At 71.8% G+C, this 56,209-nt stretch carries 51 protein-coding genes, 5 tRNA genes and 1 pseudogene (1 of these 57 cut by a window edge); 20 read left to right on the top strand and 37 right to left on the bottom strand.

The genetic code is table 11. The features are described from left to right. Nucleotides 1-279 carry the 5' portion of an ammonium transporter gene (locus tag ACFYR0_RS30535; protein WP_389335165.1) on the bottom strand. Its footprint begins 1,059 nt before the window's first position, so only the first 279 of its 1,338 coding nucleotides appear in the window; it begins with the start codon at nt 277-279; the stop codon falls past the left edge of the window. A gap of 403 nt (nt 280-682) precedes the next feature. Continuing rightward, the gene (locus ACFYR0_RS30530; protein WP_389335162.1) at nt 683-2,161 is read right to left on the bottom strand and encodes a hypothetical protein; all 1,479 of its coding nucleotides are present in this window, start codon (nt 2,159-2,161) and stop codon (nt 683-685) included. Between the two features lie 433 nt (nt 2,162-2,594). Here ACFYR0_RS30530 and ACFYR0_RS30525 point away from each other — a divergent pair, with 433 nt between their 5' ends. Continuing rightward, a complete protein-coding gene (locus tag ACFYR0_RS30525; RefSeq protein WP_389335159.1) occupies nt 2,595-3,257 on the top strand; it encodes a bifunctional DNA primase/polymerase in 663 nt (220 codons plus the stop codon). A gap of 79 nt (nt 3,258-3,336) precedes the next feature. Here ACFYR0_RS30525 and ftsY read toward each other — a convergent pair whose 3' ends face one another. Next, entirely contained in the window at nt 3,337-4,548 is a 1,212-nt protein-coding gene (gene ftsY, locus ACFYR0_RS30520) for a signal recognition particle-docking protein FtsY (protein ID WP_389335156.1), read from the bottom strand. Nucleotides 4,549-4,813: 265 nt separating this feature from the next. Between ftsY and ACFYR0_RS30515 the strand changes: the two genes are divergently transcribed. Next, nucleotides 4,814-5,785, top strand: coding sequence for an LLM class flavin-dependent oxidoreductase (locus tag ACFYR0_RS30515; protein WP_389335153.1), 972 nt, complete (start codon nt 4,814-4,816; stop codon nt 5,783-5,785). 210 nt (nt 5,786-5,995) lie between these two features. Here ACFYR0_RS30515 and ACFYR0_RS30510 read toward each other — a convergent pair. The 4 genes and pseudogenes from ACFYR0_RS30510 to ACFYR0_RS30495 all read right to left on the bottom strand — a co-directional run. After that, nucleotides 5,996-6,369: pseudogene (locus tag ACFYR0_RS30510) on the bottom strand (MFS transporter); the annotation flags it as partial. Between the two features lie 25 nt (nt 6,370-6,394). Then, nucleotides 6,395-9,985 (bottom strand): chromosome segregation protein SMC, encoded by a 3,591-nt coding sequence (smc, locus tag ACFYR0_RS30505; RefSeq protein ID WP_389335150.1) that lies wholly within the window; start codon nt 9,983-9,985, stop codon nt 6,395-6,397. Nucleotides 9,986-10,196: 211 nt separating this feature from the next. Continuing rightward, nucleotides 10,197-10,400, bottom strand: a complete 204-nt coding sequence (locus ACFYR0_RS30500; RefSeq protein WP_386378049.1) for a hypothetical protein — start codon at nt 10,398-10,400, stop codon at nt 10,197-10,199. A gap of 381 nt (nt 10,401-10,781) precedes the next feature. Beyond that, on the bottom strand, nt 10,782-11,063 hold the full coding sequence (locus ACFYR0_RS30495; RefSeq protein ID WP_386378050.1) for an acylphosphatase: 282 nt from the start codon (nt 11,061-11,063) through the stop codon (nt 10,782-10,784). A 119-nt stretch (nt 11,064-11,182) separates the two neighbouring features. Between ACFYR0_RS30495 and ACFYR0_RS30490 the strand changes: the two genes are divergently transcribed. Next, nucleotides 11,183-12,400: a CAP domain-containing protein gene (locus ACFYR0_RS30490; RefSeq protein WP_389335145.1), complete on the top strand. Its 1,218-nt coding sequence runs from the start codon at nt 11,183-11,185 to the stop codon at nt 12,398-12,400. A 49-nt stretch (nt 12,401-12,449) separates the two neighbouring features. On the opposite strand, the gene ACFYR0_RS30485 is transcribed toward ACFYR0_RS30490, so the two are convergent. Further along, nucleotides 12,450-12,890, bottom strand: coding sequence for a hypothetical protein (locus ACFYR0_RS30485; protein WP_389335142.1), 441 nt, complete (start codon nt 12,888-12,890; stop codon nt 12,450-12,452). Between the two features lie 208 nt (nt 12,891-13,098). Between ACFYR0_RS30485 and ACFYR0_RS30480 the strand changes: the two genes are divergently transcribed. After that, nucleotides 13,099-13,485, top strand: coding sequence for a winged helix-turn-helix transcriptional regulator (locus tag ACFYR0_RS30480; protein ID WP_389335139.1), 387 nt, complete (start codon nt 13,099-13,101; stop codon nt 13,483-13,485). Here the strand turns inward: ACFYR0_RS30480 and mutM are convergent. From mutM to recG, 8 genes are all read right to left on the bottom strand, one after another. Next, nucleotides 13,458-14,342 carry a bifunctional DNA-formamidopyrimidine glycosylase/DNA-(apurinic or apyrimidinic site) lyase gene (gene mutM / locus ACFYR0_RS30475; protein WP_389335136.1) on the bottom strand — a complete coding sequence of 295 codons (885 nt, stop codon included), beginning with the start codon at nt 14,340-14,342 and terminating at the stop codon, nt 13,458-13,460. The genes ACFYR0_RS30480 and mutM overlap by 28 nt on opposite strands. Before the next feature lie 79 nt (nt 14,343-14,421). Further along, nucleotides 14,422-15,240 carry a ribonuclease III gene (gene rnc / locus ACFYR0_RS30470; protein ID WP_389335133.1) on the bottom strand — a complete coding sequence of 273 codons (819 nt, stop codon included), beginning with the start codon at nt 15,238-15,240 and terminating at the stop codon, nt 14,422-14,424. Nucleotides 15,241-15,259: 19 nt separating this feature from the next. Next, nucleotides 15,260-15,433, bottom strand: coding sequence for a 50S ribosomal protein L32 (rpmF, locus tag ACFYR0_RS30465; protein ID WP_386378067.1), 174 nt, complete (start codon nt 15,431-15,433; stop codon nt 15,260-15,262). Between the two features lie 2 nt (nt 15,434-15,435). Then, nucleotides 15,436-16,089 carry a YceD family protein gene (locus ACFYR0_RS30460; protein ID WP_386378068.1) on the bottom strand — a complete coding sequence of 218 codons (654 nt, stop codon included), beginning with the start codon at nt 16,087-16,089 and terminating at the stop codon, nt 15,436-15,438. A gap of 146 nt (nt 16,090-16,235) precedes the next feature. Then, nucleotides 16,236-17,333, bottom strand: a complete 1,098-nt coding sequence (locus ACFYR0_RS30455) for a cell division initiation protein (RefSeq protein ID WP_389335128.1) — start codon at nt 17,331-17,333, stop codon at nt 16,236-16,238. A 58-nt stretch (nt 17,334-17,391) separates the two neighbouring features. Beyond that, nucleotides 17,392-17,871 (bottom strand): pantetheine-phosphate adenylyltransferase, encoded by a 480-nt coding sequence (gene coaD, locus ACFYR0_RS30450; RefSeq protein ID WP_386378115.1) that lies wholly within the window; start codon nt 17,869-17,871, stop codon nt 17,392-17,394. A gap of 26 nt (nt 17,872-17,897) precedes the next feature. After that, the gene (rsmD, locus tag ACFYR0_RS30445) at nt 17,898-18,482 is read right to left on the bottom strand and encodes a 16S rRNA (guanine(966)-N(2))-methyltransferase RsmD (protein WP_389335125.1); all 585 of its coding nucleotides are present in this window, start codon (nt 18,480-18,482) and stop codon (nt 17,898-17,900) included. 106 nt (nt 18,483-18,588) lie between these two features. After that, nucleotides 18,589-20,790, bottom strand: a complete 2,202-nt coding sequence (gene recG, locus ACFYR0_RS30440) for an ATP-dependent DNA helicase RecG (protein ID WP_389335122.1) — start codon at nt 20,788-20,790, stop codon at nt 18,589-18,591. A gap of 171 nt (nt 20,791-20,961) precedes the next feature. Between recG and ACFYR0_RS30435 the strand changes: the two genes are divergently transcribed. Continuing rightward, a complete protein-coding gene (locus ACFYR0_RS30435) occupies nt 20,962-22,800 on the top strand; it encodes an HSP90 family protein (protein ID WP_389335119.1) in 1,839 nt (612 codons plus the stop codon). Beyond that, nucleotides 22,797-25,793 carry a tetratricopeptide repeat protein gene (locus ACFYR0_RS30430; protein WP_389335116.1) on the top strand — a complete coding sequence of 999 codons (2,997 nt, stop codon included), beginning with the start codon at nt 22,797-22,799 and terminating at the stop codon, nt 25,791-25,793. The genes ACFYR0_RS30435 and ACFYR0_RS30430 overlap by 4 nt, the downstream gene beginning before the upstream one ends. Before the next feature lie 351 nt (nt 25,794-26,144). On the opposite strand, the gene ACFYR0_RS30425 is transcribed toward ACFYR0_RS30430, so the two are convergent. Beyond that, nucleotides 26,145-27,857: a DAK2 domain-containing protein gene (locus ACFYR0_RS30425; RefSeq protein WP_389335113.1), complete on the bottom strand. Its 1,713-nt coding sequence runs from the start codon at nt 27,855-27,857 to the stop codon at nt 26,145-26,147. A 247-nt stretch (nt 27,858-28,104) separates the two neighbouring features. Here ACFYR0_RS30425 and rpmB point away from each other — a divergent pair, with 247 nt between their 5' ends. After that, entirely contained in the window at nt 28,105-28,290 is a 186-nt protein-coding gene (gene rpmB, locus ACFYR0_RS30420) for a 50S ribosomal protein L28 (RefSeq protein WP_003993230.1), read from the top strand. Between the two features lie 132 nt (nt 28,291-28,422). On the opposite strand, the gene thiD is transcribed toward rpmB, so the two are convergent. Both thiD and ACFYR0_RS30410 read right to left on the bottom strand, forming a co-directional pair. Next, nucleotides 28,423-29,250, bottom strand: a complete 828-nt coding sequence (thiD, locus tag ACFYR0_RS30415) for a bifunctional hydroxymethylpyrimidine kinase/phosphomethylpyrimidine kinase (RefSeq protein ID WP_389335110.1) — start codon at nt 29,248-29,250, stop codon at nt 28,423-28,425. Beyond that, a complete protein-coding gene (locus ACFYR0_RS30410) occupies nt 29,247-30,212 on the bottom strand; it encodes a thiamine-phosphate kinase (protein WP_386378076.1) in 966 nt (321 codons plus the stop codon). The genes thiD and ACFYR0_RS30410 overlap by 4 nt, the downstream gene beginning before the upstream one ends. A gap of 206 nt (nt 30,213-30,418) precedes the next feature. On the opposite strand from ACFYR0_RS30410, the gene ACFYR0_RS30405 reads away from it, so the two are divergent. Together ACFYR0_RS30405 and ACFYR0_RS30400 are read left to right on the top strand one after the other, a co-directional pair. Further along, complete coding sequence (locus ACFYR0_RS30405) at nt 30,419-30,652, top strand: Lrp/AsnC family transcriptional regulator (protein WP_037677600.1); 234 nt, start codon at nt 30,419-30,421, stop codon at nt 30,650-30,652. Between the two features lie 20 nt (nt 30,653-30,672). Beyond that, nucleotides 30,673-31,185 carry a DUF3515 domain-containing protein gene (locus ACFYR0_RS30400; protein WP_389335105.1) on the top strand — a complete coding sequence of 171 codons (513 nt, stop codon included), beginning with the start codon at nt 30,673-30,675 and terminating at the stop codon, nt 31,183-31,185. Between the two features lie 475 nt (nt 31,186-31,660). Here the strand turns inward: ACFYR0_RS30400 and ACFYR0_RS30395 are convergent, their stop codons facing one another. The 3 genes from ACFYR0_RS30395 to ACFYR0_RS30385 form a co-directional block, all read right to left on the bottom strand. Beyond that, complete coding sequence (locus ACFYR0_RS30395) at nt 31,661-32,818, bottom strand: D-alanine--D-alanine ligase family protein (RefSeq protein ID WP_389335101.1); 1,158 nt, start codon at nt 32,816-32,818, stop codon at nt 31,661-31,663. Nucleotides 32,819-32,910: 92 nt separating this feature from the next. Continuing rightward, nucleotides 32,911-33,930, bottom strand: a complete 1,020-nt coding sequence (locus tag ACFYR0_RS30390) for an NAD(P)H-dependent glycerol-3-phosphate dehydrogenase (RefSeq protein WP_389335098.1) — start codon at nt 33,928-33,930, stop codon at nt 32,911-32,913. Continuing rightward, nucleotides 33,927-34,697 (bottom strand): lysophospholipid acyltransferase family protein, encoded by a 771-nt coding sequence (locus ACFYR0_RS30385; protein WP_389335095.1) that lies wholly within the window; start codon nt 34,695-34,697, stop codon nt 33,927-33,929. The genes ACFYR0_RS30390 and ACFYR0_RS30385 overlap by 4 nt, the downstream gene beginning before the upstream one ends. A gap of 189 nt (nt 34,698-34,886) precedes the next feature. Between ACFYR0_RS30385 and cofC the strand changes: the two genes are divergently transcribed. Further along, nucleotides 34,887-35,525, top strand: coding sequence for a 2-phospho-L-lactate guanylyltransferase (gene cofC / locus ACFYR0_RS30380; RefSeq protein WP_389335092.1), 639 nt, complete (start codon nt 34,887-34,889; stop codon nt 35,523-35,525). A gap of 9 nt (nt 35,526-35,534) precedes the next feature. Beyond that, the gene (locus tag ACFYR0_RS30375) at nt 35,535-35,738 is read left to right on the top strand and encodes a hypothetical protein (RefSeq protein WP_389335089.1); all 204 of its coding nucleotides are present in this window, start codon (nt 35,535-35,537) and stop codon (nt 35,736-35,738) included. 118 nt (nt 35,739-35,856) lie between these two features. On the opposite strand, the gene ACFYR0_RS30370 is transcribed toward ACFYR0_RS30375, so the two are convergent. The 4 genes from ACFYR0_RS30370 to leuC form a co-directional block, all read right to left on the bottom strand. Further along, nucleotides 35,857-36,492 carry an HU family DNA-binding protein gene (locus ACFYR0_RS30370; RefSeq protein WP_389335086.1) on the bottom strand — a complete coding sequence of 212 codons (636 nt, stop codon included), beginning with the start codon at nt 36,490-36,492 and terminating at the stop codon, nt 35,857-35,859. Nucleotides 36,493-36,629: 137 nt separating this feature from the next. Beyond that, a complete protein-coding gene (locus ACFYR0_RS30365; RefSeq protein ID WP_389335083.1) occupies nt 36,630-36,860 on the bottom strand; it encodes a hypothetical protein in 231 nt (76 codons plus the stop codon). Nucleotides 36,861-37,126: 266 nt separating this feature from the next. Next, nucleotides 37,127-37,720, bottom strand: coding sequence for a 3-isopropylmalate dehydratase small subunit (gene leuD / locus ACFYR0_RS30360; RefSeq protein WP_389335080.1), 594 nt, complete (start codon nt 37,718-37,720; stop codon nt 37,127-37,129). 6 nt (nt 37,721-37,726) lie between these two features. After that, nucleotides 37,727-39,151, bottom strand: a complete 1,425-nt coding sequence (leuC, locus tag ACFYR0_RS30355; RefSeq protein WP_389335077.1) for a 3-isopropylmalate dehydratase large subunit — start codon at nt 39,149-39,151, stop codon at nt 37,727-37,729. 188 nt (nt 39,152-39,339) lie between these two features. Here leuC and ndgR point away from each other — a divergent pair, with 188 nt between their 5' ends. Further along, on the top strand, nt 39,340-40,056 hold the full coding sequence (gene ndgR, locus ACFYR0_RS30350) for an IclR family transcriptional regulator NdgR (protein WP_015036427.1): 717 nt from the start codon (nt 39,340-39,342) through the stop codon (nt 40,054-40,056). Nucleotides 40,057-40,437: 381 nt separating this feature from the next. Here the strand turns inward: ndgR and ACFYR0_RS30345 are convergent. The 9 genes from ACFYR0_RS30345 to ACFYR0_RS30305 form a co-directional block, all read right to left on the bottom strand. Next, a tRNA-Glu gene (locus ACFYR0_RS30345) sits at nt 40,438-40,510 on the bottom strand. Nucleotides 40,511-40,538: 28 nt separating this feature from the next. After that, nucleotides 40,539-40,610: transfer RNA gene (locus ACFYR0_RS30340), tRNA-Gln, on the bottom strand. Nucleotides 40,611-40,630: 20 nt separating this feature from the next. Then, nucleotides 40,631-40,703, bottom strand: a tRNA-Glu gene (locus tag ACFYR0_RS30335). 62 nt (nt 40,704-40,765) lie between these two features. After that, a tRNA-Glu gene (locus ACFYR0_RS30330) sits at nt 40,766-40,838 on the bottom strand. 21 nt (nt 40,839-40,859) lie between these two features. Continuing rightward, a tRNA-Gln gene (locus ACFYR0_RS30325) sits at nt 40,860-40,931 on the bottom strand. A 91-nt stretch (nt 40,932-41,022) separates the two neighbouring features. Next, complete coding sequence (locus tag ACFYR0_RS30320) at nt 41,023-41,754, bottom strand: HAD family hydrolase (RefSeq protein WP_389335074.1); 732 nt, start codon at nt 41,752-41,754, stop codon at nt 41,023-41,025. A gap of 170 nt (nt 41,755-41,924) precedes the next feature. After that, the gene (gene gltX / locus ACFYR0_RS30315) at nt 41,925-43,409 is read right to left on the bottom strand and encodes a glutamate--tRNA ligase (RefSeq protein WP_389335071.1); all 1,485 of its coding nucleotides are present in this window, start codon (nt 43,407-43,409) and stop codon (nt 41,925-41,927) included. Further along, nucleotides 43,402-44,178, bottom strand: coding sequence for a fumarylacetoacetate hydrolase family protein (locus ACFYR0_RS30310; protein WP_386378093.1), 777 nt, complete (start codon nt 44,176-44,178; stop codon nt 43,402-43,404). Before ACFYR0_RS30310 ends, gltX begins: the two co-directional genes overlap by 8 nt. 187 nt (nt 44,179-44,365) lie before the next feature. After that, on the bottom strand, nt 44,366-44,542 hold the full coding sequence (locus ACFYR0_RS30305) for a hypothetical protein (RefSeq protein WP_389335068.1): 177 nt from the start codon (nt 44,540-44,542) through the stop codon (nt 44,366-44,368). A 560-nt stretch (nt 44,543-45,102) separates the two neighbouring features. Between ACFYR0_RS30305 and ACFYR0_RS30300 the strand changes: the two genes are divergently transcribed. The 8 genes from ACFYR0_RS30300 to ACFYR0_RS30265 all read left to right on the top strand — a co-directional run bounded on the left by ACFYR0_RS30300 (nt 45,103) and on the right by ACFYR0_RS30265 (nt 55,507). Beyond that, complete coding sequence (locus tag ACFYR0_RS30300; RefSeq protein ID WP_389335065.1) at nt 45,103-48,708, top strand: nitrate- and nitrite sensing domain-containing protein; 3,606 nt, start codon at nt 45,103-45,105, stop codon at nt 48,706-48,708. Between the two features lie 9 nt (nt 48,709-48,717). Next, nucleotides 48,718-49,131, top strand: a complete 414-nt coding sequence (locus ACFYR0_RS30295) for a roadblock/LC7 domain-containing protein (RefSeq protein ID WP_003993189.1) — start codon at nt 48,718-48,720, stop codon at nt 49,129-49,131. 114 nt (nt 49,132-49,245) lie between these two features. Then, nucleotides 49,246-49,644, top strand: a complete 399-nt coding sequence (locus tag ACFYR0_RS30290; RefSeq protein ID WP_356692418.1) for a DUF742 domain-containing protein — start codon at nt 49,246-49,248, stop codon at nt 49,642-49,644. Then, complete coding sequence (locus ACFYR0_RS30285) at nt 49,625-50,215, top strand: ATP/GTP-binding protein (protein WP_386378097.1); 591 nt, start codon at nt 49,625-49,627, stop codon at nt 50,213-50,215. Before ACFYR0_RS30290 ends, ACFYR0_RS30285 begins: the two co-directional genes overlap by 20 nt. Nucleotides 50,216-50,590: 375 nt before the next feature. After that, entirely contained in the window at nt 50,591-53,860 is a 3,270-nt protein-coding gene (locus tag ACFYR0_RS30280; protein ID WP_389335060.1) for a nitrate- and nitrite sensing domain-containing protein, read from the top strand. A gap of 10 nt (nt 53,861-53,870) precedes the next feature. Continuing rightward, on the top strand, nt 53,871-54,284 hold the full coding sequence (locus ACFYR0_RS30275; RefSeq protein ID WP_004983065.1) for a roadblock/LC7 domain-containing protein: 414 nt from the start codon (nt 53,871-53,873) through the stop codon (nt 54,282-54,284). 94 nt (nt 54,285-54,378) lie between these two features. Further along, nucleotides 54,379-54,945, top strand: coding sequence for a DUF742 domain-containing protein (locus tag ACFYR0_RS30270; protein WP_386378100.1), 567 nt, complete (start codon nt 54,379-54,381; stop codon nt 54,943-54,945). Next, nucleotides 54,926-55,507: an ATP/GTP-binding protein gene (locus tag ACFYR0_RS30265; RefSeq protein ID WP_386378101.1), complete on the top strand. Its 582-nt coding sequence runs from the start codon at nt 54,926-54,928 to the stop codon at nt 55,505-55,507. Before ACFYR0_RS30270 ends, ACFYR0_RS30265 begins: the two co-directional genes overlap by 20 nt. Nucleotides 55,508-55,789: 282 nt before the next feature. Here the strand turns inward: ACFYR0_RS30265 and ACFYR0_RS30260 are convergent, their stop codons facing one another. Next, the gene (locus ACFYR0_RS30260; RefSeq protein ID WP_386378102.1) at nt 55,790-55,981 is read right to left on the bottom strand and encodes an acyl-CoA carboxylase subunit epsilon; all 192 of its coding nucleotides are present in this window, start codon (nt 55,979-55,981) and stop codon (nt 55,790-55,792) included. 57 nt (nt 55,982-56,038) lie between these two features. Beyond that, nucleotides 56,039-56,209, bottom strand: a 171-nt coding sequence (locus tag ACFYR0_RS30255) for a carboxyl transferase domain-containing protein (RefSeq protein ID WP_389335307.1), incomplete at its 5' end; no start/stop codon positions are given.

Below are 56,209 nucleotides of genomic sequence, written 5' to 3'. Positions count from 1 at the left end.
GCTGAGGCCGACCCAGTCGGAGTTCCAGCCGATGAGGCTGCCCGAGTCGGTGCCGAAGGCGAGCGAGAAGCCGTAGAGCACCCACAGGATGGTGACGATCCCGAGGCTGATGAAGCTCATCATCAGCATGTTCAGGGTGCTCTTGACCCGGACCATGCCTCCGTAGAAGAAGGCCAGCGCCGGCGTCATGAGCATCACCAGGGCGGAGCAGATGAGCATGAAACCTGTGTTGGCGGCAGAGAGCTCCGTCTCTGCGGCAAGCGTGATGGCTGGTGCCATCGGCGTCTCCTCGTCGTTGGTACGGCCCCGTGCGGGCAGAGCCTTGAGCGGATTGAGGGGTGGGCCGGTTATGCGCCATGAGATTCGCGCAGCGCGGTTTCGGTGGAAGCCCCTCGTTGTTTCGCGGCGGTGACGAAGGCACCGTGTGTGTTACGCGTCGGTGAATCGCGGGATCCGGGCCCGCGAGATCGTTATCGTGGCGCAACCTTCGCCGGGACGAACCGCAGCCACCCCTTGAGCAACCACGACGGCGAGCAACCACCTCCGCGAGAGCGGCCTCGGCTTAGCCGCAAAAGACAGCCCGGCCGCGGCAGCCTTCCGAATGACTGGCACGGGGGAGCCGAGTCGGGCAGTTCGGGAGGGCCGGCCGCGGCCGGGGTTCAGGGGTGGTGCCGCCGGTGCCTCAGACCGCCTCGGCGGTCTCGGGAAGCTCGATCGCGAGCCGGTCGGTGAGGTCGAGCACCTCGGCGAGGTCGCCGAAATCGCGTACGGCGGTGTCCACGGTCTTTCGGATACGAGTGTTCACGCGCTCGGAACGCACCTTCTTGGCGACCCGCATGGCCTGCGCGGCCAGCACGGTGCTCCGCTCGGGCTCGCGCTGGAGCAGATGCACGGTGGCCATGCCGATGAGGTTGAGCGCGTAGGACCGCTGGTGTTCGTCGTCCTTGGCGAACAGCTCCACGGCCCGCTGCATCAGGGGCTCGGCCAGGGAGGCGTAGGCGGGGCTGCGGCCTGCGACATAGGCGAGGTCCCGGAAGGAGTGGGAGTTCTCGCCGTACAGCTCGGCCTCGGAGAAGAAGCGGATCCAGTCGGGGTCGGGCTCGTCCCACTCGTCGGCCTCGGCGAAGGTGTCCTCGGCCATCCGCACGGCCCGCTTGCACTTGCCGGGCTGCCCCATGTTGGCGTAGGCGCGGGCCTCCATCGCATACAGCATCGACTGGGTGCGCGGGCTGGCGCAGTCCCGGCTGCCGTACTGGGCGAGGTGGATCAGCTCCAGGGCGTCGTCGGGCCGCCCGAGGTGGATCATCTGGCGGCTCATGCTGGACAGCACGTAGGAGCCGAGCGGCCGGTCGCCCGCCTCCTTGGCGGCGTGCAGCGCGAGGACGAAGTACTTCTGGGCGGTGGGCTGGAGACCGATGTCGTACGACATCCAGCCCGCCAGTTCGGCGAGTTCGGCGGCGACCTTGAACAGCCGACGGGTCGTGGCCTCGGGCTGGCTCTCCTGGAGCAGGTCGGTGACCTCGTGCAGCTGGCCGACGACGGCCTTGCGGCGCAGACCGCCGCCGCACTGGGCGTCCCACTGGCGGAACATCACGGTGGTGGACTCGAGCAGATCCAGCTCTGGCCTGGACAGTTCACCGCGGGCGCGATGGGCGGGTCCGCCGGGCTCGGGCTGCGGCACGGGGCCCGGGGCGACCGGCACCAGCCAGCGCTGCATGGGCTCGATGAGGGAGGGGCCGGCGGCCAGGGCGAGGGAGGTGCCGAGGAAGCCGCGCCGGGCGAGCATCAGGTCGCTGCGCGAGAACTCGCTGAGCAGCGCCACCGTCTGGGGGCCGGTCCAGGGCAGGTCGACGCCGGAGGAGGAGGGCGTCTGACGGGCGGCCCGCAGCCCCAGGTCCTCGACGGAGACGACACAGCCGAAGCGCTCGGAGAACAGCTCGGACAGGATCCTGGGGATCGGCTCGCGCGGGTTCTCCCCGTCGAGCCACCGGCGCACCCGCGAGGTGTCGGTGGAGATGTGGTTGGCGCCCAACTGACGTGCCCGGCGGTTCACTTGCCGTGCCAGTTCGCCCTTCGACCAGCCACTGCGCACGAACCAGGAGCCGAGCAGCTCGTTGGGGCGCTTCTCAGCGTTCGTCCCGCCTCCGCCGTTGCCGCCCACTGGAGCGCCCCCATCCCTGAAGACCGCTTGCCGCCACCTTGCGTCAAGCCCTATCAGAATGCCCGTCAAACGGGCCGCCCGTCCGGTGGTTCCACCCTTCGAACGGGAAACCGGATTGCCCCCGGCATACCCACGAGTGCAAGTGCCGCACCGTCTTGTGCACTCAAAGTAATCCTACGATCACCCCTCCGGCCATGGCGATCCGGTAAACGCCACCATTCGCCACCCCTTCGAATGAACTCACGTCGCCCTACTCGCGATTCACTTGACACAGGACAGCCGGAAGTGGGCGCAGCGGTGCACGCAGGGGCGCGCGCCGCCGGGCACACCACCCGGTGCGCGCGAGGGCGCCCTTCGCACCGGTGACGGACCGTTTCTGTTCCTCGCCCGTCCGTCTCGTAACCACCGGCGCGTCGGACCCGTTGGAGGGGGCATGGGTTTCACGATCGGCAGTAGTCGGGGCATTCGCGACATCCGGTCCGGTACGCGCCGCCGCGGGCGCGCGTCGGAGTGCACCGCCGTGGCCGAGTACACCGGCCTGTGGGGCTGGGACGTCGTCCCCGGTGCCCGGACCGCCGCGGGCGCCTGCTCCTGCGGCCGGACCGGCTGCCGCACGCCCGGCGCGCACCCTCTGGAGTTCGCCCCCGGGGTGCCGGCCGGGGCGACGCTGGACGAGGCGACCGAGTCGTGGTCCCAGTTCCCCGGCGCCGCGGTGATGCTGCCGGTCGGGCGGGCCTTCGACGTCATCGAGGTCGCCGAGGCGACCGGGCGGCGGGCGCTGGTACGGCTGGAGCGCATGGGTCTGCCGCTCGGCCCGGTCACCGTCACGCCCGACGGCCGGGCCCACTTCTTCGTCGCCCCCGGCGCCGCGGCCGAGCTGCCCGCGCTGCTCTACCGGATGGGCTGGGACGACCCGGGCCTCGATCTGCGCGCGCTCGGGCACGGCACGCACATCACCGCGCCGCCCTCCGACCGCGGCGGCCTCGGCCCCGTCCAGTGGCTCCGCGCGCCCTGCCTCGACTCGGCCACCAGGCCGCCCCAGGCCCGGCTGCTGCTGGGCACGCTGGCCTACGTGGCACACCGCTCGCGCGCCTGACCGGCCCCATGACGAAGCGCCCGTCCCCAACTGCACCTTGGGGGCGGGCGCTTCTCGATCACGGATCGGCGGGCGGGTGTCACTCCCCGATGAGCGCGTCCACGAACGCCTCGGGCTCGAACGGGGCCAGGTCGTCCGGTCCCTCGCCGAGACCGACGAGCTTGACGGGCACGCCCAGCTCGCGCTGGACGGCGATCACGATGCCGCCCTTGGCGGTGCCGTCGAGCTTGGTGAGGACGATGCCGGTGATGTCGACGACCTCGGCGAAGACACGGGCCTGCACCAGGCCGTTCTGACCGGTCGTGGCGTCGAGCACGAGCAGCACCTCGTCGAGCGGGGCGTGCTTCTCCACGACCCGCTTGACCTTGCCGAGCTCGTCCATGAGACCGGTCTTGGTGTGCAGACGGCCGGCGGTGTCGATGAGGACCACGTCGGTCCCCATCTCCTTGCCCTCCTTCACCGCGTCGAAGGCGACGGAGGCCGGGTCGCCGGCCTCGGGCCCGCGCACGGTGTGGGCGCCCACGCGCTCGCCCCAGGTCTGGAGCTGGTCGGCGGCGGCGGCCCGGAAGGTGTCGGCGGCGCCGAGGACGACCGTGCGCCCGTCGGCGACCAGCACGCGGGCGAGCTTGCCGGTGGTGGTGGTCTTGCCGGTGCCGTTGACGCCGACGACCATCACGATGCCGGGCTTGCGGTCCTCCGGCTCGGTCTTCACCGTGCGGTCGGCATCGGTGCCGACGAGCTTGAGCAGCTCCTCGCGCAGCAGTCCGCGCAGCTCCTCGGGCGTGCGGGTGCCGAGCACCTTCACGCGCTCGCGCAGCTGCTCGACCAGTTCCATGGTGGGCTGCACGCCGACGTCGGCGGTCAGCAGGGTGTCCTCGATCTCGTCCCAGGTCTCGTCGTCGAGGTGCTCGCGCGACAGCAGCGTGAGCAGCCCCTTGCCGAGGGCGTTCTGGGAGCGGGACAGCCGGGCGCGCAGGCGCACGAGGCGTCCCGCGGTGGGCTCCGGGATCTCGATCTCGGTGGGCGGGAGCTCCTCGGCGACGGGCGGCTCCTCCACCGTGACGGGGGCGCCGCCACCGGGAAGGTCCACCTCCTCGATCGTCCGGCGGGGCTCGTCCCGCGGCGTCTCGGCCTCGTCGCCGACGTGCGGCTCGGCCGGTGGGGTGGTGATCTCGGGCGCGGCGGGCGGGGGCGGCGGCAGCGACTTCTTCCGTCGGCTGCCGATGACGAGCCCGCCGAGCGCGCCGAGCACGACCACGGCGATGACTACAGCAAGGATGACGGTTTCCATAACCCGTCCAGTATCGGCCATGGGTCCGGCTCGGACACGGCTTGGACGTTCGTCCGATGGGCGGGCGCGGCGGGACACGTGGGCGGGGGCGGCCCTCGCACATGCGCGGCTGCGGGCGAGCCACCCGCACGGGCCCCTGCGGGCCTGCCCGTCCGGGCCCGAGCACGCGGCCTGTCCGGACACCGGCGGGTCGCCGCACCCCTGGTTATCTGACATTCCGTCAGCTACGGTCCCCCTGCCGAGCCGCCCGTCGGAGGGGAACCCCATGCCCGTCACGGTCGTACGCCTCAACCTCGTCGAACCCGGAGCCACCCCCGCATCGCTCGCGGCCCGCTACCGCGCGGCGCTGGAGATGGCGGCGTACGCGGACCGGCACGGGATCACCACCGTGCAGACGGAGGAGCACCACGGGGTCGCGGACAACTGGCTGCCGTCGCCGTTCGCCTTCGCGGGCGCGGTCCTGGGCGCGACCAGGCGGCTCGCGGTGACCGTGTCGGCGGTGATCGGCCCGCTGCACGACCCGCTTCGGCTCGCCGAGGACATCGCCGTGCTGGACCTGATCGGCGGCGGCCGACTGGCCACGGTCGCCGGGATCGGGTACCGGCCCGAGGAGTACGCGATGTTCGGCGTGGACTTCGCCCGCCGCGGCAGGCTCCAGGACGAGCTGCTGGAGACGCTGCTGAAGGCCTGGACCGGCGAGGAGTTCGCGTACCGGGGCCGTACGGTACGCGTCACCCCGCGCCCGTTCACCCGGCCGCACCCCCTGCTGCTGGTCGGCGGCTCCTCGAAGGCGGCCGCCCGCCGGGCCGCGCGGTTCGGGCTGCCGTTCTTCCCGAGCGCGCACCTGCCGGAGCTGGAGGCGTACTACAAGGAGCGGCTGGTGGAGTACGGCACCGAGGGCTGGACCATGATGCCCGCGGCCGAGACCCCGCTGCTGCACGTGTCCGCCGACCCGGACCGCACCTGGGCCGAGCACGGCGCCCGCTTCCTGCACGAGGCCCGCACCTACGCCTCCTGGCAGTCCTCGGAGATACGCTCGGCGGTCAGATCGGCGGCCGGCACGGTGGAGGAACTGCGCGCGGAGGGCGTGTACCGGGTCGTCACCCCGGACGAGTGCGTGGGCCTCGGCCTCGACACCTGTGTACTGCATCCGCTGGTGGGCGGGATGCCGGTGCAGGAGGGCTGGCGCAGTCTGCGGCTGTTCGCGCGGGAGGTGCTTCCGGCGCTGGCGGGCTGAGCCCCGTACACGATTTCGCCTGGCCGGACCCGCCGACCGGTGATCCACTGCGGGGATGAGTCTGCTGGTGGACGTGTTCGTGTGGGACGCCGACGGTGGGATGCGCGTGCTCGACGTGCCGGACGACGTCTCCCGGTCCGGCGGCTTCGAGTCCCGGCGTACGACCGTGTGGGGCTCGGAGGTGGTGCGCTCGCTGGGCGCCCGGTTCCTCCCCATGGCGGCGGCGCGGATCCGGTTCGGGCACATCTCGCCGAGCGTGACCCGGACCACCACGCCCCAGGACAGGGCGAGGAAGAGGACGAAGATGTGCGCGGCGACCAGGGCGACCCAGCCCTGCGTGGCGGGCAGCTCGCCGTCGGCGAGGTCGAAGGAGAACGCCCAGGCCGCCAGGGCCGGGCCGACCGCCATGCCGACGGAGCCGATGAGGGCGAGCGGACGGCGGCCGGTCCGGTCCGGTCCACGAAGATCATCGCGATGACCGTGCCGACGATGTTGATGATCGACGTGGTGAAGGAGCAGAAGAACGAGTCCGTCGGGTCGGCACCGACCGACTGCCGCAGGGTCGAGGAGCAGGAGAACGCGACGTATTGAAGGACCAGTGGAGTTGATCTAGCGAAGACGCTGGGAGATGACCTTCGACACGCCGTCGCCCTGCATGGACACGCCGTAGAGCGCGTCGGCGACCTCCATCGTGCGCTTCTGATGGGTGATCACGATCAGCTGCGAAGCCTCCTGGAGCTCCTGCATGATCCGGATCAGCCGCTGGAGGTTGGTGTCGTCGAGCGCCGCCTCGACCTCGTCCATGACGTAGAACGGGCTCGGACGGGCCTTGAAGATCGACACCAGCAGCGCGACGGCCGTCAGCGAGCGCTCGCCGCCGGAGAGCAGGCTCAGCCGCTTCACCTTCTTGCCCGGCGGACGCGCCTCGACGTCCACACCGGTGGTGAGCATGTTGTCGGGATCGGTCAGCACGAGCCGGCCCTCACCGCCCGGGAACAGCCGGCTGAAGACGCCCTCGAACTCCCGCGCCGTGTCCCGGTACGCCTCGGTGAAGACCTGCTCGACGCGCTCGTCGACCTCCTTGACGACCTGGAGCAGGTCGGCGCGGGTCTTCTTCAGGTCCTCCAACTGCTCGCTGAGGAACTTGTGCCGTTCCTCCAGCGCCGCGAACTCCTCCAGGGCGAGCGGATTCACCTTCCCCAGCTGCTGGTAGGCCCGTTCCGCCGCCTTGAGCCGCTTCTCCTGCTCCGCCCGCACGAACGCCTTCGGCTGGTTGCGCGGGTCCTCGGGGTCCTCGGGCAGCACCTCGCCCTCGGCGGGCGGGGACGGGGGCACCGGCTGGTGCGGGCCGTACTCGGAGACCAGCCCCGCCGGCTCCACGCCCAACTCCTCGAGCGCCCTCGTCTCCAGCTGCTCGATCCGCAGCCGCTTCTCGGCGCCCAGCACCTCGCCCCGGTGCACCGAGTCGGTCAGCTTGTCCAGCTCGGCCTTCAGGTCCCGGCCCGCGGTACGGGCCGCGGTCAGCTCCTGCTCGCGGCGCGCCTTGGCGGCCTCGGCCGCGGCACGTTCGCGTTCGGCGCGGCCGAGGGAGACCTCGACATGCGCCAGCAGGACGCGCGCGCCCGCGGCGACCGCCTGCGCCACCGCCGCCTCGTGCCGCAGCCGCGCCCGGCGCTGCTCGGCACGCGCGCGTGCCTCGCGTTCCGCGCGGGCGGCCCGGTCGAGCGAGTCGGCCCGCCCGGCCAGACCCTTGACCCGTTCCTCGTGCGTACGGGCCTGGAGGCGGGCCTCCATCTCGGTCTGGCGCGCGTTGGCGCCGTCGGCGGCGAGCCGGTCCCGCACCGAGGTGTCGGGCTCCTCCTCGAACGGCATCTCCTCGGCGACGGACTGCCGTTCGGCCAGCTCCTCGACCTCCTGGAGCGCCTTCTCCAGCGCCTCCTGGGCCCGCGCGGCCGCGGCGCTGCTGCGCTCGGCCTCGCCCGCGGCGCCCCGGGCCTGGCCGGCGAGCCGTCCGAGCTGCTGGGCGACGGCCGACTTCTCGCGCTCGGCGGTGCGGCGCCGGTCGCCGAGTTCCTCGACCAGGACGCCGGCCGCCCTGCGCCGCTCGGCGGCTTCCGCCTGCCGCTCGGTGAGTTCCTCGCAGCGGGCGCCGAGTTCCTCCAGTTCCGCCGCGGCCTCGTCCACGGAGGCCTGGACCTCCAGGAGGCTGGGGGCGCCGGCCGAGCCGCCGTGGGCGAAGTGGGCACCCAGTAGGTCGCCTTCGGCGGTGACGGCCGTGAGGTGGGGGTGGGTGTGGACGAGGTCTTCCGCGGCTTCGAGGGTGTCGACCAGGACGATGCCGCCGAGGAGGCGGTGCACCGCGGGCATCAGGTCGGCGGGGGCCTGGACGAACCGGGCCACGGGCGGCGCGGGTTCGTCGTGACCGGGCGCGCCCGCGTGGCGGTGGCCGGGCTCCGCGCTCCCTGGGTCCGGCTCGGCGGCCGCTCCCGCCAGGAGCAGCGCCACCCGTCCCCCGTCCTGCTTGCGCAGCAGACGGATCGCCTCGGCCGCCGCGGCCGGGGACGCTACGGCGATGGCGTCCGCCGCCGCTCCGAAGGCCGCCGCCAGCGGGACCTCGTACCCCGCGGTGACCGTCAGCAGCTCCGCCGCCGGGCCCAGCACGCCGGTGAGCCGGTCCCGCGCCTCGAGCAGCGCGCCCGAGCCGTCCTTGCGGCGAAGGCCCAGGGCCAGCGCCTCGTGGCGGGCCTGAGTCGCGGCGCGCCGGCGTTCGGCCGTGGTGGTCGCCTCGCGGGCGGCGGACAGGGCGGCCTCGGCCTCGGCGAGCTGCCGCTTGGCATCCTCGTGGCGCCCGGCGAGTTCGGCGTCGCCCGCGTCCAGGCCGTCGACCTCGGCCTGCAGCGCCTCGTACTCCTCCTGCGCGGCGACCGCGCGCTCCCGGGCCTCGTCGCGGGCGAGGGCGAGCCGGTCGATCTCGGCCTGGGCCGAAGCGGCGCGGGAGCGGGCGGCGTTGACCTGCCCGGCGAGCCGGGCGAGCCCCTCACGGCGGTCGGCGATGGCACGGGCGGCGTCCTTCAGACGCCGTTCCTCGGTCGCGAGGTCGCGCTCCAGCTCCGCGCGGTGGGTCACGGTGTCGTCGAGGGCCCGCTGCGCCGCCTCCAGGGCGGCCTCCAGCTCGGCCTCCTGCTCGCGGACACGGGCGGCCTCGCGCTCCATGTCCTCGGGGTCACGGCCGCGCCGCTCATCCGGGGGCACGGAGGTCGCGCTCTTCACGCGGGCGTCGGCCAGCGAGATCGTGCCGCGCACCCGCTCGGCCAGCTGGGAGAGCTCGTACCAGGTCTGCTGCGCGCGCTGGAGCCGGGGCGTGAGCCGGCGGACCTCGTCTTCCAGAAGCCCCTCGCGCTGGACCGCCTTGCGCAGCTCCTGCTCGGCGGTCTCCTTGCGCTGCTTCAGCTCGGCCTCGTCGGCGACCTCGGCCTTGAGTGCCTCCCGGAGCCGTACGAGATCGTCGGCGAGCAGGCGCAGCCGGGAGTCGCGCAGGTCCGCCTGGATGACCGCAGCGCGCCGGGCGACCGCGGCCTGTCGGCCGAGCGGCTTGAGCTGGCGGCGCAGTTCGTCCGTCAGGTCCTGCACGCGCGCGAGGTTGGCCCGCATCGCGTCCAGCTTCCGCAGCGCCTTCTCCTTGCGCTTGCGGTGCTTGAGCACACCGGCGGCCTCTTCGATGAAGGCCCGGCGGCCCGTCGGATCGGCGTGCAGGACGGAGTCGAGCTGGCCCTGGCCGACGATGACGTGCATCTCGCGGCCGATGCCGGAGTCCGAGAGCAGTTCCTGGATGTCGAGCAGACGGCAGGTGTCGCCGTTGATCTGGTACTCGCTGCCGCCGTTGCGGAACATGATCCGCGTGATGGTGACCTCGGCGTACTCGATGGGCAGCGCCCCGTCGGAGTTGTCGATGGTCAGCGACACCTCGGCACGGCCCAGCGGCGGGCGGCCGGTGGTGCCGGCGAAGATGACGTCCTCCATCTTGCCGCCGCGCAGCGACTTCGCGCCCTGCTCCCCCATGACCCAGCTCAGCGCGTCCACGACATTGGACTTGCCCGAGCCGTTCGGCCCCACGACGCACGTGATGCCCGGTTCGAACCGGAGCGTGGTCGCCGAGGCGAACGACTTGAACCCGCGGAGGGTCAGGGCCTTGAGGTGCACGGCGCTGGACTCTACCTTCAGCCGCCGGTCTCACTCCATGAACGCGCGGTTTCGCCGGTGAACGCGAAGGGCACACCAGACGTTGAAGAGGGTGAAAGGATGCACGGGGGAAAGAAAGAAGGGACGCCGGAGCGTCCCTTGCAAATCTGACAACTGAGCGGTTGATACGGGCTGCCCAACCACTGCGTGTCGATGTGCTGCGATGCAGTGATCAGGTGAGCGCAGGCTCCGCCTGGTGTGCGTCGATGCTCTCCATGATCTCGTGGTGAGAAGCGGCAGCCGTCAGCACGTCGTTCTCCGCCTGGATTCGTACGAGCTCCGATTCCAGGTCCTGCACGCGCTGCTGGAGCCGTCGCATCTCGGCGAGGAGTCGAGGGTCGGAGCCGCCGACGTAACCGAGAAGCGCCTTTGCCATGATGGATGGTCCTCCACACTGAGTGACCGACCGAAGCGGTATGGGTCGTGAGGGATTCGCACCCGCGGTGCTTGGCAGGAGTACGTCTTGCTCTGCCGTTGTTCCATGCCAAACAGCTAAGGTGCGCGGGGCTTTCAGCGTCTCACCAAAAAGTTTGACGGTCAACACGATCACACCCCGTATTGGCGGCGACCCGGGGTCCGCGGCCGGAAGAACGGCGGCGTGACGACTCCTGCGGGGCCCTGGGGGTGTGGCGATCATCTTTCCGTGCGGAGCCTGTCACGGCAAGGGGTTCTTGGCAACCACCAGGCGGTTTCCCCTTCCGGGGGCCTCCGGCGGAATGCCCCGGCGCGGCCGCCGGGGCCCTTGCGCCGTACGGGGTCAGCGAATGGCGAAGCCGTCGTAGCCGCCACGCGGTGTGTCCCAGATCTCGGTCACCCCGTCCACGCGCCCGGGCGTGTCGTCACTCAGCAGCCACTCCAGCAGCCCCTCGCACCCCGGCCGCGCCCCTTCGGCGACCACTTGCACACGGCCGTCGTCGAGATTGAGAGCAAAACCACTCAGCCCGCCGATCTCCAGGGCCTTGGCCCGGGTGAACCAGCGGAAACCCACACCTTGGACGCGCCCGCGCACCCAGGCGACCAATCGCACATCGTCGCTCATGGGTGCAACCTAACCGGCCATTGTCCCTAGGGGCACTTCCTCACCGCGTGGCATGCGGTACCGTCCCCACCCAATGAATCTCATCTGAAACTCACCCGATCGGGTGAGCTGTGTTGGCCGTGGGGGGACGTGTCGACGGCCAGTACCGCATGGACGAGGAAGGCCAGAACATGGGACGCCACCGACGCATCGCCGCCGGCCGCGCCGCCACGGGCCGCGTCACGGGGGTCACGCCGACGGACGACTCCGTCGCCGGGAGCCGCGACCCGCAGCACTCGTACGGGGGCGGATACAGCGCCCCGGGCATCGCGTCCGACCCGCAGCACCCGTACGGGGGCCACGGCGCCCCGGGCATCGCGCCCTATCTGAACCCTGAGGCCTACGCGGAGGCCTACGCCTCGAGCACGGCCTACCTCTATGCCACCGACTGGCGCGCGGACGACGGGGCCGAGCCACTCGGTCCGCCGGTCTCCGGCCCCGGCACGCGCTACACGGGACAGGACGCCGCGTTCCGCACCCGCTCCCACCGCCGGCCGCGCAAGAAGGCGGTCACGCCGGTGCGCACCGGGCTGCTCGGGGTGTCCGCCGCGGTCGCGCTCGGGGCGGTCGCGGTCTCCACCGGCGTGCTGCCCGGCGTCGACAACTACCGCCTCGGCGGCAGCAGTTCCGACCAGGTGCAGTCCGCGCACAGCCCCGGCAACCTGGAGTCCCAGCAGGGCGGCACGTCCGGCGCCGCCCCCGAGGAGCCGAGCCACGAACAGCCCGGCTCCGCCCCGCGGGGCACCGAGCCCGCGGCGCCCGCGCCCAGCGCGTCGCCCTCCGCCTCGGCGTCGCCGACGAAGCCTCCGGCCGAGAAGAAGAAGCCGAAGGCGACCCCCTCGAAGAAGCCGGCCGACACGCCGTCCAGGAAGGCCACCAAGGGGCCCGCCGAGCCGAAGGCGCCCGTGACGGTGTCCGCGGAGGCGGCGGCCGAGGCCGAAGTGCTGCGGCTGGTCAACGTCGAGCGCGAGAACGCGGGCTGCACCCCGCTCGCCGCGAACAGCGCGCTGACCGGCCTGGCCCGTGTGTTCAGTGAGGACATGGCCCAGCGGGGCTTCTTCGACCACACCGACCCCGACGGCTCGTCCCCCTGGGACCGTGCCGAGCAGCTCGGCATCATCGACCTCGGCGGCGAGAACATCGCCCGCGGCCAGGCCGACGCCGCGGCCGTGATGCAGGCCTGGATGAACAGCCCCGGCCACCGCGCCAACATCCTCAACTGCGACTTCAAGACCCTCGGCGTCGGCGTGCACTACGGCGACGGCGGCCCTTGGTGGACGCAGGACTTCGGCTACTGACACAGGCCCGGCGCGTCGCGGCCGGGGCGGTCGGCTCGCGTCGCCGTGTCTACGCCGCGGCGTGGGCCTCTCGGTGCATGCCCGCGCACAGGGCCCAGACGACGAAGAGGTTGACGGCGACCAGCGTCAGGGCCCAGAGCGGGTAGTAGGGCACCCACAGGAAGTTGGCGATCGCGCCGAGGCCCGCCACGAACACGCCGAAGTAGCGTGCCCACAGCGCTCCGCTGAGCACGGCGCAACCGGCGGCGACGATGACGACGCCCAGGATGAGGTGCACCCAGCCCCAGCCCGCCAGGCTGAACTCGAAGACGTAGTGGCGCGTCGCGAGGAACAGATCGTCCTCGGCGACGGCGGCGATGCCCTCGAAGATCGCCATCGCGCCACCGAAGATCATCAGTGCTGCCGCGAGGACGGTGGTACCCGACGCGGACGCACGCCACGGGTGGGGATCGGCAGCGGCCGTTCTGGGGGGCACGGCGTCACGGGCCATGGCGGACTCCTAGGGTGGCGGGGCCATGCGGCGAAGGAACGCTCGAAGCGGCGCGACCTCTCCCACACTGGCACGACCGCGCTCCACCGGCATCCCGGGCCGGGACACCGGAGGCCCTCCCCGGACCTGGCAGATCGGGCCTTCGCCGGCTGCCGGGCACGGGGACGACCCGGCGCTGACCCACGGTTAGCGCTGTAGTCTCGAAAGCATGACGACCGCGCCCCAGGACCTCCCCTACGACGCCTTCGCCAAGGCCTGCCCCTCGCGCGGCACGCTGGAGCACGTCACCGGGCGCTGGGGCGCGCTCACGCTGGGGGCGCTGCACGAGGGCTCGCTCCGCTTCAGCGAACTGCGCCGCCGGGTCGACGGCGTCAGCGAGAAGATGCTCTCCCAGACGCTGCACGCCCTGGAGCGCGACGGCCTGGTCCACCGTGAGGCCCAGCCGACCAATCCGCCCCGGGTGGACTACGAGCTCACCCCGCTCGGCCACGAGGTCGCCACGCGTCTGCTGGGCCTGATCCACTTCGTGGAGGGCCGTATGGACGAGGTGCTGGCCGCGCGCGGCCGTTACGACGAGGCCCGCGGCACTCTCTGACACTTCGGGCAGAAGTAGCTGGACCTGTTCATCCACGGACGTCTGCGCATCGGCGTGCCGCAGCGCTTGCACGGCAGTCCCTCGCGGCCGTACGCGTCCAGGGAACGGTCGAAGTAGCCGGACTCGCCGTTGACGTTGACGTAGAGGCTGTCGAAGCTGGTGCCGCCGACGGCGAGGGCCGCGTTCATCACGTCCCTCACATGGCCCAGGAGTTCGAGGGTGCGGGGGCGGGTGAAGCCGGCCGTGGGGCGGTCGTAGTGCAGGCGGGAGCGCCAAAGGGCCTCGTCCGCGTAGATGTTGCCGACGCCGCTGATCAACGACTGGTCCAGCAGGGCCCGTTTGACGGTGGTCCGCTTGCGGCGCAGTGCCTGGTGGAAGGCCTCGTCGTCGAACAGCGGGTCCAGGGGGTCGCGGGCGATGTGCGCGATGACGTCGGGCAGGCCGTCCTCGGAGGTGTCGTGCAGCGACAGCCCGCCGAAGGTGCGCTGGTCGACGAAGCGCAGCTCGGTGCCGCCCGCCGGGGCAGCGGCTGATGTCAGCGCGTCGGCGAACCGGACGCGGATGCGCAGGTGTTTCTCGTCGGGTGCCTCGTGCGGCCGCACCAGGAGCTGGCCGCTCATGCCGAGGTGGGCGAGGACCGCCTGGCCGGAGTCCTCCAGCGGCAGCCACAGGTACTTGCCGCGGCGACGCGCGACGCCCACGCGGTGACCCTTGAGGCGGTGGGCGAAGTCGTCGGCCCCGGCCGTGTGGCGGCGCACCGCGCGCGGGTGCAGCACCTCGGCCTCGGCGACGACCCGGTGGGCGACCCACCGTTCCAGGCCCCGTCGTACGACCTCGACCTCGGGCAACTCCGGCATGGCTCCCCCGGTGACTGGCGGGTGGACGAACCGAGCGCCCGGCCCCGAGGGGGCGCGGGCGCTCGGTCATATGGGTCGGTCAGGCGGAGGCCTTCGGAGCATCGGCGTCGCCCGCGGCCGTGGCCGTGGCGTGGGTGCCGCCCTCGGCCGTCGCCCGGGCGGCGGCCTCGGCGCGCTCGTCGGCGGCGGCCCGGATGGCCCGCCACGCGGACTCCGCGGCCTGCTGCTCCGCCTCCTTCTTGCTGCGGCCGGTGCCGGTGCCGTACGAGACGCCTCCGACGCGGGCGGCAGCAGTGAAGGTCTTCTCGTGATCGGGTCCGGTCTCCGTGACCAGGTACTCGGGGACACCGAGCCCCTCGGTCGCGGTGAGCTCCTGGAGACTGGTCTTCCAGTCCAGGCCGGCACCGAGGTTCGAGGACTTCTCGATCAGCGGGTCGAACAGGCGGTGCACCAGCTCCGCCGCCGAGTCCAGCCCTTGGTCGAGATACACCGCGCCGATCACCGCTTCAAGGGTGTCGGCGAGGATGGACGCCTTGTCCCGGCCTCCCGTGCCCTCTTCACCGCGGCCGAGCCGGATGAAGGAGCCGAGGTCGAGCGTGCGTCCCACGTCCGCCAGCGCACGCGAGTTCACCACCGCGGCCCGCAGCTTGGCCAGCTGTCCTTCGGGCAGGTCGGGGTGAGTGCGGTACAGCGTGTCCGTCACGACGAGGCCCAGCACGGAGTCCCCGAGGAACTCCAGGCGCTCGTTCGTCGGCAGACCGCCGTTCTCGTACGCGTAGGAACGGTGGGTCAGCGCTCGCACCAGAAGGGCGGACTCGAGCTGATAGCCGAGCCGCCCTTCCAGAAGCGTGTGGGACGAGGCCGTGTTGTCCGCAGAGTTCTTCTTCGGCGTGGACACTGTGCCTCTCACCAGCCGCTCAGACCGCGAGGACCTGGCGCTTGTTGTAGGTGCCGCAAGACGGGCACGCGATGTGCTGCTGCTTGGGCTCCTGGCAGCGCTCGCACGCAACCAGGGTGGGGACCGCAGCCTTCCACTGCGACCGGCGGTGGCGCGTGTTGCTGCGCGACATCTTCCGCTTCGGAACAGCCACGGCTACTTCTCCTGCTTCTCGTCGGCGCGCGCTGATCGAGTCGCGCCGCCGCTCATCTCGTCCTTCTCGCCGGGTTCGAGCGAACCGGCGAGTCCCTGCAAAGCCGCCCAACGGATGTCGACGGCGTCGTGGTGGTGGTCCGGGTCGTCCGCGAGGCGCGCTCCGCATTCGGAGCACAGGCCCGGGCAGTCTTCCTGGCACACCGGCTGCATCGGCAGTGCGAGCACCACCGCATCACGCAGCACGGGCTCGAGGTCGAACATGCCGTCCTCGAGGAAGAGCCTGTCCTCGTCGTCCTCGGCGTCGTCGTCGGGAGCCGTCTTCACACGGCCCCGCTCGTCGGCGTCAGGGTACGAGAACATCTCCTGGAATTCCGCTTCGACGTCGAGCTGAAGCGGCTCCAGACACCTTACGCACTCTCCCTCGGCCTGTGCACGGGCGGTGCCTGTGACGAGCACCCCTTCCATGACCGACTCGAGTCGGAGTTCGAGCTCCACCGGGACGCCTTCCGGCATTCCGATGACTCCCGCGAGACCGAGGTCCCTCGGAGCGTCGACCGTGCGGGTCAGCCGCTGCAGCGCACCAGGACGCCGCCCCAGCTCGTGTGTGTCGAACACGAAGGGGTTGCGGTGGTCGAGGCGGGCGTTGGAGGCCATTCCTGCTTTCGATCTTCTGACTCAGAGGGACGCCGCCCCTCGGTGTCCCCGGGGCAGCGCTGATCGCGGGCGTAGGCGCGACCGAACAGCCAGGATACTGGACCTTTCGCTCTCGGCCCAATCCGGTGGTCGCCGCCCCCCGCGGGCTACTGGCCGCGCCCCTGCTCGTACGCCCTGAGCTGCTCGGCGCTGATCATGCTGGTGTCGAACAGGCTGGTCTCGTCGAGCGCGTAGCCCTGCTGCGACTGATGGGGCTGGTGAGCCTCGTGGGGCTCGTGGGCCTGCTGCGGCTCGTAGGCGGGCTGCTGAGGGGCGTAGCCCTGGTAGCCGTACGGGTCCGCCTGCGCGGCCTGCTGGTAGGAGCCGGTGTCCGTCTGCGCGTAGCCCGCCGAGGCGGCGTAGGGGTCCTGCTGCTGGTAGCCCGCGTAGGGGTCGGCCTGCTGCTGGTAGCCGTAGGCCGGCTGCGGCTCGGGCTCGTACTCGGGGCGGCGGTGCTGCTCGGCCGGGGCGTCGCGCTCGGCGAGGGCCGCGAGGTCGGCGAGGTAGTCGGCGTCGCTGGAGTGCTGGAGGGTGCCGGCCTCGTCGGAGAGTGCGCCGAGGTCGTCGCTGGCGATCCGGCCGTGCAGCTTCTGCCGGCCGCGGCCGACGGCGTCCAGGGTCTTGGCGAGCACCGCCTCGAAGGCGCCCAGCTTCATGTCGACGTAGGCGTCGGCGTCGCGGCGCAGGGTCTCGGGGTCATGGCTGCGCTCGGGGGCGTCGTCGTCCTCCGGGTCCGTGTACCCCTGTTCGCCCGGGCCGGGTCCGGTGCCGAGGAGCTTCTCGCGGCCGCGGCCGACCGAACCGAGCGTCTTGGTGAGGACGACCTCGAAGTTGGCGAGCTTGGAGTCGACGTAGTCGTCGGCCTCCGCGCGGATCTCCTCGGCCTCCTGGCGGGCCTCGGCGAGGATGCGCTCGGCCTCGTTCCGGGAGCGGCGGGCGACCTCCGTGTCGGAGATCAGGGAGCCGCGCTCGGCGTGCGCGTGCTCGATGATCCGGTCGGCCTCCTGACGGGCCTGCTCGACCATCTGCTCGCGGTCGCCGATCAGTTCCCGGGCCTGCGCGAGCGAGTCGGGCAGCGCCGCCCGCACCTCTTCGAGCATCGAGAGCAGGTCGGCGCGGTTGACCACGCACGAGGCCGACATGGGCATCGACCGGGCACCGGAGACCGCGGCGACGATCTCGTCGAGCTTGTTCTGCACGTCCACCGTGTGCTCGCCACTCTCTACAGCTGTGATGGAGACGGACGGGACGACTGTAGTGCCATCAGGCTTCGCGCAGGCGCCTGTTCAGGGCCTCGAAGACGAGCGGCGGCACCAGGTGGGAGACGTCGCCGCCCCAGGTCGCGACCTCCTTGACGAGCGAGGAGGACAGGAAGCTGTAGGTGGGGTTCGTCGGCACGAACAGCGTCTCCACGCCGGTGAGGCCGATGTTCATCTGGGCCATCTGCAACTCGTAGTCGAAGTCGCTGACCGCCCTGAGGCCCTTGACGATGGCGGGGATCTCGCGCTGCTTGCAGAAGTCGACGAGCAGGCCGTGGAATGCCTCGACCCGGACGTTCTCGTACTCGGAGGTGACCTGGCGGATCAGGTCGATCCGCTCCTCGATCTCGAACAGGCCCTTCTTGGCCTTGTTGATCATCACCGCGACGTACACCTCGTCATAGAGGCGGGAGGCGCGGGAGATGATGTCGAGATGCCCGTTGGTGATCGGGTCGAACGACCCTGGACAGACGGCGCGGCGCACTGGGTATCCCTCGCTCTCGGGTCCGGTCATCGTGCGTCTTCGCACGTGGAGGCGGCGCGACCGTACCAAAACGTTCCCTCGCCGTAGCGCCGGGCCCGGAGCGGTTCGAAGCCGTCCGGCCACCGGAATTCGCCACCTCTGGTGCTGCGCTCCACGGTGACGAGCGCCTCCGGTGTGAGCCAGCCTTCCGAGCGGAGTGTGAGCAGAATCTCCCGAAGATCGTCGTCTGTGACCGCATATGGGGGGTCCAGGAAGACGAGGTCGTACGGCGCCGGGGGTGCCGTACGGATGACCTGCTCGGCCTTGCCGTGCCTCACCTCGGCTCCGGGGAGGGCGAGGTTCTTCACGTTGTCCCGGACGATCCGGGCGGCCCGCGCGTCGGCCTCCACCAGGAGGGTGTGGCCGGCGCCCCGGGAGAGGGCTTCCAGGCCGACCGCTCCCGAACCGGCGTAGAGGTCGAGGACCCGGTCGCCTTCCAGGGGTCCGCCCAGCAGGGACTGCCAGGTGGAGAAGAGTCCTTCGCGTGCGCGGTCGGAGGTGGGGCGGGTTCCTGTGCCGGGGGGTACGGCCAGGCGACGTCCGCCGGCCGCGCCGGCGATCACGCGGGTCATCTTCGGTCCTTGCTCGTGGGCGGCTCTCGGTTCATTGTCGTCGGTCGCGCCCGGACGGCGGTAGCCGCGTACGGCCGACCGCCCCGCGCGCCCGGGCCGACGGACCTCACCCCTTCTCCATGTACTGCTCCCGCTCCTCGTCCACCAGGGCCTCCAGCGCCGTACGCAGGCCGGGGAGGCCCGTCAGCTCCGGGTCGGCCACGACGACGGCCATGGCCTCCTCCCTGGCCTCGGCGATGATCTCCTCGTCCTCGATGACGGCGAGCACGCGCAGCGAGGTACGGGCACCCGACTGGGCCTGGCCGAGCACATCGCCCTCGCGGCGCTGTTCGAGGTCGATCCGGGAGAGCTCGAAGCCGTCGAGCGTGGAGGCGACGGCGTTCAGCCGCTGGCGGGCGGCGCTGGCCTCGGGCATCTCGGTGACCAGCAGGCACAGTCCCGGGGCGGAGCCGCGGCCCACGCGTCCGCGCAGCTGGTGGAGCTGGGAGACACCGAAGCGGTCGGCGTCCATGATCACCATGGCCGTGGCGTTCGGGACGTTCACCCCGACCTCGATGACCGTCGTGGCCACCAAGACGTCCGTGTCGCCCGCGGCGAAGCGGCGCATCACCGCGTCCTTGTCGTCCGGGTGCATACGGCCGTGCAGGACCTCCACCCGCAGGCCCTGGAGCGGCCCCTTGGCGAGCTGGTCGGCCACGTCCAGGACGGCGAGCGGGGGCCGCTTCTCGGCCTCGTCCTCGGCGGTCTTCCTCGCCTTCTTCGGGTCGTCCTCCTCGTCGCCGATGCGGGGGCAGACCACGTACGCCTGATGGCCGTTGCCCACCTCCTCGCGGACCCGCTCCCAGGCGCGGGCCAGGAAGTGCGGCTTGTCGGCGGCGGGCACGACATGGCTGGCGATCGGGGACCGCCCGGCCGGGAGCTGGTCCAGGACGGAGGTCTCCAGGTCGCCGAAGACCGTCATGGCGACCGTCCGCGGGATCGGCGTGGCCGTCATGACCAGCAGATGCGGCGGCTGCGTGCCCTTGCCGCGCAGGGCGTCGCGCTGCTCCACACCGAAGCGGTGCTGCTCGTCGACGACGACCAGGCCCAGATCGTGGAACTGCACCTTGTCCTCGATCAGCGCGTGCGTGCCGATCACGATCCCGGCCTCGCCGGTGACCAGGTCGAGCAGTGCCTGACGCCGGGCGGCCGCGCCCATCGACCCGGTGAGCACCACGACCTTGGTGGCGTGCTCGGCGCCGCCCAGCATCCCGCCCTCGGCCAGCTCGCCCATCATCTCCACGACCGAGCGGTGGTGCTGCTGCGCCAGCACCTCGGTGGGCGCCAGCATGGCCGCCTGCCCGCCCGCGTCCACGACGGCGAGCATGGCCCGCAGGGCCACCATCGTCTTGCCGCTGCCCACCTCTCCCTGGAGAAGCCGGTGCATCGGGTGTTCCGTGGCGAGGTCGTCGAAGATCTCCTTCGAGACCTTGCGCTGGCCCTCGGTGAGGGTGAAGGGGAGGCGGTCGTCGAAGGCGCTCAGGAGGCCTCGCGGCTTCGGTCCGCGGGCCACGGCGGGGAGTTGGTTGTCGGCGTGGCGGCGGCGTGCCAGGGCAACCTGGAGGACGAAGGCCTCGTCCCACTTGAGGCGGGAGCGGGCGTCCTCGATGTCGGACCGGGTGTGCGGGCGGTGGATCTTGAGCAGGGCCTCGGGCAGGGTGACGAGACCGCGGCCCTCGCGCAGGGCGGGCGGCAGCGGGTCGACGGCCTCCTGGGCACCGGGCAGGACCGTCTGGACGGCCTTGCCCAGCTTCCAGGACTCCAGCTTGGCGGTGGCGGGGTAGATCGGGATCAGTGCGCCGGCCCAGGTCTCCACGGTCTCCTCGCTGTCGCCGCGCAGCAGTTCGTAGGCCGGGTGGGCGAGTTGGAGTCTGCGGTTGAAGACGGAGACCTTGCCGGAGAACATCGCGCGGGTGCCGGGCAGGAGTTCCTTGTGGGGTTTGTGCACGCCGTGGCCGAAGAAGACCAGTTGGAGCCGGCCGCTGCCGTCGGTGATGGTCACCTCCAGGCGCTGGCCCTTGCCGCGGGGCGCCTTGGCGGAGGCGAAGGAGTGCAGCCGTGCGTCGGCGACCTGGGCGACCACCGTGACGTGCTCGTCCATCGGCAGATCGGCGAGGTGGGTGAGCTGGCCGCGCTCCTCGTATCTGCGGGGGTAGTGGTGCAGCAGGTCACCGACGGTGTGCAGGCCGAGGTGCTCGGCCATCACCTTCGCGGTGGCGGGGCCGAGCACCTTCTTCAGTGGTTCTTCCAGTGCGGGCACGAGATCCATTGCACACCACGGCACTGACATTGCCGTATACGTACCGGGAAAGTCCTGGTCAGACGGCTCGTCCGGGCCCTAGGATGACCAGCCCGGCCATCTCCTCCCCGCGGCCGCCGCCCCGACCCCGGTGCCGCCCGACCCCGCGCCGTCGTTCCTCCCCCCTCCGGCGCTGCGACGATGGACTCCCAGACCTCACAGTCACCCCAGCCGTCCCAGACACCTCACACCTTCCAGGTCGACCTGCGCGGTCTGGTGGACCTGCTGTCCCATCACCTCTACTCCAGCCCCAGGGTCTATCTGCGCGAGCTGCTGCAGAACGCGGTGGACGCCGTCACCGCCCGGCGCGCCGAGCAGCCCGGGGCCCCGGCCCGGGTGCGGCTGCACACGGACCGCGAGGGCGGCACGGGCCTGCGGGTGGAGGACTCCGGCATCGGACTGACCGAGGCCGATGTGCACGGTCTGCTGGCGACCATCGGCCGCAGCTCCAAGCGCGCGGAGGGCCTCCAGGCGGTCCGCTCCGACTTCCTCGGCCAGTTCGGCATCGGCCTGCTGGCCTGTTTCGTGGTGGCGGAACGCATCAGGGTGGTCAGCCGCAGCGCCCGTACGCCCGACGCCCCTCCGGTGGAGTGGACGGCGCGCGACGACGGCTCCTACACCCTGCGGACCCTGCCGCACGAGGCCCGCCCCGAACCGGGCACCACCGTGCACCTGGTGGCCCGGCCCGGCGCCGCCGAGTGGCTGGCCCCGCGGCGGGTGCTGGAGCTCGCGCGGGACTTCGGCGCTCTGCTGCCGTACGACGTGCGGGTGGACGGCGAGGCCGTCACCGACCTGCCGGCGCCCTGGGACCGGCCCTACCCCTCCCCCGCCAACCGCCGCGTGGCCCTCGCCCGGCACTGCCACGGGCTGTTCGGGTTCACGCCGCTGGACGTGGTCGACCTCTCGGTGCCGCTGGCCGGGATCCGCGGGGTGGCGTACGTGCTGCCGACGGCGGTGAGCCCCGCCCAGCGCGCCCGCCACCGTGTCCACCTCAAGGGCATGCTGCTCACCGAGCGGGCCGAACAGCTGCTGCCCGACTGGGCGTTCTTCGTGCGCTGTGTGCTCGACACGGACAGTCTGCGGCCCACCGCCTCGCGCGAGGCACTGTACGAGGACGAGACCCTGGCGGCCGTACGGGAGGCGCTCGGCGCCCGCGTCCGGGCGTGGCTGACCGACCTCGCGGCCGGGGACCCCGAGCGGCTGTCGGCGTTCCTCGGCGTGCACCACCTCGGCGTGAAGTCGCTCGCCCGGCACGACCGCGAGATGCTGCGCACGATGCTGCCGTGGCTGCCGTTCGAGACCACGGACGGGCAGCTGTCGCTGGAGGAGTTCGCCCAACGGCACCCGGTGGTGCACTTCACGCGGACCGTGGAGGAGTTCCGGCAGGTCGCGCCGATCGCCTCCGCGCAGGGCATCGGCGTGGTCAACGGCGGCTACACCTACGACTGCGAGCTGGTCGAGGCGCTGCCGTCGGTGCTGCCGGGCACCTCGGTGGCCGAGCTGGACGCGGACACGGTGAGCGCGCACCTGGACCGTGTCGACCCGGCCGAGGAGCCGGCGCTGGCGGACTTCCTGGCCGTCGCGCGGTCGGTGCTCGACCCGCTCGGCTGCGACGTCTCGCTGCGCGCCTTCCATCCGCTGTCGGTGCCCGCGCTGCATCTGGACGACCGAGCCACCCGTCATGAGCGGGCCCGTGCCGAGGCCGAGGCGCGGGCGGACGAGCTGTGGGCCGGCATCCTCGGCTCGCTGCGCGGCGGGGCGCCACGCGCGCGTGTCGTGCTGAACCATCTCAACCCGCTGGTGCGGCGCATCAGTTCGCTGAAGGACCCGGCGCTGGTGGGCACCGCGGTGCAGTCCCTGTACGGGCAGGCGCTGCTGAGGGCACAGCGCCCGCTGCGGCCCGCCGACTCGGCGCTGCTGAACCGGGCGTTCATCGGCCTGCTGGAGTGGGCCACCCACGAGGAAGGCGGCCACGCATGAGTGGCGTAGGGGACCTGGGCGGCCTGCGGCTGGCGCTGGAGGACAACGCGGGGCAGCCCGAGGGGCCGGCCCGCAACGCGCGCGCGGAGCAACTCGTGCGCGAGGCCGAGCGGCTGGGCGATCCGGCGGCGCTGGTCGAGGCGCTGGCGCATCACGTACGGGTGGGCAACTACAGCTCCGAGAAGGACCGGGTGTTCGTGCCGTTCACCCGGCTGCTGGGGCTGTGGGACGAGCACCCCGAGCACTTCGGCGAGGCGGAGGCGCACTCCCTGCACTGGTTCTTCAAGTGGATGTCGGCGGGGATGCTCGACCAGGTGGACATCCCGCTGGCCTCGATCGAGAAGTGGCTGGGCGAGATGGAGCGCCGCTACCGGCTGGCCGGGTACTCCGACCGCGCGGTGCGTGCCTCGGAGCTGTCGGTCGCCGCGCACGTCGGTGACACGGAGCGGGCCGAGCGGGCGTTCGAGGCGTGGCTGGGCGCCGACCGGGACGACATGGCCGACTGTCACGCCTGCGAGCTGAACGGGCAGGGCTGGTGGCACGCGCAGCGCGGCCGGGACGCGGAGGCGCTCGGCGCGTGGGCGCCGGTCCTGGAGGGCGAGTACGTCTGCGCGCACGAGCCGCACAACGTCCTGGCCTCCTCGCTGCTGCCGCTGCTGCGGCTGGGCCGGGTGGCTCAGGCCCGCACGAACCATCTGCGGGGCCTGCGGCTGGTCCGGCCGCTGGAGAGCATGCGTTCCGCGTACGCCGACCATGTGGAGTTCTGCGCGCTGACCGGCAACGAGGCGCGCGGTCTCGAGCTGCTCGCGGAGCGGCCCGCGTACTTCGACGGGGCCGGGCATCCGCGCAGCAGGCTGGAGTATCTGAGCACGGTCGCGCTGCTCATGGACCGGCTGACCGCGCTCGGTCTGGGCGAGGGGGCCGTGCCGGGGCCGCCGGGCCGCGAGTGGACCGCGCGCGGGCTGGCCGCTCACGCGCGGGAGAGCGCCCTGGCGCTGGCGGCCGGGTTCGACGCGCGCAACGGCACGTCGCACATCGGTGAGCGCACGCGCGCGCGGATGGGGCAGGCCCCGCTGGCGGAGCGGCTGCCGCTCGGGGTGCGGGCGGCCCGCCCGGCGCCGGTGCGCGGGCCGGAGCCGGCCGTGGCGGACCGCGGCGCGCCGAGGGGCGCCCCCACCGCGGAGCCCGGTCCGGCCGCCCTGCTGGCCCACGCCCGGCAGCTGTCCGAGGCGCTGCGGCCGAACGCCATGGAGGCGTGGGCGGCCGCAGCGCGGGCCTGCGAGGAGGCCGAGCTGGACGTCCGCGCCCGCGCGGAGCTCGCCGACCACCGGGCGATGGGACAGGGCCCCGAGGGCGCGGCGCTGTTCGAGCGGGCGGCGGACCTCTACGCCGAGGCGGGCGACCCGGGCGAGTCCCTTGCGGCACGCACGCGTGCCGCCTACGTCCGTGCCCTGGGCGGTGACGTCGAGGGCGCCCTCGCCTCCGTCGCCGGGCCCTACGAGCAGGTCCTCGCGCTGTACGCCGAGGACGCGACCGGCGTGCGGCAGGCCGCCTCGGTCCTGATGGGCAGGGCGCGGGTGCTGATGCGCCGGGCGCAGGAGGCCGTGGAGCGCACCGGTGCCGTACCGGCGCCCGGGGTGCTCGCCGCGGCCCGGGAGGCCGTGACGGAGGTGCTGGCGCTGGTCGACGGGCGCGGCGACGGCGACGTACGGCTGGCGGCACGGGCGGCCGAGGCGCGGGCGATGCTGGCGGACCTGGCGGCGCACTCCGGTGAGCCGGCGCGGGCGGCCACGCTGTTCGAGCGGGCCGCGGCGCAGTTCGTGGCGGCCGGGCTGCCGTGGTTCGCGGTGGAGTACGAGGCCCGGCTGGCCATGCTCGCCCACCAGCTGGAGGACGTGGACGGGGCCGAGCGTGCGCTGCGGGCGGCCCTGGAGCACGGCGGGCCGTATCTGGAGCCGCCGGGACGCGCCCAGCTGCATCTCCAGCTCGCCGAGGTGCTCGGGGGGCGCGACGAGGTCGACGAGGCGGCCCGGCACGCCCTGGAGGCGGCGCACTGGGCCGACGAGGCGGGCGACGCGGCGTTCGGCGCGTGGGCCCGGCAGATGCTCGGCGGGTTCCTGCTGCGGCGGGGCGGCTGGGCCGAGGCGGCCGAGGTGCTGGAGTCGGCGCTGACGGACCTGTCGCCCGAGGTGCACGGCGACGGCGCGGTGGTGCAGACCCTGTGGTGGCTCGGGGACTGCCTGAGCGAGCTGGAGGAGCACCGGGAGGCCGCGGAACGATGGCTGCGGGCCGCCGAGATCGCCCGGCACTGGCCCGAGCAGCAGGACCACGCCACGCTCGCGCATCTGGCGGGCGAGGCCCTGGGGGCCGCGGGGCTGCCCGCCGAGGCCGACAGCGCGTACGCGCGCGCGGGTGCCCTGTGGCGCGAACTGGGCGACCCGCACGGGCTGGTCCGCTCGCTGCGCGCCAGGGCGTGGCTCGCGCTGGGCGCACGGGACGGGGCGGACGGGGGCGGGCCGGCAACCGGGTCCGCGGAGGCGGCCGTGCGGTGGATGGAGGAGGCCGTCGAGGAGTGCGCGTCGGCTCTCGACACGGCGGGCGGCGAGGACTCCCGGCGGCTGCTGACCACCGAACTGGGCGACACCCACCGGCAGTTCGGCGATCTGCTGGCCAAGGTCGCCGAGCGGGAGGCGGCCGGCGGGAACGGCGCCGGGTTCGAGGCGGCGCTGGCCCGGCTGCTGGAGGCCGTCGCGGTGTTCGCCGCGCTGGGGGACCTCGGCGTGCACGCCCGCACGGACGCCGAGCTCGCGGCCGGACGGCTCGCCCTCGGCCTCGGCCGCCCCACGGAGGCGCGGGCCCGCGCGAGTGCCGTGCTGGCGGCCTACGCGGCCTTCGGCCCCGCTGCCGACTCCGCGTCGCGGGACACGGCGGGCGAACGGGTCGGCGAGGCGGAGAGGCTGCTGCGGCTGGCACGGGAACGGGAGCAGAACTGACGGCTGCGCACCGGGCGGGGGCGGTGTCAGGAGCGCGTGCCGCCGATCCACGCGTGCGTGCGCACCGGGCGGGGCCCCGTGTCAGCGGCCCGCGCCCCCGCACCACGCACGCGTACCCGCCGCGCACGGACGGCGACCCCCGACCGCATGACCCACCACACGCGCGTACCCACCGGGCAGGCCCCGTGTCAGGGGCCCGCGCCCCCGCACCACGCACACGCACCCACCGCGCACGGACGGCGACCCCCTGTCCGTACGCCGCCCCACGCGCGCGTGCCCGCCGCGGGCGGACCGGGAGCGTCAGCGCGGTCCCGCCGCACCCCGGACGGGGACCCGCAACCAGGAGGCTGTCTACTCCACCCCGATGAGCAGCAGCGCCCCCTGGCGTCCGCCCCGGTAGACGACCGTGTCGACAGCGAGGTAGGTCTCGCGCACGCGTGCCTCCAAGCACTCGGCGATGTCCTCGGGGGCCTCGTCGCCCAGGACGAGGGTGACCAGCTCGCCGCCGGCCGCGAGCATGCGGTCCAGGACGGTGCGGGCCGTGTCGTTGACGTCGGCGCCGATCACCGCGACATCGCCGTCGATCAGCCCGAGGACGTCCCCGGCCTGGCAGATCCCGGCCGAGGTCCAGGACTCGTGCTCGGCGAGGGTGACCTCGGCGTACCGGGTCGTACCGGCCGCGGAGGTCATGGCCACGACGTCCTCGTCGAAGCGGCGCTCCGGCTCGTGCACGGCGAGGGCGGCGATGCCCTGGACCGCCGAGCGCGTCGGGATCAGCGCCACCCTGATGCCCTCGGCGCGGGCCTGCTCGGCCGCCGCGGCGGCGGTGTGGCGCAGGTCGGCGTCGTTGGGCAGCAGCACGACCTCGCGCGCGTGGGCGCACCGTACGGCGTGGACGAGCTCGCCGCTGGCGGGCGGCTCCCCGGGCCGGGCGAGCACGGCGGTGGCCCCCGCCTCGGTGTAGAGCCCGGCCAGGCCCTCGCCGGGCACGACGGCGACCACGGCCCGCTGGGCCCGCTCGCGCGGCGGGCGCTCCCCGCGCGTGGTGTGCACGTCGTCCAACCCGAAGTGCGTGATCCGGATCCGGTACGGCCGCCCGGCCTCGACACCCGCCTCCACGGCGGCTCCGGCGTCGTCCACGTGCACGTGCACGTTCCACAGCCCGTCGCCGCCGACCACGACCAGGGAGTCGCCCAGCGCGTCCAGCCGGTGCCGCAGACGGGCCACGGCCTCGTCGTCGGCCTCCAGGAGGTAGATCACCTCGAAGGCGGGGCCGTCCTCGGGACCGCCGTCCGCGCACCCCACGGGACCCTCGGCCGCCGGGGAACCGCCCACGCGCGCGTGGGCCGCCGCGGCCGCCTCCTCCTCGTGGGCGCGTGCCCCGTCGGAGGCCGCCGTCGGCGACTCCCCCGTGAACGTCTCCACCAGCGCTCCGAGCACCGCGACCAGCCCGCACCCGCCGGCGTCCACCACCCCGGCCCGGCGCAGGACCGAGAGCTGGCCCGGAGTGGCGGCGAGGGCCGCGCGGGCACCGTCGTAGGCGGCGCGGGCCACCTTGCCGCAGTCGCCCTCGGCGCCCCCGGCCGCGTCGGCGGCGGCCGAGGCGACGGTCAGCACGGTCCCCTCGACGGGATGGGCGACGGCCTGCCGGGCGGAGTCGGCGGCCCGGCGCAGGGCGAGCCCGAGGCCGGGGCCGTCGGTGTGAGGTGTCGCCGCGTCGGCGGCCAGCACCTGGGACATGCCGCGCAGCAGCTGGGCGAGGATCGTGCCGGAGTTGCCCCGCGCCCCGATGAGCGCGCCGTGGGCCATCGCCCGGACCGCGTCGGCGAGCGAGGGGCCGGCCGGGCCCTGGCGGCCTGCCGCGTGACCGTCGAAGACGGCCTCGACCGCCGCGGCGGCGGACTCCACCGTCAGGTAGAGGTTGGTGCCCGTGTCCCCGTCCGCGACCGGGTAGACGTTGATCGCGTCGATCTCCTCGCGCGCGTGCCCGAGCGCCCGCAGCGCCAGCCCGCACCAGGTGCGCACCGCGAGAGCATCGAAGAATGTCTGCGGCACCTGCGCCACCTGCGCCTCCCTGACATGCTGGACGTGGACGCAGCGTAGACCTCGGGCCGGTGCCCACCGGAAGAGGGCCGGGAGCGAGCCCCTGAGCTGCCATGGTAGTTTCGTTGAACGGGAGCAGCCGTTGTATGCTGCTCCGGTTGCCCGATCCACATCGGGCTCTCTCCTGGCAAAGCCACTCAGATCCCTGATCTCGATCCCGGCCTGCCGGGACCATCCGTAAGTGCATCTGAAGTCTTTGGAGTGACCCGTGGCTGCCAACTGCGACGTCTGCGGCAAGGGGCCGGGCTTCGGCAACAACATCTCGCACTCGCACCGCCGTACGTCCCGCCGCTGGAACCCGAACATCCAGCGTGTGCGTACCGTGGTCGGCGGGACGCCGAAGCGCGTGAACGCTTGCACCTCGTGCATCAAGGCCGGCAAGGTCTCGCGCTGACGCAAACTCCCCCACTCTCGACTCCGTTCGAGCGGGGGGACCCCCATCCGCGCGCGGCCACTGCTGGTTCGCTGCACAGAGCCGGTCCATCTCACGGTGGGCCGGCTTTTTGCCGTGCCCTCTCGGACCGGCTCACCGGCGCCCCGGAGGGCAGCCCCTGAACCGCCACCCGTGATCCACCGGGCCGATCCCCGCCCCGAGCGCGAATCCGGCGGCGATGGCGCCGGTGACGTACTCCTTGGCCGCCGTGACGGCCTCCGGCACGGGCAGGCCCCGCGCGAGCCCGCAGGCGACAGCCGAGGCGAGCGTGCAGCCCGTGCCGTGGGTGTGCCGGTTGTCGTACCGGGGCGCCCGCAGCCAGTGCTCGGCGGAACCGTCGGTGAGCAGGTCCACGGCCTGGCTCACGCCCGCCCGCCCGGCGCCCCCGGGCAGATGCCCGCCCTTGATCAGCGCCCAGCGTGGCCCGAACTCCAGCACGGCCGCCGCGGCCCGTCGCATGTCGTCCTCGGACTCGACCCGTACGCCTGTGAGTTGGAGCACCTCGTCGAGGTTCGGGGTCGCCACGGTGGCCGCCGGCAGCAGCTTGGTGCGCACCGAGTCCAGCGCGGAGGCGGCCAGCAGCGGGTCGCCGTGCTTGGAGACGCCGACCGGGTCCACCACGGCCGGCGCGTCCGTGCCGGAGATCAGCTCGGCGACCGCCTCGACCAGTTCCGCCGAGGCCAGCATGCCGGTCTTCACGGCCTGTACGCCGATGTCTTCGACGACGCTGCGGTACTGGGCCCGCACCGCCTCCACGGGCAGCTCCCAGGCCCCCTGCACGCCGACGGAGTTCTGCGCGGTCACGGCGGTGAGCACGCTCATGCCGTGCACCCCGTGCGCGAGCATCGTCTTCAGGTCGGCCTGGACGCCCGCGCCGCCGCCGGAGTCCGAACCCGCGACCGTGAGCACCCGGGGGATCACGACTCTCCGTCCCCGAAGTGGTCCCAGCCGCCCTTGCTCGTCCACGGGGCCCCGTCGACGGTCACCTGCGGCAGCGCGGAGGGGTTGAGGACCTCGCCGATGACCTTCCAGCGGGCGGGCAGCTTCACGTCCGGCGGGAAGGTCGCCACGATCGCGTGGTCCTCTCCCCCGGTGAGCACCCACTGCATGGGGTCGACGCCGACGGCCTGACCGATGTCGTTCATCTGCGAGGGCACGTCGATCGCGCCGGAGCGGATGTCGATACGGACCTTGCTGGCCTCGGCGATGTGCCCGAGGTCGGCGATCAGCCCGTCGCTCACGTCGCACATCGCGGTCGCGCCGAGCCCCGCGGCGGCCGGACCGGCGTGGTACGGCGGCTCGGGGCGGCGGTGGGCCTCCACGAAGGCGCGCGGCGAGCGGAAGCCGCGGGAGAGCACCGCGTAGCCGGCCGCGGACCAGCCGAGCCAGCCGGTCACCGCGACGAGGTCGCCGGGCTGGGCGCCGGCCCGGGTGACGGGCTCCTGGTTGCGCAGATCGCCGAGCGCGGTGATCGACACCGTGATGGTGTCGCCGCGTACGACGTCCCCGCCGACCACCGAGGCGCCCGCGACCTGGCACTCGTCGCGCAGGCCGTCCATCAGCTCGCTCGGCCAGGTGACCGGGAGCTCGGCGGGGACGACGAGGCCGAGCAGCAGCGCGGTCGGCACGGCGCCCATGGCGGCGATGTCCGCGAGGTTCTGGGCGGCGGCCTTGCGGCCCACATCGTAGGCGGTGGACCAGTCGCGGCGGAAGTGCCGGCCCTCCAGCAGGATGTCGGTGCTGGCCACGACCCGGCGGTCGGGCGCGGCCACCACCGCGGCGTCGTCGCCGGGGCCGACCCGGACCGCCGGGGTGGTGGTCAGACGGGAGGTGAGCTCCCTGATGAGCCCGAACTCGCCGAGCTCACCAACAGTGCCCTTCATCGGCCTATCGCCCCTTCTCTCCCTGTGCATGCCAGGTCGCGAGCCAACTCTGCCCTCGTTACGGTCGTGATGACCGTCAACTTCTGTCGTGCCTGCGCCCCGGCGCGCGAGCTCCGGTACCCGCAGGTCTCCCCGCGGCGAGCGGCGACGCGATACCGTGGCGTTCCTTTTCCCCACATGATCCTCGTGGCCGCCCTGGAGGTTCCGTGGTACAGGCGTACATCCTGATCCAGACGGAGGTCGGCAAAGCGTCGACCGTCGCCGAGACCATCAGCAAGATCCCTGGTGTCGTCCAGGCCGAAGACGTGACGGGCCCCTACGACGTCATCGTCCGCGCCCAGGCCGACACCGTCGACGACCTGGGCCGCATGGTGGTCGCCAAGGTCCAGCAGGTGGACGGGATCACCCGTACCCTGACCTGCCCGGTCGTCCATCTGTAGCCCCCGTCTACCCTTGGCCGGTGCACTCTCATCGTCACCGGCTCATCGGCCTGCCCGCGCTCGCCCTGCTGTTCGCCGCCACCGGCTGCTCCACAGGGGACGACAGCGCGTCGGCGGCGGTTCCCGAGCCCGGCACGAAGGTCGCCGGGCTGTGCCGGGACCTGGACGAGGTGCTGCCGGCCGAGGTGGGCGGTGCGCGCCGGGCCGATCCCGAGCCGGTGTCGGCGCTGACCGCGGGCTGGGGTGACGACCCGGCGATCATACTGCGGTGCGGGGTGCCACGACCGCCGAAGATGGTCTCTCCCGAGGTGGCCGAGGGGCGCGATCCCGACGCCGTCCCGGGCGGGGTCGAGGGGGTCGACTGGCTGATGGAGACGCGGCCCGGAGGTGTCTACCGCTTCACCACGGCCAATCGGGAGGCGTATGTCGAGGTCACCGTGCCGTCGGGGGTCGACAGCTCGGGCGTGCTGATCGACTTGGCGTCCGCGGTGAAGCGGACTGTGCCTTGGCGTAAGGGGTACTTGGCGCCGTAGCGGTGCGGGGCGCTCCGCGGACTCGCCGTCGTGCGTGGCTTGTCGCGCTCGCGCGGCGGTAGCGCGGATTCGACTGGGCGCCGCGGTCGCCTGCCCGGGCGGTATCGGGAGCTTGCGCCTCGCGCCGTAGGGGTGGCGGGGTGCTGCGCGACTCGCCGTCGTGCGTGGCTTGTCGCGCTCGCGCGGCGGTAGCCGCGGATTCGACTGGGCCCCGCGCCCCCAAGGGGTTGGTCGCCTGCCCGGGCGGTGTCCGGGGCTTGCGCCTTGCGCCGTAGGGGTGCGGGGCGTTGTGCGGGCTCGGCCCTGTGCGTGGCTTGTCGCGCAGTTCCCCGCGCCCCTAGGGCGTTGCCGTGCGGTCGGGCCCGTGTCCTGGGGCGTTGGTGCCGTTGGGCGGGAGCCCTGCCTGGGGGCGTTGCCGTGCGGGCGGGTGCGTGCCCTAGGGGGTTGCCGTGCGGGCGGGCGGGTGCCCTGGGGGTCAGCGGAGGCCTGTGGGGCGGCGTAGGGCTGCCTCGATCAGGCGGTCGACGAGCTCGGGGTACTCGATGCCGGTGGCCTGCCACATCGCGGGGTACATCGAGATGGGCGTGAAGCCGGGCATCGTGTTGATCTCGTTGATCACGAACTCCCCGTCCTCGGTGAGGAAGAAGTCCGCGCGGACCAGGCCCTCGCAGGAGGCGGCGTCGAAGGCGTCCACCGCGAGGCGCTGGACCTCGGCGGTCTCCTCGGGGGTGAGGGGGGCCGGGACGATGCCGGGGGTGGAGTCGATGTACTTGGCGTCGAAGTCGTAGTAGGCGTGCGCGTCCGGCGGCGGGATCTCGGCGGGGACCGAGGCGCGCGGACCGTCCTCGAACTCCAGGACGCCGCACTCGATCTCACGGCCGTGCACGGCGGCCTCGACCAGGATCTTCGGATCGTGGCGCTGCGCCTCGGCGATCGCCTCGTCCAGACCGGAGAGGTCGTCGACCTTGGTGATGCCGATCGAGGAACCCGCGCGCGCGGGCTTCACGAACAGCGGCCAGCCGTGCTCGGCGGCGAGGTCGACGATCTTCTTGCGGGCGCCCGGCTCGTCCTGCTGCCACTCGCGGGGCCGGATCACCACGTACGGGCCGACCTTGAGCCCGAAGGAGGTGAACACCCGCTTCATGTACTCCTTGTCCTGCCCGACCGCCGAGGCGAGCACGCCCGCGCCGACGTAGGGGACGCCGGAGAGCTCCAGAAGACCCTGGAGGGTGCCGTCCTCGCCGTAGGGGCCGTGCAGGACGGGGAAGACGACGTCGACCTCGCCGAGGGCCTTGGGCACCGATCCCGGCTCGCTGTAGACGACTTCACGGCTGGCGGGATCGACGGGGAGCACGACGCCGCCCTCGCCGGACTCGGCCAGTTCGTCGACGCTGGGCGTACGGCGGTCGGTGATCGCCATGCGCTCCGGCTCGTCGGCGGTCAGCGCCCACCGGCCGTCCCGGGTGATGCCGATCGGCAGGACGTCGTACTTCGTCCGGTCGATGGCCTTGAGGACGGCGCCGGCGGTGACCACGGAGATCCCGTGTTCGGAGCTGCGCCCGCCGAACACGACGGCCACCCGCGGCTTGCGGGCGGCCTGCTGGGGGGTCTGGGGGAGGTTCTCGGTGCTCATATCGCGTTGAGGGTACCCGCTGGTACCGGCTTCGTCAGTGCCCGCCGCCCGCTGTCGCTCAGCGTCGCACGGACGGTCGCTCCCTGTCGTGATCAGCGGCGCTCCGCCTTGGCGCTGCGCGACATCAGCTCCTTGAGGGCGACCACCGGCGGCTTGGCCTCGTGGACGATGCCGACGACCGTCTCGGTGATGGGCATGTCGACGCCGTGCCTGCGGGCCAGATCCAGCACGGACTCGCAGGACTTGACGCCCTCGGCCGTCTGCCTGGTGACCGCGATGGTCTCCTGGAGGGTCATGCCCCGGCCGAGGTTGGTGCCGAAGGTGTGGTTGCGGGACAGCGGCGAGGAGCACGTCGCCACCAGGTCGCCCAGCCCCGCGAGACCGGAGAAGGTCAGCGGGTCGGCGCCCATCGCCAGACCCAGCCGGGTCGTCTCGGCGAGACCGCGGGTGATCAGCGAGCCCTTGGCGTTGTCGCCCAGGCCCATGCCGTCGGCGATGCCCACGGCGAGCCCGATGACGTTCTTCACGGCGCCGCCCAGCTCGCAGCCGACGACGTCGGTGTTGGTGTACGGGCGGAAGTACGGCGTGTGGCAGGCGGCCTGGAGCCGCTGCGCGACCGACTCGTCGGTGCAGGCGACCACGGCCGCCGCCGGCATCCGGGCGGCGATCTCCCGGGCCAGGTTGGGCCCGGTGACCACGGCGACGCGGTCCGGGCCGACCTTGGCGACGTCCTCGATCACCTCGCTCATCCGCATGGTGGTGCCGAGTTCGACGCCCTTCATCAGGGAGACCAGGACCGTGCCCGGGGCCAGCAGGGGCGTCCACGCGGCGAGGTTCTGCCTCAGCGTCTGGGACGGCACGGACAGCACCGTGAAGTCGGCGCCGGCCGCGGCCTCGGCGGGGTCCGTGGTGGCCCGCACGTTCTCCGGGAGCTCCACGCCCGGCAGGTAGTCCGGGTTGAACCGGGTGGAGTTGATCGCCTCGGCGACCTCGGGGCGGCGCGCCCACAGGGTGACCTCGCACCCCGCGTCGGCGAGCACCATGCCGAAGGCCGTGCCCCACGAACCGGCACTGAAGACCGCCGCCTTGACCGGCCTGACCGCCTTGCTCACTTGCCCTGCCCTTCCGCCTGCCTGCCGTGGTTCTGCGCCTCGGTGCGCCGCCGCTGCTCGATCCGCTCGCGGCGCGGGTCGTACGGCGCCTCGGGCGCCTTCTCGCCGCGGATCTCCTCCAGCAGGCGGGTGATGGCGGCCATGATCTCCTCGGTGGCCTCCTTGAGCACGTCCGCGGACATCTCGAGGCCGTAGAACCGGGAGAGGTCCACCGGCGGGCCCGCCAGCACCCGGTGCGTCTTGCGCGGCAGCGGCTCGGGCTTCTTCGCGTAGGGCGGCAGCAGTTCGTTGCAGCCCCACTGGGCCACCGGGATCACCGGGCACCGGGTCTGGAGGGCGACCCGGGCCGCGCCGGTCTTGCCGGTCATGGGCCAGCCGTCGGGGTCACGGGTGAGGGTGCCCTCGGGATAGAAGGCGACGCATTCGCCGCGTTCCACGGCGGCGATCGCGGCGCGGAACGCGCTGAGCGCGTCGGTGCTCTCGCGGTACACGGGAATCTGTCCGGTGCCCCGCATCGCGGCGCCGACGAATCCCTTCCTGAAAAGCCCGCTCTTCGCGAGGAATCGCGGAACGCGCCCGGTGTTGTACTGGTAGTGGGCGTATCCGAAGGGGTCGACGTGCGAATTGTGGTTCACCACGGTGATAAATCCACCGTCGGCCGGAATGTTCTCCATTCCACGCCAGTCCCGCTTGAGCAGAACCACCAGCGGTGGTTTGCAGATCACCGCGGCGAAGCGGTACCAGAAGCCGATTCTGCGGCGCGGCACGCGAGCACCTTCCTCTAGGGCCTGGGGGGCCGCACAAGTGTCGCCCCAGGTCGCCGGTCTGTCGAGAACACCGTACGCCCGCCTGTCTCCGGTCACCGCCCCCGTGTACGGCCGCGCGCCCCCGCCCGTACCGGAACGCGCCGGAACCGGCAGGTGACAATGGCCCGGACTAGAGAGGGACACACACGCGTGCAGTGGACGTTGGTCATTCCCCTGAAGCCCCTGGCGCAGGCCAAGAGCAGGCTCTCGGACACCGCCTCGGACGGGCTCCGGCCGGGTCTGGCCCTCGCGTTCGCGCAGGACACGGTGGCTGCGGCGCTGGCCTCGGCCGCGGTGCGCGGTGTGGCGGTCGTCACGGACGACGCCCTGGCCGCGCGGGAGCTGGCGGCACTGGGCGCACGGATCGTCCCCGACGAGCCCCGAGGGGGCCTGAACGCCGCGCTGGCGTACGCGGAGGCGGTCGTACGCAGTTCGCGGCCCGAAACCCCGCTGGCGGCCCTGAACGCCGATCTGCCGGCCCTGCGCCCCGCCGAATTGACGCGGGTCCTGGACGCGGCGGCGGAATTCCCGCGCGCTTTTCTCCCGGACGCGGCCGGAATCGGCACCACGCTCCTCGCCGCGGCCCCCGGGCGGGATCTGCTCCCGGCGTTCGGCCCCGGTTCCCGGGCCCGCCACCGCGCGTCCGGCGCGACGGAACTCCTGCCGTCCGCGGTGGATTCCGTACGGCAGGACGTGGACACGGGCGACAATCTGCGCGCGGCGCTGGCGCTCGGCGTGGGCCCGCGTACGGCGGCCGCGGCCGCGCGGCTGCTGACGTCCGGGCAGTAAGCTGCGCCCATGCAGGCGACCGCATACACGTACGACGCCGAGACGCGCAGCGGACAGGTGCTGCTCGACGACGGCACCCCCGTCTCCTTCGGCACGGCCGCGTTCGACGCGGGCGGGCTGCGGCTGCTGCGCCCCGGTCAGCGGGTGCGGATCGAGACCGAGGGCGAGGGCGAGTCCCGCCGGATCACGCTGATCACCCTCCAGACGCTCTGAATCCACGGCCCCCGGGCGGCCGCCGGGACTCCCGAGGCCGTCCGGAGGCCGTGCAGAACGCCGCGGGCCGGGCTCCCTGGGGAGTCCGGCCCGGCGCGTGAGTGCCCTGTGAGGTCGCCTACTTGCGGGCGGTGGTCTTCTTGGCGGTGGTCTTGCGCGCCGTCGACTTCTTGGCGGGGGCCTTCTTGGCGGTGACCTTCTTCGCCGGGGCGCTCTTGGCGGTGGTCTTCTTCGCCGCGGTGCTCTTCGCGGCCGCCGTGGTCTTCTTGGCGGGGGCCTTCTTGGCGGTGGTCTTCTTCGCGGCCGCCGTGGTCTTCTTGGCGGTGGTCTTCTTCGCCGTGGTCTTCTTCGCGGCCGCCGTGGTCTTCTTGGCGGTCGTCTTCTTCGCGGCGGCCTTCTTCACCGTGGCGGAGGCGCCTCCGGTCAGGCTGCCCTTGGGCGCCTTCTTGACGGCGACCTCTCCACCGCGAGGCAGCTTCTTCGAGCCGCTGACCAGGTCCTTGAAGCCCTGACCGGCACGGAAGCGCGGGACGGACGTCTTCTTGACCCGAACCCGCTCGCCCGTCTGGGGGTTGCGGGCGTAGCGAGCAGGACGCTCGACCTTCTCGAACGAACCGAAACCGGTGACCGAGACCCGGTCGCCGGCGACGGTCGCACGGACGATGGCGTCCAGGACCGCGTCGACAGCGTCGGCGGCCTGCTGGCGGCCGCCCAACTTGTCGGCAATCGCTTCTACGAGCTGCGCCTTGTTCACGTCTTCCCCTTCGGAGACATCGCCAGAACGAAAGTGTTCAAGCTTTTTCGCACGTTAGGCAGATATATACCGCAAATCAAACACGAAACGGGCTTATCACCCTTGTGCCGCAACGGACTCGGCCGCACCGGGCTTGTTCAGCTGTCCTCTTCGGGGAGTCGACCCTCGACGAGGTCCGTGTTGAACCGCTCCAGACGCCTTGCCGCATCGGCGAGATCGTGCTTGGCCGCGGCCGTAATGACCAGCAGCTTCCGGGTCAGCGCCATCCGTACGCCCTCCGGGACTTGCAGTGCGCGCACGTTTGAGTGCGCTTCCTTGAGTCGGACCGCGACCGCCGCATAGAGCTCAAGTTGGCCGTCGTGTTCCATGCACAGATTGTGCCATCTGGGGCGAGTTGTCGCCTGCCCGGGGGGCAACTCACCTCCCGACGCGCCGCCCGAACTCCCGCCGCCGTCACGGTCCGAGGGCACGCCTACCCGGGCAACCACGCCTGTAACCAGGGAAGTTGACAAGGCGGGCCGAGGGTGCGCACAGCCGTACGAGTGTGAAAACAGCTGTACCCCCGATCGGGGTGATCGGGGGTACAGCGGGGTTTTCGGGTGGCCAGAATTCGACCCCGTTCAGGGGGCCGGGGTCAGATCTGGAGGGTCCGCGGCTTGTAGGAGGGGCGCTCCGCCTCGTACGCCGAGATGTCGTCCTCGTTCTGGAGGGTGATGGAGATGTCGTCCAGGCCGTTCAGCAGCCGCCAGCGGGAGTTCTCGTCCAGCTCGAAGGAGGCGGTGACGCCCGAGGCGCGCACCTCGCGGTTCTCCAGGTCGACCGTGATCTCGGCCTCGGGGTCGCTCTCGGTGAGCTCCCACAGCGCGTCCACGATCTTCTGCTCCAGGACGACCGTGAGCAGGCCGTTCTTCAGGGAGTTGCCCCGGAAGATGTCGGCGAAGCGGGCCGAGATCACGGTCTTGAAGCCGTAGTTCTGGAGCGCCCAGACGGCGTGCTCACGGGAGGAGCCGGTGCCGAAGTCGGGGCCGGCGACCAGCACGGAGGCGCCCTGCCGCTCGGGCCGGTTGAGGATGAACTCCGGGTCCTTGCGCCAGGCCTCGAACAGACCGTCCTCGAAGCCGTCCCTGGTCACCTTCTTGAGCCAGTGAGCAGGGATGATCTGGTCGGTGTCGACGTTGGAGCGGCGCAGCGGGACGGCCCGGCCGGTGTGCGTGGTGAATGCTTCCATTGCTGATCAGACTCCAGCGGGCGTGACGGCGTCGGACAGGTCGGCCGGGGAGGCCAGGTGGCCCAGGACGGCCGTGGCGGCCGCGACCTGCGGCGACACCAGGTGCGTACGACCGCCCTTGCCCTGCCGGCCCTCGAAGTTGCGGTTGGAGGTGGACGCGGAGCGCTCACCGGGGGCCAGCTGGTCGGGGTTCATGCCCAGACACATCGAGCAGCCCGCGTGCCGCCACTCGGCGCCGGCGTCCTTGAAGACGACGTCCAGACCCTCGGAGACGGCCTGGAGACCGACCCGCGCGGAGCCGGGGACGACCAGCATCCGTACGCCGTCGGCGACTTTGCGGTCCTTGAGCAGCTCGGCGGCGGCCCGCAGGTCCTCGATGCGCCCGTTGGTGCAGGAACCTACGAAGACGGTGTCCACCCTGATCGAGCGCAGCGGCTGTCCGGCCTCCAACCCCATGTATTCCAGGGCCTTTTCGGCGGCGAGCCGCTCCGAAGCGTCTTCGTACGAAGACGGGTCGGGGACGGACGCCGAAAGCGGCGCGCCCTGGCCCGGGTTGGTGCCCCAGGTGACGAACGGCGACAGCGCGGCGGCGTCGATGACGACCTCGGCGTCGAACTCGGCGTCGTCGTCGGTGCGCAGCGTCTTCCAGTACGCGACGGCGGCGTCCCAGTCGGCGCCCTCGGGGGCGTGCGGACGGCCCTTGAGGTACGCGAAGGTCGTCTCGTCGGGGGCGATCATGCCCGCACGGGCGCCGGCCTCGATCGACATGTTGCAGATGGTCATCCGGGCCTCCATCGAGAGCTTCTCGATGGCCTCGCCGCGGTACTCCAGGATGTAGCCCTGGCCGCCGCCGGTGCCGATCCGGGCGATGATCGCCAGGATCAGGTCCTTGGCGGTGACACCCTCGGGCAGTTCGCCGTCGACCGTGATCGCCATGGTCTTCGGGCGGGCCAGGGGCAGCGTCTGGGTGGCCAGCACATGCTCGACCTGCGAGGTGCCGATACCGAAGGCCAGCGCGCCGAAGGCGCCGTGCGTGGAGGTGTGGGAGTCGCCGCAGACGACGGTGGTGCCCGGCTGGGTCAGACCCAGCTGCGGTCCCACCACGTGGACCACGCCCTGCTCGACGTCGCCCAGCGGGTGCAGCCGGACACCGAACTCGGCGCAGTTCTTGCGCAGGGTCTCCAGCTGGGCGCGGGAGACCGGGTCGGCGATGGGCTTGTCGATGTCGAGGGTGGGGGTGTTGTGGTCCTCGGTGGCGATGGTCAGGTCGAGCCTGCGCACCTGGCGGCCGCTCTTGCGGAGGCCGTCGAAGGCCTGCGGGCTGGTCACCTCGTGCAGCAGGTGCAGATCGATGTAGAGGAGGTCGGGCTCGCCCTCGGCGCGCCGGACGACGTGGTCGTCCCAGACCTTCTCCGCGAGTGTCCTACCCATCGCTTTCCCTCCGGCCGGCAAGAGGTGCGCCGGCCCAACTAGAGATCCGAGGTGGCGGCACCCGCACCCCTGATCCGGGCACCAGCCGCCGGGCCCGTTCGGTGCGCGGGCCACTGTGCATCCAAGGGTTGCGCGTTCTGGAGAAAATTGAACTTGCGTTTCACAGAGTGAGACGCGAGTATCGTTGCATGGACAACAGTAGCGGCGTCGGCGTTCTGGACAAGGCGGCCCTCGTCCTGAGCGCTCTGGAGTCCGGTCCGGCCACCCTCGCGGGTCTGGTCGCGGCCACCGGACTGGCACGACCCACGGCCCACCGCCTGGCCGTGGCTCTGGAACACCACCGCATGGTGGCACGCGACATGCAGGGCCGTTTCATCCTCGGTCCGCGCCTCGCGGAGCTGGCCGCGGCGGCCGGTGAGGACCGTCTCCTCGCCACGGCGGGCCCGGTGCTCACCCACCTCCGTGACGTCACCGGCGAGAGCGCGCAGCTCTACCGCCGCCAGGGAGACATGCGCATCTGCGTCGCCGCGGCGGAGCGCCTGTCCGGACTTCGGGACACCGTCCCGGTCGGCTCGACGCTCACGATGAAGGCCGGCTCCTCGGCACAGATCCTCATGGCCTGGGAGGAGCCCGAGCGCCTGCACCGCGGTCTCCAGGGCGCCCGCTTCACGGCGACGGCCCTGTCGGGCGTACGGCGCCGCGGCTGGGCCCAGTCCATCGGCGAGCGCGAGCCGGGCGTGGCCTCGGTCTCCGCGCCGGTGCGCGGCCCCTCCAACCGCGTGGTGGCCGCGGTCTCCGTCTCCGGCCCCATCGAGCGCCTCACCCGCCACCCGGGCCGGATGCACGCCCAGGCCGTCATCGACGCCGCGGCCCGCCTCTCCGAGGCCCTCCGCCGCACCGGCTGACCCACACCCCGCCCCGCCTCCCCCACAGGGACAGAGCAGCCCCAACGCCGCGGCAGCCCTGTCCCTGTTCCACTGCCCCCGTCAGCCTCGGAGGAAATCTTGGAGGCGCGGGGGCTCGGACAAACAGTTCGCTCCTGAGGCCGTGAGCAACACCACCCCCTAGGGGCGCGGGGAACTGCGCAAACCCGGACCCGGACAGACAGCCCCCTCCAGACGCCGTGAGCAACACCCCACCCCAGGGGCGCGGGGAACTGCGCGACCAGCCCCACGACGCCAACACACAGCACTCCACACGGAGTTGACACCCGAGCCGACCCCGCGGAGCGCACCGCACCAGCACGAAGAAAGGCCCCCCGCCGAAGCGAAGGGCCTTCCAGGATGTACCCCCGACCGGATTCGAACCGGCGCTACCGCCTTGAGAGGGCGGCGTGCTAGGCCGCTACACAACGGGGGCATGAGCACTGCGTTTCCGCAGGCCCGAGCTGGTCTACCTGGACTCGAACCAAGACTAACTGAACCAGAATCAGTCGTGCTGCCAATTACACCATAGACCAATGTGGTTTAGACCAGTCAGTACCCCCGACCGGATTCGAACCGGCGCTACCGCCTTGAGAGGGCGGCGTGCTAGGCCGCTACACAACGGGGGCCCTAGCGATCCTGCATCGAGGTCGGCGGGAGCTACCCGAACCGTCCTCGCGGGAAGGATCTGTACCCCCGACCGGATTCGAACCGGCGCTACTGCCTTGAGAGGGCAGCGTGCTAGGCCGCTACACAACGGGGGCTTTGCAGATAAGCTCTGCGAGCTGGCCTACCTGGACTCGAACCAAGACTAACTGAACCAGAATCAGTCGTGCTGCCAATTACACCATAGGCCACTGGAACTCAAGCCCCCTGCGGGGTTCTCGTTCTAGTTCGCTCCTCGGGGCTTCGGCCTTTCGGCCCGCGTCCCTCGGCGCAGGAAGAACATTACCCGAAGGTGTCCGGGGCTCCAAAACGGGTATCCGAGCCGAGGACGTCCGGGAGTTCGGCGAGGCTCCTGATCCGGTGACCGCCGGGGGGCGCGTCGCCGGCGGCACAGGCTCCGTCACGGTCGATCCACACCGAGAGCAGCCCCGCCTCGGCTGCCCCGCGCCCGTCGATGTCCGGATGGTCACCGACGTAGGCGACCTGGTGCGCGGGCAGCGACATGGCCTCGCAGACCGCGTAGAACGCGGCCGCCTCCGGCTTGGAGACGCCCAGCTCGGCGGCGCACAGGATGGTCTCGAAGCGGTCGTGCACCCCGAGCGTCCGCAGCTTGCGGTCCTGCACGATCAGGCTGGAGTTGGAGAGCACCCCGTGCCGGTAGCGGCCGGCCAGGACGTCGAGGGCTGGCACCACGTCCGGGAACAGCGCCCAGGCCGTCTCGTAGTGAGCCACGTAACGCTCGAACCAGTCGTCCGCCTCGGCGTCCGTCATCTCCCGGCCGAGGAAGACCCGCACCCGGTCCCGGCGCTGTCCCCGGAAGGTCGTCCCGCCCGCCGAGAAGCGTGCCCACTGGGCGTCGGTGACCTCGCGCCAGCGCACCAGCGCCGCCCGCGCTCCCCCGAAGTCCTCCAGCAGCCCCTCGGCGGCCAGATGCGCCCGCATGCCCTCACGGTCCGCGGTCGAGTAGTCGAACAGCGTGTCGTCCACGTCCCAGACCACGGCACGGATGCTCATGCTCCGACCGTAACGCCCCGGGCCCGTTCCCGGGGCGGATACGGCGAAGCGGCCCGGCCGGAGATCCACGGCCCGAGCGGCCGCCTCACCGCGGGGGCCGGTGGCCGGCGGTCCGGTACGCGCGAGGGGGCGGTACCGGCATCCCGGTACCGCCCCCTCGCAGCGTTCGACTAAGCGGCCAGCTTCGCCAGCGCCGCGTCGACGCGGGCCAGCGTCGTCTCCTTGCCCAGCACCTCGAGGGACTCGAAGAGCGGCAGGCCGACGGTGCGGCCGGTCACGGCGACCCGGACCGGGGCCTGGGCCTTGCCGAGCTTGAGGCCGTGGGCCTCGCCGGCGGCCAGGACGGCCTCCTTGAGGGACTCCGCCGAGGTCCAGTCGGCGGACTCCAGCTTCTCGCGGGCCGTGCGCAGCAGGGCGTCGCTGCCCTCCTTCATCGCCTTCGTCCAGCTCGCCTCGTCGAAGACCGGCTCGGCGAGGAAGAGGAAGTCGACGTTGTCGGTGATCTCCGACAGGACCTTCAGACGGGTCTGCGCGTGCGGGGCGATCGCCTGCCACTTGGACTCGTCGAAGTCCTCCGGGGCCCAGGGGGCGAAGGGGGCCGTGAGCCAGGGCGCGCAGCGCTCGGTGAAGTCCTTCACATCGAGCATGCGGATGTGGTCCCCGTTGATCGACTCGCACTTCTTGAGGTCGAAGCGGGCCGGGTTGGGGTTCACGTCCTTGATGTCGAAGGCCGCGACCATCTCCTCGATCGAGAAGATGTCCTGGTCGGCCGAGAGCGACCAGCCGAGCAGGGAGAGGTAGTTGAGCAGGCCCTCGGGCAGGAAACCCTGCTCGCGGTAGAGGTTCAGCGAGGCCTGCGGGTCGCGCTTGGAGAGCTTCTTGTTGCCCTCGCCCATCACGTACGGCAGGTGGCCGAAGGCCGGGACGGTCTTGGCGACGCCCAGCTCGGTCAGCGCCTTGTACAGGGCGATCTGGCGCGGGGTGGAGGAGAGCAGGTCCTCGCCGCGCAGGACGTGGGTGATCTCCATCAGGGCGTCGTCGACCGGGTTGACCAGCGTGTACAGCGGGGCGCCGTTCGCGCGGACGATGCCGTAGTCCGGGACGTTCTCCGGGGTGAAGGTGAGCTCGCCGCGGACCAGGTCGTCGAAGGTGATCGTCTCGTCGGGCATCCGGAAGCGGACGATGGGGGCGCGGCCCTCGGCCTCGTACTGCGCGACCTGCTCGGCGCTCAGCTCGCGGCAGTGGCCGTCGTAGCCGGAGGGCCTGCCGGCGGCGCGGGCGGCGTCGCGGCGCTCGTCCAGCTCGTCCTGGGAGCAGTAGCAGCGGTAGGCGCGGCCGGCGTCCAGGAGCTTCCGCGCGACGTCCTGGTAGATGTCCATGCGCTGCGACTGACGGTAGGGCGCGTGCGGGCCGCCGACCTCGGGGCCCTCGTCCCAGTCGAAGCCCAGCCAGCGCATCGCGTCGAGCAGCTGGTTGTAGGACTCCTCGGAGTCACGGGCCGCGTCGGTGTCCTCGATGCGGAAGACGAGCGTGCCCTGGTGGTGGCGCGCGAACGCCCAGTTGAACAGGGCGGTGCGGACCAGGCCCACATGCGGGTTACCGGTGGGCGAGGGGCAGAAACGGACGCGTACTGGGGAGCCGGATGCGCTAGCCACGCTTGACAACCTTGTTGGTGAGAGTGCCGATGCCTTCGATGGTGACGGCGACCTCGTCGCCGACAGCCAGGGGGCCGACCCCTGCCGGGGTGCCCGTGAGGATGACGTCGCCGGGCAGCAGCGTCATGGCCTCGGTGATGTTGACGATCAGGTCCTCGACCGAGTGGATCATCTCGCTGGTGCGGCCGAGCTGGCGCTGCTGGCCGTCGACCGTGAGCTGGATGGTGAGGTCGGCCGGGTCGAGGTCGGTCTCCACCCAGGGGCCGAGCGGGCAGGCGGTGTCGAAGCCCTTGGCCCGCGCCCATTGCTTCTCGCGCTTCTGCACGTCACGGGCGGTGACGTCGTTGGCGCAGGTGTAGCCGAAGATCACGTCCTTGACGCGCTCGCGCGGGACCTCGCGGCACATGCGGCCGATGACGACGGCGAGCTCGGCCTCGTGCTGGAGGTCCTCGGAGAAGGACGGGTACTGGATGGCGTCACCGGGGCCGATCACGGAGGTGGCGGGCTTGAAGAAGGCGAACGGGGCGTCCGGCACCTCGTTGCCCAGTTCACGCGCGTGCTCCGCGTAGTTGCGGCCGAAGGCCACGACCTTGTTGGGGAGCACCGGCGGCAGCAGCCGGACCTTGCTCAGCGGCACCTTCGTGCCGGAGAGCTCGAAGTCCGCGAACGGGATGCCCTTGATGATGTCGAGGACGAGCTCGTCCTGCTTCTCGCCCTCGACCGCGCCGAAGGCGACGTTCCCGTCGATGGAGAACCTGGCGATGCGCACGGGTTGCTTGGCCCCTATGACTCGAGCTGGATCTGACGTTCCAGGCTAACGCGGCAGGCGGCGACGGCCGTGCGTAATACACGGCGACGGTCCGTGCGTAATACACGAGGCGCCGCGTCATGCACGAGGGCGCCGCGGACCGGGCGGGTCCGCGGCGCCCTCGAACGATCTGTGGGCCGCGTGCGTACTACTCTGCGGTGGTGCCGACGGCGACCGGCAGGTCCATGAGGACCGTGCGCCGGGGGTTGGCGGTCGCGGTGGGAAGGTCGACCGAGTGCTCCGGCAGCTCCGGGGTGAACAGTTCGCCGGTGTCCTTCAGGTGGGCCAGCGTCGTGCGCCGCGGGTTGGCGGTGTTGCGGAACATGGTCTCGTCTCCACGGGGGGTCGCTTGTCAGATGGTTGCCTCTTGTAAAGCGTCAGGCTAAACATCCGATTCCCTGCGCAACGCGGGAAGACCCCGTGATCACCGTGTGAGTTTGCTCACGAATCGAGACCCAAACCGGTCAATTCAGGCCCGAGCCTGACGCCGACCAACTGGACATATCACCCCTGAACCCGCCATTCCGCTCCTGATCATGGCGACTGGGACACGGGACCCACCTCAGCGGAAAGTGCAGGTATGCCCGTTATCTGGGCGCTGTAGGCGTACGGCATGTGACACGCCACTCACATAGTGTCACGGAGGTCACAGCCTGACCAACGGGCCTTGTTGGAGATCCTGCACTGTGCTGGAATTCCACGGACCGCCGCGGGATCGAGCCGGCGCGCAAGGGCGCACACCAGCGCCGAGTGGCGGCCAGAAGGGGGAAGCCAGCGCCGGTCTTTCACGACCATCCGGGGACGTATTTCAGGGCGACCCCAACGATGCCGACACCGTTTTTCCGTTCACCCGGGAGAACGCCTGGTCCAGAGGTTGCGACGCTAGTGCAGGGACGTTTCAAGAGGGATGGCAGCGCTTCGGCGGAGCCGGAGCCGCATGGCGGGACGGGCCCCAAGGCCGTCAGCTCCTCGCCCCAGCACGCCCAGAACCAGGGCTCGCCCCAGCCCGACGCGGCCGACCGCGGCGGGCGTTCAGGCGCATCGGCGGCCTCGGCCGCGCCCGCTCCGACCGCGAAGGCGCCGACCGGCCCGACCGGTCCCGGCCCCCGAATAGCGATGCGCAACTGGCGCATCTCCACCCGACTGGTGTCGCTGCTGGCACTCCCCGTGGTCGCCGCGACCACGCTGGGCGCGCTGCGCATCAACCAGTCGATGGAAGACATGCAGCAGCTCGACAACATGCGGCTGCTGACGGAGATGACCAAGCAGGCCACCGAGCTGGCCGCCGCGCTCCAGGAGGAGCGCGACAGGTCGGCCGGCCCGCTGGCCCACAACTCCACGGCCAACGACCTGTCGATCAAGGGCTTCCGGACCAAGACGGACCGGGCCATGACCAACTTCGTCGACGCCTCGGAGAAGATCGACGCCGCCGCCAAGGACGGCAACCTCCAGGGTGTGCGCGACACCCTCGTCGGCCTCGTCGGCGAGCTGGGCAACGTCGCCAAGACCCGCGCCAAGGCGTACGAGACCGAGGACAACTCCACCCAGACGGTGGAGGCCTACCACCGCCTGATCACCCACCTGCTCGACCTCTCCCAGGACATGGCGGAGGCCACCAGCAACTCGGAGATGATCAAGCGGACGCGTGCCCTGGCGGCCTTCTCCTCCGCCAAGGAGTACGCGTCGATCCAGCGGGCCGTGCTGGCCGCCGCCCTCCCCGCCAACACCAAGAGCAGCGGTGACCTCTCCGAGAACGACCGCCTCTACGCCCAGTCGGCGCTGGAGAGCGAGGAGTCCGAGCTCGCGAGCTTCCGCAGCATCTACGGCGACGAGAGCGCGGCCGAGCTGCTGAAGCCGATCGAAGAGGGCAACGCGACCATCAAGGACGCCGACGTCTACGCCGGCCGTGCCTTCGACTCGGCCGACGGCCTCGGAGATCTGGAGCGCCGCTCCTACCTGGACTGGGTGGACGACGCGTCCACCAAGATCCAGCAGATGCGCAAGATCGAGACCACGCTGCTCGACGACATGGAGCAGAAGGCCCGTGAGCTGCGCAGCGAGTCCGAGCGCGAGGCGATCATCTCCGGTGCGCTCATCCTGCTCGTGCTCGGTGTGTCCCTCGTCGGCGCGTTCGTCGTCGCCCGCTCCATGATCCGCTCGCTGCGCCGCCTCCAGGAGACCGCCACCAAGGTCGCCCAGGACCGGCTGCCCGAGCTGGTCAAGCAGCTCTCCGAGTCCGACCCGCAGGACGTCGACACGTCCGTGGAGTCGGTCGGTGTGCACTCCCGGGACGAGATCGGCCAGGTGGCCGCGGCCTTCGACGACGTGCACCGCGAGGCGGTCCGCCTCGCCGCCGAGCAGGCCCTTCTGCGAGGCAACGTCAACGCGATGTTCACCAACCTCTCGCGCCGCTCCCAGGGTCTTATCCAGCGCCAGCTGTCGCTGATCTCCGAGCTGGAGTCCCGCGAGGCGGACCCGGACCAGCTGGCCTCGCTGTTCAAGCTGGACCACCTCGCCACGCGTATGCGCCGTAACGGTGAGAACCTCCTCGTCCTCGCGGGTGAGGAGCCCGGCCGTCGCTGGACCCGCCCGGTCCCGCTGGTCGACGTCCTCCGCGCCGCCGCGTCCGAGGTGGAGCAGTACGAGCGCATCGAACTGGCCGCGGTGCCGACCACGCAGGTCGCCGGCCGCGTCGTCAACGACCTCGTGCACCTGCTCGCCGAGCTGCTGGAGAACGCCACCTCGTTCTCCTCCCCGCAGACCAAGGTCAAGGTCACCGGTCACGCCCTGCCCGACGGCCGGGTACTGATCGAGATCCACGACACCGGTATCGGTCTCTCCCCGGAGGACCTCGCGGCGATCAACGAGCGGCTCGCCTCTCCCCCGACGGTGGACGTCTCCGTCTCCCGCCGCATGGGTCTGTTCGTGGTCGGTCGTCTGTCGCAGCGTCACGGCATCCGTATCCAGCTGCGTCCGTCCGACTCCGGTGGCACGACCGCGCTGGTCATGCTGCCCGTCGATGTCGCCCAGGGCGGCAAGAAGCCTCAGCCGAAGCCCGGCCAGGGTGCCGTCGGCGGTCCGGCCGCGGCTCAGGCCGCCGCCGGTGCGGCCGCGGCCCGGCGCCAGAACGGCGGTGCCGTCGGTGCCGGTGCCCCCGCCGCGGGCGGTCTGCTCGGCGGCCAGGGTCCGCGCGCCGCGCTGCCCGGCCGTGACGGTGCCCGCCCGGGTGCGCAGTCCGGCCCGATGGGCGGCGCCGGTGCTCCGGGTGGCACCCGTGCCCCGCAGACGTCCGCCAACCCGCAGGGTCCCGGCGGCCAGCAGCAGTCGCAGGGCGGCCGTCAGGGCCGTCCCGCCCCGGCCGGAGCGGGGGCCGGCTTCGGCCAGGCGCCCGCCGCTCCGCAGAACCTCCAGTCCACCGGCGCGGGTCAGGGCCAGGGCCAGGACGCCTTCGGCGCCAACCGCGGCCCGGTTCCCCCGCAGCGCGGCAACGCGGGCGCCGAGCAGGGCGGCGGCCCCCGTGGCCGCCGGGCCCAGCTGCCGCCGCGCGGCGGAGCGCGGGCCGAGCTGCCCGGCGGTCCGCAGCAGCCGCAGCGCTCCGGCTGGACCGACGAGTCCGCGCAGCAGGTCTCGCGCGCCTCGATGGACGCCCCGCGCGGTCACGAGGAGCCCGATGCCGCCGCGACGGGCCGGCTGCCCCGCGTCGACGCCACCGCCGAGATGCCGGCGATCCCGCGGGCCGACGAGCGCCAGGGCCTGCCCCCGGCGCCCGCCGACTACGGCCGCCCGCAGGACACCGGCCAGTTCGCCCGCCAGGACTACGGCCAGCAGCAGGGCTACGGCAACAGCGGCACGGGCCAGTTCGCCGCCCCGCAGGGCTACCAGAACGGCTCCACCGGCCAGTTCCCGGCCGTCCAGGGCTACGACAACGGCTCCACGGGTCAGTTCGAGCGGCCGCAGCAGCAGGGCGGCGCCGACTACGGCCGCCCGGCCACGCCGCCGCGCCCGCAGCAGCGGCCCGCCCGCCAGGAGCCGGAGGCGCTGCCGCCGGCCCCGTCCGCGGGCGACGGCCGTACCCCGCTGTACGACACGCTGGAGACCAACTGGTTCCGTCAGGAGCGCCAGGGGGAGGCGGGTCCGGCTCCGGCCGCGCCGCCGCAGCAGCCGCAGGCCGCTCCCGCACCTCAGCGTCCCGCCGCCGACACCTGGCGCAGCTCGCCGAACGACGACCTCGTCCGGCAGGCCGAGCGCGTCCGGCAGCCGGCCGCGGGCGGCATCACCACGTCCGGCCTTCCGCGCCGGGTGCCCCGGGCGAACCTCGTCCCGGGTACGGCTCAGCAGCAGGAGCACCACACCGGTCCGCAGATCTCGCGTGCGCCTGACGACGTGCGCGGACGGCTGACCAATCTCCGTCGGGGCATCGCCCAGGGCCGTCAGGCCGGCAACGGCCAGACCGGCAGCTTCCCCAGCCCCACTCACCAGCAGGAGCGTTAGTTGAGCCAGATGAGCCAGGCGGCACAGAACCTCAACTGGTTGATCACCAACTTCGTGGACAACACCCCCGGTGTGTCCCACACGGTCGTGGTGTCCGCCGACGGCCTCCTCCTGGCCATGTCGGAGGGGTTCCCCCGCGACCGCGCCGACCAGTTGGCCGCCGTCGCGTCCGGCCTCACCTCGCTGACGGCCGGGGCCTCCCGGATCTTCGAGGGCGGCAGCGTGGCACAGACCGTGGTCGAGATGGAACGAGGGTTCCTCTTCCTCATGTCCGTCTCGGACGGCTCGTCGCTCGCCGTGCTCGCGCACCCCGAGTGCGACATCGGTCTGGTCGGCTACGAGATGGCGCTCCTCGTCGATCGCGCGGGTGCGGTGCTCACGCCCGACCTGCGCGCCGAACTCCAGGGAAGTCTGCTCCACTGACCCGCCCGGGATCCACCCGCCTCACCAAATCACCGTTCGGCCGACACAATCCCCCCACCGGCCCTGCTCAGACGGCACGACCGACCGAGACTTGCTGTCCCGCCCGGAGGATTCATGACCCCGCCCACCGCCTCTCATGATCCGTACGCAGATGATCCGTACGGGGACGAGGGCGACCAGCCGCTGGTCCGGCCGTACGCCATGACCGGCGGCCGGACCCGGCCGCGCTACCAGCTCGCCATCGAGGCGCTGATCAGCACCACGGCCGACCCGGCTGCGCTCATGGGGCTCCTGCCGGAGCACCAGCGCATCTGCCATCTGTGCCGTGAGGTGAAGTCGGTCGCGGAGGTCTCCGCCCTGCTGTCCATGCCGCTCGGCGTGGCGCGGATCCTCGTGGCCGACCTCGCCGAGGCCGGCCTCGTGGCCATTCACCAGCCGGGCGGCGACGAAGCCACCGGCGCGCCTGACGTGACACTGCTCGAAAGGGTGCTCAGTGGACTTCGCAAGCTCTAGCGCCGGGCCGGTCTCCACCGGACGGTCCACCACCTCCGCGAAGATCGTGGTGGCGGGCGGCTTCGGCGTGGGCAAGACCACGTTCGTCGGCGCCGTCTCGGAGATCAACCCGCTGCGCACCGAGGCCGTCATGACGTCCGCGTCCGCGGGCATCGACGACCTCACCCACACCGGGGACAAGACGACCACCACGGTCGCCATGGACTTCGGCCGCATCACCCTGGACCAGGACCTGATCCTGTACCTCTTCGGTACCCCCGGACAGGACCGCTTCTGGTTCATGTGGGACGACCTCGTACGCGGCGCCATCGGCGCCGTCGTCCTCGTCGACACCCGACGCCTCGCCGACTGCTTCCCCGCCGTCGACTACTTCGAGAACAGCGGACTGCCCTTCGTCGTCGCCCTCAACGGCTTCGACGGACACCAGCCCTACAACCCCGAAGAAGTCCGCGAAGCCCTCCAGATCGGCCCGGACACCCCCATCATCACCACCGACGCCCGGCACCGCGCGGACGCCAAGTCCGCACTGATCACGCTGGTCGAGCACGCCCTCATGGCACGCCTGAGGTAGATCAATTCTGAAGTGCCGCACGGCAGTTGCCGTAGACGTTCCGGAGCCGGCTGTGGCCTTTGACACGGCCGGCTCGGGTGTTCATAACGTTTCGGCAGAGGAATCGGGTGGTACCGACACGCGTCGCGGTCGGGCCGTCTCGCTGTGCGCACGAAAGCCCCGCCTTTTGGCGGGGCTCGCTCTTTTTGACCGTTTTATCTAGGGCTTACAAGATCGGGATCCGCCCTGTTCCCATGTTTGGCCCAGCGCTGGTTGACGTGCTGGAATGCCTGAACTGCCCAATAGTCAAAGTCGTACTTCACAGACGACGGAGATCAGGGCTCTGAGACACTGCGGCACAACGTTGGTGCCGACCGCCGGAAGGTTGTTGGTCGAGTGAGGCGAAGCAAGAACGGTCCCGAGCCGCCCGCCCGGGGCAACTTCACCCCGCCCCCGCGCGGAGCGGCGCCCGTCCCTGTGCCCGGTTCGGAGCCCGTCGCGGCCCCCGCCGAGGGCAGCGGCGGCCGGCTCTCCCCGCGGAACTGGCGGGTGCCGACCCGGCTGAACGCGATCCTGCTCATACCCGTGCTGGTCGGCCTCGTCATGGGCGGCTTCCAGGTGAAGAGCTCGATCGACACCTGGCAGTCCGCCGAGGACGCCGAGAAGGTCGCCCTCCTGGTGCGCGCCGCCGACGAGTACGGCCAGGCCCTGCTCGACGAGCGTGACCTGAGCGCCCCCGACCTGCTCGGCGGCCAGGGCACCACGGACGAGGTCGAGCAGCTGCGAGCCGCCACCGACGCGGCCAAGGGCACGTTCGACGAGGTCGCGAAGGACATGCCGGACACGGCGTCCCTCCAGCGCCGTATGGAGCTGTTCCGCTCCAACGAGAGCAAGCTCGACGCGCTGCGCAAGGCCGCCTACACCACGGCCATGGACCCGGTGAAGACCGAGGAGGGCTACGTCGCCGTCCAGCACGGTCTGATGGAGTTCGCCAACGAGCTGAGCCTGAGCTCCGGCAACGTGACCAGCTACGGCCGTACCGTGTACGCCGTCTCGCTGGCCAAGGCGGCCGCCTCCCTCCAGCGCGCGATCGGTACGCACCTGCTGGTGCGCCCGAGCGAGAAGGACAGCGTGGCCCAGCAGCAGCGGGTCTCCCTGGTCTCCTACCGCTACCTCGAGGGCATCGCGGTCAACGAGTTCGTCTCCGGTGCCACGGAGTCCGACGTCGAGCGTCTCGACGAGGTCATGGCCGGGCAGCGCAAGGCCGTGGGTGACAAGGGCACGGCGGTCGACGCCGGCCAGAACTCCTCCACGCAGGGCGGTGCCTACTCCGCCATGCCCGCCTCCGACCGCATGGTCGAGGGCATCGCCTCGGGTCTGTTCACCCCTGAGCAGCTCGCCGAGAAGGGCGTGACCGTCAAGGCCTGGATGGGCGCCGCCACGGCGAAGTACCAGGGCTACAACACGGTCGAGACCGAGCTCGTGGACAAGGCGGTGGACGCCGCCCAGGTGATCGCCGACGACGCCAAGCAGGACGCGTTCGTCACCGGTGGCATCACCGTGGTCGCGCTGCTCGCCGCGTTCATCCTGGCCGGCATGGTCGCCCGCCAGATGTCCCGCTCGATGCGCCAGCTGCGCAACGCCGCCTTCGGCATCGCCGAGCAGCGTCTGCCGATGCTGGTCGACCAGCTCTCGCGCACCGACCCCGGCCGGGTCGACACCCGGGTCGCACCGATCCCGATCACGTCCACGGACGAGATCGGCGAGGTCGCCCGTGCCTTCGACCAGGTCCACCGTGAGGCCGTCCGGCTCGCCGCCGAGCAGGCCCTGCTGCGGGGCAACATCAACGCGATCTTCACCAACCTCTCGCGCCGCAACCAGTCGCTGATCGAGGGCCAGCTGACCCTGATCACCGACCTCGAGAACAACGAGGCCGACCCGGACCAGCTGGAGAACCTCTTCCGCCTGGACCACCTGGCCACCCGTATGCGCCGCAACGGCGAGAACCTCCTGGTCCTCGCCGGCGAGGAGCCCGGCCGCCGCTGGGACCAGCCGGTCCCGCTGGTGGACGTGCTGCGCGCCGCCTCCTCCGAGGTGGAGCAGTACGAGCGCATCGAGCTGTCCGGCGTCCCGGAGGCCGAGATCCACGGCCGCGCGGTCACCGACCTCGTGCACCTGCTGGCCGAGCTGCTGGAGAACGCCACCACGTTCTCCTCGCCGCAGACCAAGGTCCGCGTCACCGCGACCCGTCTCCCCGACGGCCGCGTCATGATCGAGATCCACGACAAGGGCATCGGCCTCACCGCCGAGGACTTCGCGGACATCAACCACAAGCTGGCCAACCCGCCGACCGTGGACGCCGCGATCTCCCAGCGCATGGGTCTGTTCGTGGTCGGCCGGCTGTCCGACCGGCACGGTATCCGCGTCCAGCTGCGCCCCTCGGGCGAGCAGGCCGGCACCACCTCGCTGGTCATGCTGCCGGACGCGATCACGCACGGTGGCGGTGGCGAGTCCGCGATGGCGGGCGACCAGTTCACCGTCTCGCAGATCATCCCGGAGCAGCAGTTCCGCGGTGAGAGCTTCAGCCAGCAGCAGCAGCCCATGCGCACCGCCGCCGAGCTCGGCTTCGACGACAGCCGCTACGAGGTCCCGGACGACATCCGCGACCTGGACCCGGTCGGCCGTTCGCTGATGCGTGAGGAGCGTCGCGCCGAGCTGGAGGCCCGTACCCACGGGCAGCCCGGCCAGGACGGCGCCGAGGGATACGACGAGTTCACCGGCCAGCCCTACGCCGACGGCCAGGGCGGCTACCGTGAGGAGTCGGAGGCGTACGCCCAGCAGACGGCGTACGACGACCCCCAGCAGGGTGCGTACGACGACCAGTACTACGCGCCGAACGGCGGCCTGTCGCGGGACGACGGTTTCTCCTCCCCCGGCGGTTACCCCGAGCCCGGCTATGCGGAAGCCGCTCAGGCGGAGCCCGCGACCGTACCCGCCGGCACCCCGGACGGCTTCCCCGGTTACGAGGAGCAGTCCTACCAGGCAGACTGGCAGCAGCAGAGCGGCTACCAGAACGGCTACCCGGACCAGTACGCTCCACAAGCGGAATCCCCGCAGGCCGCTGACGCGGGTGAGCGTGACCGTGTAGGTTTCGACCGTCCGGATGCGGCTTCCGCCGCCGGGCGCACGATGACCGAATCCGGTCTTCCGCGTCGGGGCTCCACCCCGGGCGGGACCGACTCCGGTCTTCCGCGTCGCGGTGCCACCCCTGGTACCGATGCCGGGCTTCCGCGTCGCGGTGCCGCCTCCGGTGGCGCGAACGGCGCACGGCCCGCCGGCCGTGAGGCACCGGCGTCCACGCCGGAGCCCGACAACGGCTGGCGCTCGGCGAACGACGAGCGCTGGCAGCAGGCCTCGCAGCTCAAGAAGCCCAAGGCGGGCGGGGTCACCGCTTCCGGTCTGCCGAAGCGGGTGCCCAAGGCCAACCTGGTCGAAGGCACCGCGGAATCGACCCCGCAGGGCGGCCCACAGGTCTCCCGCGCCCCCGAGGACGTACGGGGCAGGTTGAGCAACCTGCGCCGGGGCGTCCAGCGGGGACGCAGCGCAGGCAGTGAAACGAACGGCCAGGGCCTCGGTCCTGACAGCACCTACAACCAGGAGCGTTAGTGTGAGCCCGATGAGCCAGGCGGCGCAGAACCTGAACTGGTTGATCACCAACTTCGTGGACAACACCCCCGGGGTGTCCCACACCGTGGTGGTCTCCGCCGACGGACTCCTTCTGGCGATGTCCGAAGGGTTTCCCCGCGACCGGGCCGATCAGCTCGCGGCCGTCGCCTCCGGTCTGACCTCGCTGACCGCCGGTGCCTCGCGCATCTTCGAGGGCGGCAGCGTGAACCAGACGGTTGTGGAGATGGAGCGGGGATTCCTGTTCATCATGTCCATCTCCGACGGTTCGTCGCTCGCGGTTCTCGCACACCCGGAGGCGGACATCGGTCTCATTGGGTACGAGATGGCGCTCCTGGTGGATCGCGCGGGCACGGTTCTCACACCGGATCTGCGCGCGGAACTCCAGGGAAGCCTTCTCAACTAACAGACGGACGGTGCGTTTTCGCCTCCCGAGACCGTAAGGTTTCGGGACGCGGCTCCACATGGATGGGTGCCCGGCGCAGTCGGAGGAGGAGAAAGTGGCAACACCCCCAAGCGGTTCATCGGGTAACTGGTCGTACGACCCGGCCCAGGGTCAGAACGACGGTTCCCAGAACCGGTACAACTTCCCCTCCGCGCCGGGCCACCGGCAGCCGTACGCTCCGCAGGGCCCCGGTCCTTCGCCGTACGACCAGCCCCAGGCCCCGCGCATCCAGCCGGCGCAGCCTCGACGTGCCCCCGAGCCGGCGCCCGCCGGGGCGTCGAACAACCCCCTGGTGCGTCCGTACGCCATGACGGGCGGCCGCACCAGGCCCCGGTACCAGCTCGCCATCGAGGCGCTGGTGCACACCACCGCGCAGCCGCACCAGATGCAGGGCCAGTTGCCCGAGCATCAGCGGATCTGCAACCTCTGCCGGGAGATCAAGTCCGTGGCCGAAATCTCGGCCCTGCTGACGATCCCCCTCGGCGTCGCCAGGATCCTCGTCGCCGACTTGGCGGAGGCGGGCCTGGTCGCCATTCATCAGCCCGGCGGCGCCGAGAACGCCGGTGGCCAGCCAGACGTGACACTGCTCGAAAGGGTGCTCAGTGGACTTCGCAAGCTCTAGCGGCGGTCCTTCCCGCTCCACCACCTCCGCGAAGATCGTGGTGGCGGGCGGCTTCGGCGTGGGCAAGACCACGTTCGTCGGCGCCGTCTCGGAGATCAACCCGCTGCGCACCGAGGCCGTCATGACGTCCGCGTCCGCGGGCATCGACGACCTCACCCACACCGGGGACAAGACGACCACCACGGTCGCCATGGACTTCGGCCGCATCACCCTGGACCAGGACCTGATCCTGTACCTCTTCGGTACCCCCGGACAGGACCGCTTCTGGTTCATGTGGGACGACCTCGTACGCGGCGCCATCGGCGCCGTCGTCCTCGTCGACACCCGACGCCTCGCCGACTGCTTCCCCGCCGTCGACTACTTCGAGAACAGCGGACTGCCCTTCGTCGTCGCCCTCAACGGCTTCGACGGACACCAGCCCTACAACCCCGAAGAAGTCCGCGAAGCCCTCCAGATCGGCCCGGACACCCCCATCATCACCACCGACGCCCGGCACCGCGCGGACGCCAAGTCCGCACTGATCACGCTGGTCGAGCACGCCCTCATGGCACGCCTGAGGTAGCCTCCGCCGCGGCCTGCCCCTCGACCGCGTCAGCGGACATACGGTGCGGCCACCGACCCGCCCTCGACGGTTCTCGACCGTCCTCGGCGGGTCGGTGGCCGTTCGCGCAGCTCCCCGCCGCGTCGGGTGTCGGGTGCGGGTGCGTCGTGGCTTGCCGCGCCCGCGCGGCGGAGCCGCATGTCGATACAGCCCCGCGCTCCTTGAGGGCGTTTCCCTTTAGGACGGTTATGCAGCAGGGCCCCTCTCCGTGGGGAGAGGGGCCCTGCTGTTCTGTGCTAAGGCTCAGCGCCAGCTGTGGGGGGCGCGGAAGCCGGATTCGCGCTCCAGGCGGCGCCAGCCGGCCCGGGGGCGGCCCGGGTGGGCCTGGTCGCCGGCAGGCTGGGCGGCCGCGCGGGCCAGGAGGATGGCCGTCAGTGCGGCGACTTCCTCGGGCTCGGCGTGGCCCTTCTCGACGCGGATGTCAGGGGAGTTCATAGGTCACAGTCTCCGTGAGAGAGGTTTCCGCGGGGGTACCGCGGATGATCCGCTGGGTTACTGCGGGGGGTTGCCGTGCTTGCGCGACGGCAGGTCGGCGTGCTTGCTCTGGAGCATCGCCAGGGACTTGATCAGCACCTCGCGGGTCTCGGCGGGGTCGATGACGTCGTCGACCAGGCCGCGCTCGGCGGCGTAGTACGGGTGCATCAGCTCCGCCTTGTACTCCTT

This window comes from Streptomyces sp. NPDC005017, assembly GCF_042873115.1.
In the GTDB taxonomy this organism is placed as follows: domain Bacteria; phylum Actinomycetota; class Actinomycetes; order Streptomycetales; family Streptomycetaceae; genus Streptomyces.
The sequence above is the reverse complement of the archived record's forward strand: the minus strand, read 5'-3'. Positions and strand labels throughout refer to the sequence as shown.

What these genes read in the sequence shown, in the direction of transcription:
- ACFYR0_RS30525 (WP_389335159.1), top strand. Translation starts at nt 2,595, where the DNA reads ATGGGTTTCACGATCGGCAGTAGTCGGGGCATTCGCGACATCCGGTCC.
- ftsY (WP_389335156.1), bottom strand. Translation starts at nt 4,548, where the DNA reads ATGGAAACCGTCATCCTTGCTGTAGTCATCGCCGTGGTCGTGCTCGGC.
- ACFYR0_RS30515 (WP_389335153.1), top strand. Translation starts at nt 4,814, where the DNA reads ATGCCCGTCACGGTCGTACGCCTCAACCTCGTCGAACCCGGAGCCACC.
- ACFYR0_RS30500 (WP_386378049.1), bottom strand. Translation starts at nt 10,400, where the DNA reads ATGGCAAAGGCGCTTCTCGGTTACGTCGGCGGCTCCGACCCTCGACTC.
- ACFYR0_RS30495 (WP_386378050.1), bottom strand. Translation starts at nt 11,063, where the DNA reads ATGAGCGACGATGTGCGATTGGTCGCCTGGGTGCGCGGGCGCGTCCAA.
- ACFYR0_RS30485 (WP_389335142.1), bottom strand. Translation starts at nt 12,890, where the DNA reads ATGGCCCGTGACGCCGTGCCCCCCAGAACGGCCGCTGCCGATCCCCAC.
- ACFYR0_RS30480 (WP_389335139.1), top strand. Translation starts at nt 13,099, where the DNA reads ATGACGACCGCGCCCCAGGACCTCCCCTACGACGCCTTCGCCAAGGCC.
- mutM (WP_389335136.1), bottom strand. Translation starts at nt 14,342, where the DNA reads ATGCCGGAGTTGCCCGAGGTCGAGGTCGTACGACGGGGCCTGGAACGG.
- ACFYR0_RS30460 (WP_386378068.1), bottom strand. Translation starts at nt 16,089, where the DNA reads ATGGCCTCCAACGCCCGCCTCGACCACCGCAACCCCTTCGTGTTCGAC.
- rsmD (WP_389335125.1), bottom strand. Translation starts at nt 18,482, where the DNA reads ATGACCCGCGTGATCGCCGGCGCGGCCGGCGGACGTCGCCTGGCCGTA.
- recG (WP_389335122.1), bottom strand. Translation starts at nt 20,790, where the DNA reads ATGGATCTCGTGCCCGCACTGGAAGAACCACTGAAGAAGGTGCTCGGC.
- ACFYR0_RS30435 (WP_389335119.1), top strand. Translation starts at nt 20,962, where the DNA reads ATGGACTCCCAGACCTCACAGTCACCCCAGCCGTCCCAGACACCTCAC.
- ACFYR0_RS30430 (WP_389335116.1), top strand. Translation starts at nt 22,797, where the DNA reads ATGAGTGGCGTAGGGGACCTGGGCGGCCTGCGGCTGGCGCTGGAGGAC.
- ACFYR0_RS30410 (WP_386378076.1), bottom strand. Translation starts at nt 30,212, where the DNA reads ATGAAGGGCACTGTTGGTGAGCTCGGCGAGTTCGGGCTCATCAGGGAG.
- ACFYR0_RS30395 (WP_389335101.1), bottom strand. Translation starts at nt 32,818, where the DNA reads ATGAGCACCGAGAACCTCCCCCAGACCCCCCAGCAGGCCGCCCGCAAG.
- ACFYR0_RS30375 (WP_389335089.1), top strand. Translation starts at nt 35,535, where the DNA reads ATGCAGGCGACCGCATACACGTACGACGCCGAGACGCGCAGCGGACAG.
- ACFYR0_RS30365 (WP_389335083.1), bottom strand. Translation starts at nt 36,860, where the DNA reads ATGGAACACGACGGCCAACTTGAGCTCTATGCGGCGGTCGCGGTCCGA.
- leuD (WP_389335080.1), bottom strand. Translation starts at nt 37,720, where the DNA reads ATGGAAGCATTCACCACGCACACCGGCCGGGCCGTCCCGCTGCGCCGC.
- leuC (WP_389335077.1), bottom strand. Translation starts at nt 39,151, where the DNA reads ATGGGTAGGACACTCGCGGAGAAGGTCTGGGACGACCACGTCGTCCGG.
- ndgR (WP_015036427.1), top strand. Translation starts at nt 39,340, where the DNA reads ATGGACAACAGTAGCGGCGTCGGCGTTCTGGACAAGGCGGCCCTCGTC.
- ACFYR0_RS30320 (WP_389335074.1), bottom strand. Translation starts at nt 41,754, where the DNA reads ATGAGCATCCGTGCCGTGGTCTGGGACGTGGACGACACGCTGTTCGAC.
- ACFYR0_RS30305 (WP_389335068.1), bottom strand. Translation starts at nt 44,542, where the DNA reads ATGTTCCGCAACACCGCCAACCCGCGGCGCACGACGCTGGCCCACCTG.
- ACFYR0_RS30295 (WP_003993189.1), top strand. Translation starts at nt 48,718, where the DNA reads ATGAGCCAGGCGGCACAGAACCTCAACTGGTTGATCACCAACTTCGTG.
- ACFYR0_RS30290 (WP_356692418.1), top strand. Translation starts at nt 49,246, where the DNA reads ATGACCCCGCCCACCGCCTCTCATGATCCGTACGCAGATGATCCGTAC.
- ACFYR0_RS30275 (WP_004983065.1), top strand. Translation starts at nt 53,871, where the DNA reads ATGAGCCAGGCGGCGCAGAACCTGAACTGGTTGATCACCAACTTCGTG.
- ACFYR0_RS30260 (WP_386378102.1), bottom strand. Translation starts at nt 55,981, where the DNA reads ATGAACTCCCCTGACATCCGCGTCGAGAAGGGCCACGCCGAGCCCGAG.